This window comes from Streptomyces achromogenes subsp. achromogenes, assembly GCF_000720835.1.
Lineage (GTDB): Bacteria > Actinomycetota > Actinomycetes > Streptomycetales > Streptomycetaceae > Streptomyces > Streptomyces achromogenes.
In genome coordinates, this window is the sequence record NZ_JODT01000056.1 from 1 (window position 1) to 55826 (window position 55826).

Below are 55826 nucleotides of genomic sequence, written 5' to 3' on the forward strand. Positions count from 1 at the left end.
GAAGGCGACCTGATCGTCGTCCTGGAAGCCATGAAGATGGAACAGCCCCTCAACGCCCACAAGACCGGCACCATCAAGGGACTGACCGCCGAAGTCGGCAGCTCGCTGACCTCCGGCGCCGTCATCTGCGAGATCAAGGACTGACCTCTGCCCCAGCTGGAGGAACCGATGAACCACGAGCACGGTGAACCCGACGCCCGCGACACCGGGGAAGCCGACGGTCCGCTGCGCGTGCCCGCGCTGCGGCTCGCCGGGGAGGAGGACGACCTGGAACCGCACATCGTCCGGGGGATCGATTGACGGCCGTCGGCTGACCGCGTCAGATGAGCGGGTGTGAAGAATTCATGCCCGCTCATGCCGGGCACACTGGTTCAACATACAACGATCCTGCAATGCTCATGGCCATGGAAATCGATGTTCTGGGACCACTTGGAGCACGAGTAAACGGCATGTCGATCGTACCGTCTGCCGGAAAACCCCGGCAGATCCTGGCGCTGCTCGCGATTCGCGCGGGCCGCGTCGTCTCGGTGGAGACACTGATCGAAGAGGTGTGGGGAGACGCGGTCCCGCGCAGTGCCGCCCCCACATTGCAGACGTACATCCTGCAACTGCGCAAAAAGATCACCGATGCCCTGCCCGTGGACAGCGGACTGACAGCGAAGGACATCCTCGCCACGTCCTACGGGGGATACCAACTCGCCCCGGTGGAGCCGATCCGCTGTGACCTCGTGGAGTTCCAGCGGCTGACGGCCCACGGCACCCGTGCCATGGCCGAGCACGCTCCGCACATCGCGAGCGAGAAACTGCGCGAGGGCCTTAGCCTGTGGCGCGGCAACGCCCTGGTCGACGTGCCGCTGGGCGAGGTGCTGCGCATGGAGGTCATCGGGATGCAGGAGGCGCGCACCCGCGCCCTCGAACTGCGCATCGAGGCGGATCTGCAACTGGGCCGGCACGCGGAACTCATCGGCGAGCTCCGCATGCTGGTCGCCCAGCAACCGCTGCACGAGAACCTGTGTGCCCAGCTGATGACCGCCCTCTACCGCGCGGGTCACCCCTGGCGGGCCCTGGAGGTCTTCCAGTCCCTGCGTCAGTCCCTGGTCGACGAGCTCGGTGTGGAGCCCTCGCCCCGGCTGCAACGGCTGCACCGCGCGATACTCGCCAACGACGACCGGCTGGACCGGTTCACCCCGGCCCAGCGGTTGCTCAGCGCCTGAGCGGAGGGTTCACGGGCCCGGCGGGCGTGCGCTCGCGGTGCTGACGACGTGGCCGGTGCCGAGCCGGTGAGTGGTGAACGTCCACTCCCCGGGTCGCACCGGCTCGCCGTTGTCGTCGTGCAGCACCGCGGCCGTGCCCTCCACCCGGAAGCCGAACGTGTGAAACGGCAGCGCCGTGCCCACGCCGAGGGCCTTGGTGTAGGCCTCCTTCAGCGTCCACAGGCGCAGCATGGCATCGCCCCGCTCAGGTGGCGGGAGGACGCGAAGGTTGGCCAACTCGGAGGCAGTACACGCGCGTTGTGCGAGCAGTGCGCGGCAGCCGGACCGGCCGAGCGCTTCCACGTCCGCACCGATGGCCCCGTGCAGGCTCAGGGCGAGCACCAGCAGGTCGCCGGTGTGGCTCAGGCTCAGCCCGAGCCGGTCGCAGCCCCGCAGATACGGCCGTCCGGCCGGCCCCCGGGCGAGTTCCAGGTCGTCCGCCGGCACGTCCAGGACGGCCGCCGCGGCGTGCTTGACGAGGCGGCGCGAGGCGGCGAAGCGGGCGCGGGCCGCCGGCCGGTGACCGGCGGCCCGGTAGCGCTCGTACTCCCGGCCGAGCAGGGCGCGCAGTCCGGGCCCGTCGGGGACGCTCCAGGAGCCGGCCGACGCGTACAGCACCACGGAGGTTCCGGCGCGCAGCGCCGGCCCGGCGGCCTCGGTCCAGGCTCCGCCGGGTCCGTCCGCGCGCAGGTACGTCACCGCGGGCGCGGTCACGCGCCCACCAGCCGGCGCGCGCCGACGGGTGCCGTGCGGGCAGGTGCCGTGCGGGCGGGCGCCGTCGGCCGGCGGCAGTGCGCGACCGCCTCGCCGAAGAGGGCGCCGCTCAACTCGGTGTCGGGTCCGACCGGTTCGAGGCCGAGCCGGATCGCGATCCGGGAGAGCGCGGCCACCAGGCGGTCCCGGTCGGAGGTGATCCGCCGTCCCCGGCCGGCACCCCGCCAGCCGTCCAGACAGGCGGCCGCCGCGGTCAGCAGCGCGTAGCGGTCGGCCAGGGCCCAGTTGCCGGCCGAGTCCCGCTCCGGCGCGAGGGCGCAGGCGCCGACCACGGCGCGGCGTTCCCGCTCCAGTGCGTCGAGCAGGGCGTGCAGGTCCAGCGGCAGCGCGGCGGGGCGTACCGAGGTGAGGGGCCGGGCCAGCCGGTCCTCCCCGGTGGGCGGCCCGCCCAGCCGTGCCGTCACGGCGTCCAGCCGGGCGCGGTGGTCGGGGTGCCACATGGCCTGGTGCAGCCACCGGGCGTGCTCCCGGTAGGCGGCACCCGGCCCCGTGTTCCGCTGGGCCCGCTCGCCCAGCAGTACGGACAGGGTGTCGACGCTTTCCATGAGCAGCCGTGGCAGCAGGAACCGGGCCACGGCCGAGTGGTTGCCGCCGTCGGCACGCAGCAGCCGGTCGCCCGCCCACAGGTCCAGGTAGGCGGCTCCGGCCGCGGCCCGCCCGAGCCGCGAGGGCTCGGTGCCGGCCACGGCCGCCAGGGCGCTGCGCAGCGCCAGGTCGGCGTGGACCATCAGCTGGGCCGGGGACGGGGCGGCGAGGGTCCGCACGGCGTCAGACCAGTTGGTCGTAGCTCACCGAGCGGGAGCGCAGCAGGATCTCGCCGTCGGTCACCTCGATGACGTCGTGCACGACCGTGCTGGGCCACACCTCCGGCCTCTCGTTCGGCCGCACCCGGACGATCAGCGCGTACACGGTGGAACGGATGCTGCCGTCCTGCTGCGGCTCCAGGACCATCTGGTTGAAGAAGTGGCGGCGCTGCGTGGGGTTGTCCTGGTACTTCTTCAAGAACGAACGGAGCTCTTCGAGGATCGCGTCGCGGCCGACGGCCGGGGCGATGTCGGGCGAGTGCTGGAAGCTGCCGTCCTTGGTGAACGTCTGGGTGTACTCCTCCAGCCGGCCTTCGTCGAGGGCCTGCATCTGGTGGGCGTAGAACTGCTGGACCTGGGTGTAGAGATCACTGCTGACGAGCGTGGGCATGAGCGTTCCTCACGTGGGTCGTCGGGCGGGAGTGGCCGGGCCAGGATCGCCACCGGCGCTCGAATCGCTCTGGAGCACGGTCGGGGCGGCGCATGAGCGCGGCCGGTGCGCTTCCAGGGACCTTCCAGCAGGGCACGAGGCGCGCCCAGCACGCTCGGTGGGCACCTGCCGTCACAGCGATTCGGGAGAACACATGTCACAGGCAGTCAAGCCGGTCGCCCTGGTCACGGGAGCCACCAGCGGGATCGGTCTCGAGATCGCCCGGCGCCTCGCCGGGCTCGGGGCCCGGGTCTACCTGTGTGCGCGCCATGAGGACCAACTGGCCGACACCATAAAGGAGTTGACGGACGCGGGGCACGAGGTGGACGGCACCACGTGCGATGTGTCCGACCCCGAGCAGATCAAGGACTTCGTCCGCGCGGCCGTCGACCGCTTCGGGCCGGTCGACATCCTCGTCAACAACGCCGGGCGCAGCGGCGGCGGAGCCACCAACGAGATCCCGGACGACCTCTGGTTCGATGTCATCAACACGAACCTCAACAGTGTCTTCCTGATGACCAAGGAAGTCCTCAACACCGGTGGCATGCTGGCGAAGAAGTCCGGCCGGATCATCTCGATCGCCTCCACCGGCGGCAAGCAGGGCGTCGTGCACGCCGCGCCCTACTCGGCGTCCAAGCACGGCGTGGTCGGCTTCTCCAAGGCCCTCGGTCTGGAGCTGGCCCGTACCGGCATCACGGTCAACGCGGTGTGCCCCGGCTTCGTCGAGACGCCGATGGCGGAGCGGGTGCGCGAGCACTACGCCGGCATCTGGGGCGTGAGCGAGCAGGAGACCCACGACCGCATCACCACGCGGGTGCCGCTGGGCCGTTACGTGGAGACCCGTGAGGTGGCCGCCATGGTCGAGTACCTGGTGAGCGACGACGCGGCCGCGGTGACCGCGCAGGCCCTCAACGTGTGCGGCGGTCTGGGCAACTACTGACCCGCCGCCGGTACGGTCACGACACGGCCGCCCCTCCCCGGCTGCGGGGAGGGGCGGCCGTCCGGTGTGCGCGCCCGCGTTCAGGCCGCGGAGACCTGGCTGTCCTCGCCCGTGTGCGCGGCGGCGTGGGTCATCGTGGTCAGGCTGTTGCGGCCCAGTGCCTCGCGTACGAAGGCGCGGGCGTCGGCGAGGGTGGCCTGCTCGCCGAGCACCTCGCGGACCGTCGCGGGGTTCAGGGCGACGGTGTGCCGGGCGGTGGCCACGGGGCCCTCGGGGCCGTCGGTGAACGTCCACAGACCGCTGTGCCCGGTCAGCAGCTTCGGCAGTACGTGCTGCTTGTAGGCGATCCACGACGGCTCGTGGCAGATGCGCACCGAGCGGGTGGTGTGCGCCGAGCCGTCCGCCGTGACGGTGTCCATCTCCAGGTCCTGCACGCCCGGCTCGTCCTCGGTCAGCCGCACCCGGCTGACGTGCGGCAGCCGCTCGGCCCACAGGTCGGCCCGGTTGACGAAGTCGTACGCCGCCGCGGCCCCGCCGGTGATCGGGACGACGTCGGTGAAGGAGAACACCACGTCGGCCACCGGGTGGCCCAGCTCGGCGACCCGGGCGAGCGCCGCCAGTTCCTCGCCGCTGTTGCGGTCCAGCGCGGTGAGCAGCGCCTCGACGGCGGCGGGGGCGTCGTCCTCGACGCTGAACCGGTGGCGCAGCACCACCTCGGTGCGGCCGTCGGGCAGTTCCCGCAGCAGCCAGCTGCCGGCCATGGAGGTGACCGGTGCGAAGCTGCGCTGCTGCCGGAAGCTCACATAGCGGCGCGCGGGGTCGAGGACCCGCCGCGAAGTCCAGCTGGTGACCTTGCCGTTGACCTGGGCCCAGATCTCGAAGACCTCGCTGCGCTCGTCACGCTCCAGATGGCGCACGTAGACGCTGGGCCCGAACACCGCGGGCCACAGGGTGACATCGGCCACCAGGTCGTAGACGACCTGGGCGGGGGCGGACACGACGCGGGTGTGCTCGGTGCGGTGGATCACGGTTCGTTCCATGGCGGGTTCTCCTCGGCTCGGTGCGGTGGCGCGGAAGGGGACGGGGCCCGTATCCCAGCGGCAGCGGATACGGGCCCCGGAGGCGTACGGTCGGGCCCGGGCGTCAGGCGGCGGCCGATGCCGTGTCGGCGTTGACCAGGGCGAGGAGCGCGCGGGGTGTCTCCACGTCCGCGATGTCGTCGTCCGACAGGTCGATGCCGTACTCCTGCTTGATGCGCGCGGCGGACTCCATCAGGGCCAGCGAGTCGTAACCGAGGTCCTCGAACGTGCTGTCGAGGATGTCGCCGCTCAGGTCGAGGCTGTCGTCCTCGCCGGCGCAGGCGATGAGGATGCGTCGCAGATCTTCGATGGCGAGCTGAGCCATGGGGGCCTTCTCCTGTCAGGTGGGGAACTGCCGGGCTGCGGCAGCTCAGTGGTCGGTGTGGCGCGTGACGACGACGGCCGAGTTGAAGCCCCAGCGCCCGCGCGCGAGGACGAGTGCCGCCGACACGGGCCGGGTGCGGGGTTCGCCGGTCACCAGGTCGATGCCGTAGGCGTCGGGGACACGCTCGGTGAAGCCACTGGCCGGGATGACGCCGTCCCGGATGGACAGCAGCGCGCTCGCCAGGTCCGCGGGGCCGCCGCCCGCGTACATCCGGCCGGTGAGCGCCTTGGGCGCGGTCACCGGCACACCCCGCGGGCCGAAGACGGCGCGCAGCGCGTCCGCCTCGATCCGGTCGAGCTCGGGCAGGCCGGCCGCGTCGGCGAACACCACGTCGATGTCGGCGGGTGCCAGACCGGCGTCGGCCAGGGCCAGTTCGGCCGCCCGGCGCAGCCCGGGCTCGCGGCCCGTCCCCGGTTTGGGGTCGAACGTCGAGGCGTAGCCGGCGATCTCGCCGTAGATCCGGGGCGCGCCGCGCTCCCGGGCGCTCGCGGCGTCCTCGGCGACGAGGATCGCGCCGCCCTCGCCGGGCACATAGCCGGCCGCCCGCTCGTCGAACGGCAGGTACGCCGCCTCCGGGTCGGTGGCGGTGGTGACCCGGCCGCCCGCCAGCTGGGAGGCCCAGCCCCAGGGGTCGAACGCGGAGTCCACGCCGCCGGACACCACGAGCTTGGTGCCGCGCTCGACGGTGCGCCGGGCGTGCCCGACGGCGTCCAGGCCGCCGGCCTGCTCGCCGACCAGGGCGGCGCTCGGCCCGCGCAGCTTGTGCCGGATGGAGATCTGGCCGGTGTTGACCGCGTAGAACCAGGCGAACGACTCGTAGACGGAGACGAACTCCGAGCCCTTGGACCAGAGTTTGTTGAACTCCTGGTGGGTGAACGCGAAGCCGCCGAGGGCGTTGGAGGTGACCGTGCCCATGTCGTAGTCGGGCAGGGTGTTCTCGTCGACCCCCGCGTCCGCGAGGGCCCAGGCGGCGGCGGTGAGCGCGTAGCGGGTCGACACGTCGGTCTGCGGCAGCAGCCTGCTGGGCAGATGGGTCTTGGCGTCGTAGTCGACGATCTGCCCGGCCAGGCGCGAGGGGTACGCGGAGGTGTCGAAGCCGGTCAGTTCCCGGACGCCGTTGGTGCCCGTGAGCGTCGCCTTCCAGAACGCCTCGGTGCCCAGGCCGTTGGGCGTGGCCGCCCCGATGCCCGTGATCACGGTGGTCATGCCGCGGCCACCTCCGGACGGTGCAGGATCATCGCGCTCTGGAATCCGCCGAAGCCGGAGCCGACCGTGAGCACCGTGTCGACGCGCTGTTCGCGGGCGGTCAGCGGTACGTAGTCGAGGTCGCACTCGGGGTCGGGGGTGTGCAGGTTCGCCGTCGGCGGCACGACGTTGTGCTCGATCGCCAGCAGCGACGCGGCGATCTCGACGGAGCCGATGGCGCCCAGGGAGTGGCCCACCATCGACTTGATGGAGGAGACCGGCACGTCGTAGGCGTGCTGGCCCAGGGAGCGCTTGAACGCGGCGGTTTCGTGGCGGTCGTTCTGCTTGGTGCCCGAACCGTGCGCGTTGATGTAGTCGATCTTCGTGCCGTCCAGGCGTGCCTCGTCCAGCGAGACACGGATGGCCTCGGCCATCTCGCGGCCGTCCTTGCGCAGGCCCGTCATGTGGTGGGCGTTGCAGCGGGTGGCGTACCCGCCGACCTCCGCGTAGATGTGCGCACCGCGCTTCTTGGCCGCCTCGTACTCCTCCAGGACGAACATGGCGGCGCCCTCGGCGAGTACGAAGCCGTTGCGGGTGCCGTCGAAGGGCCGCGAGGCGTGGGCCGGGTCGTCGTTGCGGGTCGTCGTCGCCTTGATGGCGTCGAAGCAGGCGACGACGATCGGTGAGATCGGGGTGTCCGCGGCGCCGGCGACGACGGTGTCGACCGTGCCCTCGCGGATCAGCTGGACGGCGTAGCCGACCGAGTCGAGCCCCGAGGTGCAGCCGTCGGACACCATGGTCACCGGGCCTTCCGCACCCACTTCCCAGGCCACCTCGGCCGGCATGACACCGGGAGAGAGGTAGTCGAACATGTGCGGGGACAGGTAGCCCGGATCGACCTCCCACTGCTTGCCCGCGTCCGACATCACGAGGTACTCGTTCTCCAGGCTGGTCGCCGAGGCGACCGCGCTGCCCAGACTCACCCCGATGCGGTGCGGATCCAGCGCGGACAGGTCCAGCCCGCTGTCCGCGACCGCCTCGCGGGTGCAGGCGACCGCGAACTGCGTGGCCCGGTCCATCCGGCGGATCTCGCGCGGGCCGAAGCCCTCGGCCGCCGCGTCGAAGTCGACCTCGCCGGCGATCCGCGAACGGAACGGCGACGCGTCGAAGAAGGAGATGCTCCGGGTGGCGGTGCGGCCGGCCGACAACAGGTCCCAGAACGCCTTCGTTCCGTTGCCGCCGGGAGCGCGCACACCGACACCGGTGATCACGACACGCCGGGTCATGTCCGGCCCGCGTTCGTAGACAACATCGCTGTAAGTCCTTTCGCCTCTGAAACAGCGGCAGTTACGTGGTGAAAGGCTGTGGCGACGGTCTAGAGCACCACTCGACCCCGCCTCGGGAGAACGCGCGGGGTCACCGGGGGCGGGGGCACACGGAGCCCGCGCTGGGTGTCGGCGGCCGTTCTGTGCGGGGGCGGACCACGGGCCGGGAGAGGCGGGACGGCCGGGGCGTGACACCACGACACGGGGCGAACGACCCGGTCGGGCATCGGACGTAACGCTCAGGGGTTCTGAAACAACGGGAGGAACGGACCTCTAACCGGCCCTGTCGCGCAGCTCGTCGGCGATCACGGCCCGAAGGGAAAGCAGTTCGGCATCGATGGCCTGAGACTCTTCGTTGCTCAGTGTCACCGCACCGCGGGGACAGGAGGTCTTGTTGACGAATTGGATGCGGAAGTAGGTGGGTGGGGAGCCCTTGCCGAAGGCATCCCCGCGCAGTCGGGAAAGGCGCAGGCGCCGCTCACGTTCCGTGTCCGGAACCGATGCCAGGGAGGCCCGTAACCGCTCCCAGACATCGTCCCCGCCCCAGGCGGCGCGTTCGAGAGCGAAGCGGGCCGTCTCGTGCAGCAGCAGAGCCCGGAGCAGCCCGTCAGCCGAGTCGGCGGAGGACACGCGCACGGCCATCTCGTCGGCCCGGTACTGGACTTGGCCACCGGAGTGGCCGTTGAGCCGGCTCAGCAGTCGTTGGAGCCCCAGCACGCCGCGCACCGCCAGGTCCTGAAGCGGCCGGGCGAGCTCTTGACCCAGGTTGACGTAGGCGTTTTGGCCCACCGCTCCGGTACGGAACGCTTTCCCATCCAGCACCGCCTGCCGTTCGCGCTCCAGCTCGGGGCTGGGTCTGATCACGTCCGCCCAGGTAGTGAGCGCGTCAAGGGCTGTTTGAATCCAGGTGTCACTCATCCCCCTTCCGGCCGAGGCACGCCCGAGATCATGGCCGAGCAGGGCAAGCCGCTGGTCCGGGGTGAGCGTCTCCCACAAGGGCAGGCCCAACACGAGTACGCGCCGACGACGCGGTCCCACCACCATGCAGCCCGAGCCGTACCTCGCATCGACGGCGATCGCATCCACCGCCCTGACCCCGACTTCGGCGGCAACCCGCTCTGTCACCGCGTGAAGTGTCGGCGCGGCGGCAGGGTCGAGAGTGCGTTCGGGCATTCGTCCGAGCCGTGGACGGAGCACCAGCGCGATGACGACTTCCACCCCGCCGAGGATCCGCTGCGGCCAGGTGCCGGTCGCGAGCAACCACACGCCTGTACCCGCGAGCGCGACAGTGCCCACATTGACTGCGGTCGCGAGCACCAACGCGCTCACATACGCAGCGTTCCACAGCGCTGACCCCGTCCCGGCCGTCAACGCACGCTCGAACAGCCGCTCATGACGGGCCAGAACACGCGGCGCGCCCTTCCACGTCGCGTCACCGCACTGGGGGTCGAGGTTCCAGTCGCAGGCCGGGCACCAGGCACTGAACCGGGAATCCGGATCCGGCAGGGCCACTTGACACCGGGGGCACTCGCGGTCTGCGTCCTCGCACATGACGAACGATCTTGCCGCGCAGAGATGGGGGCGGCAGGACCCGATTCGGCCTTTACCTGCCCTTTGCAACTCTTCGGCGTCCTCCGTGAAGCACGAGTCGATCACCCCGCACGCTGTCGTCCGCTCCGGGGCCCGACCCTCCTCACCCGCCGACACCGGTCAAGGAGAACTGGACCCCGGAAATGCACCCTGGCCGACTCCCACCACCGCGGTCTGAACCGCGGTGGGTGCTCACGTCACCTTCGCCAGAACAGGTGGTGCGTCACGCCGCTCGGGCTGGGCACGACCTCCAGGTGGAACCGGTCCAGCAGCTCGTCGGGGGAATCCCAGAGCCGTAGTCCGGACCCGAGCTTCACCGGCGAGACCGCCACATGCATGGTGTCGACGAGGTCGGCAGCAAGGAACTGCCGGATAGTGGTGACCCCGCCGCCGAGTCGGACGTCCTTGCCCTGTGCCGCTTCCCGCGCCCGTTCGAGGACCGTTGCCGGGTCGCCGCCGACGAAGTGGAACGTGGTGTCGGAGAGCGTGAACGACGGACGCTTGTGGTGGGTCATGACGAACACCGGCGTGTGGAACGGGGGCTCCTCTCCCCACCAGCCGCGCCACTCGTGGTCGTGCCAGGGCCCGCGCTGGGGCCCGAACTTGTTGCGGCCCATGATCTCGGCGCCGATGTTGCGTGCGAAGTCCCGCGTGAAGTAGTCGTCGAGGCCCCGGCTCCCGCCGGGATCCGTGCGCATGGGCCAGCTCGCCGTGGCTCCGGCCCAGGCGAACAGCCTCTCAGGGTGCTCCTGTCCGAACGGCCGCTCAAGACTCTGATGCTCACCGGCACCGATTCCGTCACTCGAGACGTTGAAGTTCATGACTCTCAGCAGTTGATCCACGTGTTTCCTCGTCAGGTCGTGTCGCGTCATCGTGTGGCGAGGCGCCGCACATCATGACGTCGAACGGGACGGGGCCGGATCGACAGCGGTCCGCAACTCTTTTCCACGGCGTGCCCGGCAAGCAGCCCCGGTGGCGGAAGCCGACGGCATCGAGGTGGCCGGGGGCCGCCGCGCTGCCATTCACATGCGTCGCGACGGACATCACCGCCCACCCAACCGCCACGACCTCCGGCACACCGGCCTGACCCGGTTCGCCGACGCGGGAGTCCCGGTCCACGTCCTGCGGCGCATCGCCGGCCACGGCCCGCTCACGACCACCCGGCGCTACGGCCGCCGGCGCAGCACGCTCCGCATACCTCGGCCCGGTCCGCGTCCCCACTCGCCCCCGAGTCCGATCGGCCTCCCCGGCCGACACCGGGGAGGGAGCGCTGGTCCCCAGCCAGTCCCCAAGAACGATCAAAGGCCGGCTTCGGATTCCTCCGAAGCCGGCCCTGATCTGCGACTCTCACAAGTCGGGACGACAGGATTTGAACCTGCGACCCCTTGACCCCCAGGAGCAGGGGGTATCCATTTTGTCCGTATATACAGCGAAACATTAGGGTGCATAGTGTGTGGTGCGGAGCGTGCCGTTCAGGTGCGCGGACACCGTCTGGCCTCCAAGGGCACGTCTTTCCCGCCTCTTCGCAATGGCTCCTGTGCCTGACGCCCCGTGCATCGCAATGTGGCCGGCCAGCGCGATGGAGCCATCACGAAGGCCCGCACCCCCGGCGCTCCTCATCCGTGACTGCCCGATGTCCGGGCCTGCGTCCATGCCTCCGCCCGACAGGCGCCGGCGCGCCCACAGGTAGTGGGCAACGCTCGCCGTCGCGCCGAAGACGACGGAGGCGCCGTGCTCGAAGGCGGTGGTGAGGAGCAGCCCACCACCGAGGTCCATCAGCGTGGGGTGACACCCGTCGACCGCGCCCACCGTATGTGCCGGCGGCGGACCGGGAGGCGGCCCCGACCCCTTCCTCTCCGGCTCCCGTAAGACCCTCACCGACGCCCGCGACCGGGGCACCTGGCCCCGCAACCGCACGGAGCCGTCCCGCGATCCCGTCGTGAGGGATCTTTTCTGGGACTTTCGGTCCCATCGAGCGGCACGAGCGTAAAACAGCCGAAAGGCCATTCGCACTGGTCAGCGACGAGCAGCCATGCATCAAGGCAGGTCACCGCATTCCCTGATCTCTTCCGGGACATCTGATCAGCACGACTCAGTAGGTCTGCGCTCAGCGTCGCCTGCCTTCGGCGCCCCATCGACGCTCGCCACCTCGACAGGTCCTGACCTGCCCGACAAGTCGCCTGACGACCCATCAGAACGAGCGCCAAGTGAGCGTCATTTCAGCGTCAAGATATCGCCCGTAACGCGCACACCGCACATCACTCCACATGATGCGTCACCGGTACTCGTCGCAGGGTCGGCTTCCAACCCGCCATCCATACGGCCTGGGCCCTGGAGAATCGTGGCCTGATCAAGAGAGCATGGCGCGGTAGCGGCAGCTCGTGGTGGTCACTGCGGACGGCCGCTAGCGAACTGCAACTGGAGTATAGGCCGCCTGCATGCTCGCGAGCTTCTTCGCGGCCTTGATGCGCTGGGGATCCTCGATGTCCTGGGTTCCGGCCCCTTTGCCGGGAGTGATTCTCCATTGCCTGAGAGTCTCTGCGACCAGAGCGAGTTTTGCCGAACTCGGTGGAACGTCGATGAAGAAGGCCGATTCCTTAGGCAACTCGGTGTCTCCACCCCACCTGACAACACCCTGGAGTTCGGCGAGGATGTCCCGGATCGCCGTGACCTGGTGGGGGAAAAAGTTGCCCTTGACCCCGAGCGGGTAATGATCCGGGTACAGCGCCAGCGCGGTGCCCGACAGGTGGTTTGATTCGGAGTCCGCCTTCACCCGCCAGTCGGCGCTGTAGCCGATGACCTGCCCGCGGCTCACTTCGAGCGGGGTGACGTCGTAGTGAAAGCGTTGCGCCACATAGGCCAGGACGGTCCCCACATCCCCTTCTCGCAGGACGACCCGGAGGCCCGCGCCCGGTATGTCGTAGGTGGCGGTGCCCGACGAACGTGCGGTGAGGACATCCCAGCCGTTCGCCGACCTGGACTCGTTCCACGAGGCGTCAGCGGCTTGGGCGATGCAGGGAGCAAGTAAACCCTCCCCCGTGGCGAGCAGTGTGGTTCCGGCGGCAACACCGGCAAACCCTCTGAGCAGGGTGCGGCGCGAGAAATCGGTGCTCATGAGATCACTCCAGAAGTTTTTCTGACTCGCTTGCGCAGGTATACGGAGGTGCCGGCCAAGACGGAGGCGGCCCCCATCAGCAGGCATACGAATACGGTGACCGAATTCGAGACGTACTCCACGGTCGACCCGTCGGAGTACACGCAGGCGTTCCGAAGAGGCCAGTACTGTTGCTTGATGGCCGCCAAGTTGGCGCCGACCTCGTTCCGGCTCGTGCAAAGTTCAGGGAAAGGCCCTCCCATGGTGACGGAGAACCAGCCGTAGCAGTACACCGCCACCGCCGAGGAAGCCAGGATGAGAGCAACAAGCGCGTGAATTCTTGGCACGGGCAGCGGTGGGTGGCTCAACAGGATGAGGACCACCACCACGCCCACCGCTGCAGTAACCAAACTGGCAACCAGCAACGCGCCCATCAGAAACATGCAAACACCTACTACCTCTCTGCCTTCTGCTCGGCAAGGAACCTCGCCCGGCGCGCCACCTGCTGGTCGATAAGCTTCTGCAGCGTCTCGGCGAAACCTGTATAGAATTCAGTCATCACGGAGTCGGACTCGTTCCACGGTTCTTTACCCACGGGGCAGTTCATGTGAATGAGGAGCGCACGAGTGGAAGACAGCAGCGTGTCGTCTATCTGCCCCTCCAGGAACGCCTTCGCCGTTTCCTGGATGTTGCTCGTGACGCCACCGAACCGGTAGATCTTGAACTCGCTGAAACGCGTCAAGTGCCCTGTTCCAACCAAAATTCTCCTCAGTTCTTGGACGATGTTCGTGTTGCCGTTCTTCAGACGCTGGGCGACCAGGAATCCGTCGATGTCCTCGATAAGGTCGCCCAGCGCGAAAGTCGACGCGACATCGGGCCTGCACAGCGTCTTGCGGCAGAAGTCCAGGGGCGACGCGTTATCCGAACGGCTCCATTCACCGTAGAATGTGAGCAAGTCTCCACCCCAGCTTGCCAGTTCCGCGCGGTTCGCCTTTCCTACCCCGGCGTTGCCTTTGAGGAAGTAACCACTGGCGCTCGCCGCGAGGTGGTCCGGATTGATGAGGGCGCCCATGGACGGGTCGGTGTACGCGTGCTTCCTCGCCTGGTCAAGCCCTCGGTCTGAGGCGTAGCTGATGAAGGCATCGTCGACCTCGCCGAACAGCGCCCTCCACCGAGTGTCGGTGTACTTCTCCCAGCGCATGAACTGCAACGAGAGCTCGTTCGGATCACCCTTGCCGTAGGAGACCGCAGCGTCGTACACCCTTTGCACATAGGCGATGAAATCATCGACCGACGAACTGTTCGGCTCGTTGACCGATTCCTGCCCGAAGTCGGCGCCGGGGCGGTACGCCACGGCGTCCAGCCCAAAACTGTCCGAACCGTTGGGGAAGCTGAACTCCTTGATCTGGTTGAAAGCCCAGTTCTGCGGCAAGGGAAAGCCGAGGTTCCCGGAGAAGCCGTAGGACATGCCGGAGACGTACGCGTAAGGGACATAGGTGGCCCCGGAGACGCTGGCGCACACGTTTCGTGAGCCGTAGACACCGGCGACGTACTTGCTGCCGTTGCTCTTGAACGCGTCGTTCACCCCGGCGAAGTAGTCGATGACCAGGTCCATGTCCGCCGAGGTGGCATCGTAGTCGACCGCGAAGTAGATGACCGTACCCCTGTTGAACCCGTACCCGGTGGCACGGCCGTGCGCCAGGCTGCCGTGCAGGTAGCCATTGCTGTATTTGAAGTCCGCGAGACTGCTTGCGTCATACTGCCAGATAGGGATGACATTCAGGCCGGCGGAAAAGATGGCGTCCAGCTCGCCGGGCTGGATCTCCTTGTTCAACGTGCTCCCGGGCGGCTCGTCCAAGTAGCGGCCGACGGCACGGTACCCCTCCCTGAAGAGGGCTTCCGCCCGTTGGGGGGTGATGGTGAACCGGGTGTCACATGCGATGACCTTCCGGTCGGGGTTCCCGTAGGAGACAAGCAACTGCGCCCAGGTGTCGAAGTCGGCCTTTCCGGTCACGCCGATCGCGGAGAACTTCTGGAACTTCTCGACCCAGTCGGTAAGGTCCGCGTCGAACTGGTTGCCGAAGGTGGCGATGTCACCACTCGCGTTGGACGGACCGTTCGCCACGCATGCACCGGTGAAGAGCTGCACCCACGTGCCGCTATCACCTTCCGAGAGGGTGTGGGCCTTCAAGCCGGCCACGGTTCCGGCGCCAAAGACACCGTTGGCCTGGTCCTCGGGGATACCCGATTCATACTGGATGGCCTTCATCAGCGCCTGCTGGACGCCCCGGGAAAAGAAGCCGTCGCACGGACCTATGTAGAAGGTCGACTTGTCTAAGTAGCGGCCGTTGAGCCACTGCTGCATGAGGCGAATCTGCTCCAGCCCGCCGGACAGAAACACGTAGGCGTCCATGGTCAGCAGCGCCTTGAACACCTTCGGGCGCACCGTACCGTCGAGGTAGGTCGCGGAAAGACCCACGTCACGCATCATCGTGTTGATGCCGGCCCGGGTCGCCTCTGACATCTCCCCGTCGATGGCGCCCGCACTGTAGCCCTTGCAGTACATCCCGCATTGGATGATCTTGACGATGTTCTTGTTGGATTCGCCGATCTTGATGGCACCCTTGGCCTGCAGCCTCGACAAGGTCGTCGGGCCAAACGCGTTGGACAGAGCCGTGATACCGAGTTCGTACTGCAGTGCACGGGTCAGGGAATACATGGTGTTCCAGCCGGTTTTACCGTCTTCCGCGACAGGGTTGTAGCCGGAAACATTCTCATAGGTGGAGTTGACCCACTTCTGGGCCTGGAGCACCATTTCGTCAGCCATTATCTCAAGCATCCTTTCGCTCGTTAAAAGCAGAGTGTTCTTCCAGACGGGGCGGACGCCTCCCCGGTCTTTCGCAAGGAGCCGGGGAAAGCGCGATATCGACCGTGCGGATTGCGCGCTACGGTGACGGCTCAACTACCCTTGCCCTGGCGGGTCGGCGAGCTGAGGCCGGCTGCGAGATCGCCGGCGCTGCTCAAACCGTTCACTGCGAACCGCAGTGGAGCCCCGATAGCAGTCCGCACAAGGTGCGAGGCGTGCATGTAGTCAAGGTAAGCCGCCGAACGGATCGCCCTTGACGACCTTCAGGGTGATCCGCGAGCCGCTCACCGCCTCTTCGAAGCCTGAGGCCGTGATGTCTGTCCTGGTTGGCCAGGTCGTGCCCGGCCACACACCGTCCGCCTTCGCGGTGACCGAGAAAGCGAACTTTTGCGTGCTGCCCACAGCGGTGTTCGTCGGGCTGACGGCATTTCCACTAGCAGCGGCGGCGCGCCGAGCGGCTACCTCTGGTGCTGCCTTGCTGAGACCGTCGGCCAAATCCGACACCCCGGCTGCCATGGTCACTAACAGAAAGCGGGCGGAGGCCCGGTCCTTGCCGGGCAAGCTGTCAGCCACAGGTGAACATGTAGTCGGTTTTTAAGTCGATGTACAAGCTGCTGGAATTCGCACCCATCTTCGCTGTTACGGGGGAACAGATCGAATTGCGACGTAGACAGGGCCGGCGTACTGGGTGAAGTTTTCGGAGCCGGTATCGCAACCCGTGCCCTCGATCTCGCACACGTGCAGATACATGTACTGCGACACCCCGACGTTGTTGTCGAGGATGGTGCACCCCTTGCTGCCGTTCTCGTGCGAGAACGGCGTGGCCAGCCGCTGGTCCGGGCCTGCTCGCGCAGGCAGCGGAACAGCTCGGAACAGTGGGTAACCAGTCCCGCACACGGTAGCCGCTGCCGCTACAGCCTGTGGATCGCTTTGAACGGGGGCCCGGGTGGCTGCGTCGCCTCTCTCGGAGATCGGGACAGCAGGCTGGTCGACGGCCACCGCCTGTGGCGCAGCCATCGCACCTAAGGTCGTAATCGCAGCAGCCGTGACAGCTCGCGGGCTTGCCCTGAGCTTCGACATCTCTAGCCGACTCCCCATACATCGCTTGAAGGTGGGCAGCGGGACCGGTTCAGCACCACTCCCACCACTGACAGGTCGTTCCGAACCGCTACGGGATGCGAGGGCAGGGGCCCCCTCAGCCTAACGACTTTCGCTCACACGTTCGGAACTTAGGCGCAAACATAGTCAAGGCCCTGCCCCCTCGGCAGAGGTAAACGGCGAACCGGTGATTACTTGACCGAAAGTCGTTAACCTCGAAGTTTCGTGACGGGCCGCCGACGGAGTCGGTGGCCCGTTTCCGTGTCGTGAGTTGAGTCTGTGCAGGCCGAGGGCCCGAGGTCATCTCGGGGTGGCGCCGGGTTCCACTGCTCCGGGTGGAGAAGGGCTCTCGTAGGGACGGGTGAATCCGCTGGTCAGCCGGGGTTCGGCAGGAGTGCGAGCGGGTCGCGTGCGGCGGTGATGGGCCGGTCCAGGGCCAGTGCCGGGCCAGGCGGAGGATCCGCCGGCGGCCGGTGGTGACGAGCTGAGCGGCCGCAGAGAACAGACGGAATCGCAGGCGGCGGGGCTCCCAGAGCCTGGCCTTGCCGTTGAGCGCGAGCATGGGCATCCAGGCCAGCAGGTCGAGGGCGATCTGGACGATCTCGAGCCAGATCCTGTTCTGGGCGGTGGTGTTCGGGGGCAGGTTGCGCAGCCGGGTCGCGCGGGCGGCCCGGCTGCGGTCCTCGGCCCGGGCCCTCAGCCGGTGACGGAGCTCGAGTTCGGCGATCGGCCGGCCGGCGGTGTTGGTGGCGAAGCAGGTGATCCGCATGCCGTCCGTGTCCGTGATCCTCAACTGGGCGCCGGTGCAGGGACGCTCCTTGCGGACGATCAGCCGCATGCCCTTCGGCCAGCCGTCCAGCAGCTTGCCGGTGAGCTCGGCGCCCCAGGCCCCGTCACGCACCTCACCGTCGGTCTCGACGGCCGGGGTCCATACCGAAGCGGGAACCTTCAGGACGTGTTCGTGGATCGCTTCGGTGACCGTCATGCCGACCGAGTAGGACAGCCATCGTCCTCGCCGGACGAGCCAGGCCACGAAGTCGTGGGTGCCGCCCGCGGAGTCCGTGCGGATCAGTGTCTGTCGCCCGCGCCGATAGCGCTTGGGCAGTTGGGCCAGAGCGAGCCGGGCGGTAGTGATGTGGTCGGCGGCCGTGTTGAAGCCCGCAAGCGTCCGGTCGCTGTAGACACACCGACAACAGCGCAACAGACATGGTGAAACGGAAGCCGTACGAATCATCGCCCGGCACATCAGCTTGACCGGACGGGGCCATGCCTCGCCTGCGCCCATCGTGAGGCAGAAAGCCACAGAGGCTGTCGACCCTGCCTGAGCGCGACAGGCACTGCAGCGCAGGCTGGGAGTTCCTCAACTGATCACTAAACGCCAACCCGTCATTCTCTCGTATCACCCCGGTCCGAGGCTGACGCTCGAACCGGCGGCTCGACTGACCGCCCCGCTTTGCGGTTCGAAAGGGCATCGTCAGCCCGATGAACGCACCACATGCGGCCGATGCCGCCGCGGCTGGGGAACGTGCTGGACTCACCCGACCAAGCTCCTCCACCCACAGCATCGGTGTAGAACCACACCCACCAGACCGGCCGGGGGCGAGGGCGACGGTCACGTCCCGCCGTGAGCCGTGGCCCGGCACCTCGCCCACCCATGCCCTCGAAGCCCCCCCCCGCACAGGAAAAATGGATGCCACGGGCCCCTGTGTTTCCCGACAGGGCACGGACGTGACGGCCGCCTTCACGGATCCAGCCGACAGCGAGGGGGCCGGTGGGCAGCAGCTCGGCCGACGCCATGCTGCCCGAGCACTCGGCCGCCGTTGCAGGACGAAGTGATGTGTCCTTGCGGCGAAGCAGTCTGACCCCACGGCATGGCCAGATTGCGTCTGACCGCCGTCACACCGCCTATGCAAGCCAGCAACTAGAGATCAACGCAAAATCGCTGCCCAGTCCGTCCGCGGGGACCGCACCCGAATCTCTGCCGTTTTCGCCAACGCAAGAGCGAAGGTGACCGAGATTCGATCACCGGAAACATGGAAGATTGAAGCTAAAACCGACAGATCGATCAACAGCACCTCTCGCTTGCATGTTCGGTGCCGTACTCTCTCTCCGTCACACCCACCTGTCAGTCACTTCAAGGGGAGAAAGTGAAGATTGTTATACGCCTCGGGGGAGTCTGCGCCGCTTTACTGGCTGCCACGATGGTCGCGCCCATCGCATCGGCAGCCGAACAGCCCAGCCCGCAGGGCAACACGCAGATCGAGGTCATGGACGTCGAGGGCGTCAAGGTCGACAAGCAGGCATCGGTCGAGACGAAGCAAATCATCGAGTCCGACGCGGCCGCTGCCGCAGCCGCCGCCAACGTATGCGGATCCGGCTACACCATCTCCACTGGCGCTGCCAGGTACAGCACCTACGGCACCGCTTACACATGGACCAACGGCAAGACCACAGGCGACCGTCTCTACGACATGCCGATCTGTGCCGTGTTCTTTAACGACACCGGTTCCGCGCACTCCATGGGCATCCGCCTGAAGGACAACTACACCGACACTCCCGACGTCGAGGACTTCGGCACGTACAGCACCTACGCCGGGCCCGTCTACCAGAACAAGGGCTACTGTGGCCAGGCGTACTCCTACATGAAGATCGGAACGAAGGTCGTCGTCGACAACTACTTGTCCGTAGGGGCCTGCAACTGATGTCACCGCGTCACGCGCTGCGCCCCGGTGCATGGGGCGCAGCACTGCTGCTTACCGTACTGATCGCCGGATGTTCCAACGGCGATAACCATGCATCTGAAAACTCGACCATTCCTTCTCCTTCTGCCACACCGAGCAGCGCCCCAAGTGCCCCGGTATCGCCCGAGGCCAGCCCGGAACCCTCACCGGTCATCAGCTACCTAGGGAAGACGAAGATCGTCACACTCGGCGATACGGAGATCCGAGCTACCCGCAACGAGTTGGGCATCAATGTCGCCTGCAACGCCACCAACACCGCCGACAGGACCCGCAACATAAGGGTTACCGTCAGCATCGGCAACGGAGACGACTGGGTGACAACCAACAATTTCAACTTCAAACAAATACCCGCAGGCCAGACGGCCTCAGAAAGCACCGTTATGGGCGGGTCCTTCGAAGGAGACCTGCCGGACGACCCGGAGATCCACATCGACAACGTCGTGTACTACTGACCTGAGCAGGGTCGGGGGGCCGGCACGGTGGCTTCCGCTTCGTTTCCGGCCCCCGCCGCTTCAAACCGTGCGTACGGTTCTCCCGCACACGGCTTTCCGACATCGTTCATCGACTGGCATGCGCCATCGCCCTGTGCACGTTTCCGGTAAGGCGGTAGGCCCCAAGCCGGTGATCGCCGACGCGGGAATCCCGGTCCACGTCCCGCGACGCATCGCCGGCCACGGCTCGCTCACGACCACCCAGCGCTACGGCCGCCGGCGCAGCACGCTCCGCACACCTCGGCCCGGTCCGCGTCCCCACTCGCCCCCGAGTCCGATCGGCCTCCCCGGCCGACACCGGGGAGGGAGCGCTGGTTTCCAACCAGTCCCCAAGAACGATCAAAGGCCGGCTTCGGATTCCTCCGAAGCCGACCCTGATCTGCGACTCTCACAAGTCGGGACGACAGGATTTGAACCTGCGACCCCTTGACCCCCAGTCAAGTGCGCTACCAAGCTGCGCCACGTCCCGGTGCGCGGTCTGACCTGGGGTTTTCCCCGGGCGAACGCGCAGGGAAACAATACCGCACTCGGGTCGGTGATCGCGCGCCCCTTTCGCCGTTGACCTCAAGTTTGGTTGAGGTTGCACGATCAACCGTATGACGACCGCAACCGATCAGGGCCGTGCGTACGGCTATGACGACCTGCCCCGGCTGATGGGGCTGATGACGGGTGACGAGAAGCACGGCCCCGCCGCCACCTCCACGCTCGACGTGCTGTGGGTGCTCTACGACCGGGTGCTCCGGGTGACCCCCGAAGGGCTCGCCGACCCCGACCGGGACCGCTTCCTGCTCAGCAAGGGGCACGGGCCCATGGCCTACTACGCCGTGCTCGCCGCGAAGGGCTTCCTTCCCACGGAGTGGCTGCCGGGGTTCGGCACGTACGACTCCCCGCTCGGGCACCACCCGGACCGGGTGCTGGTGCCGGGCGCCGAGATCGGCAGTGGGTCGCTCGGGCACGGGCTGCCGATCGCCGTGGGCACCGCGCTGGGCCTGCGCGCCCAGGGCCGGACCGATCCGGCGGTCTGGGTGCTGATCGGGGACGCCGAACTGGACGAGGGCAGCAACCACGAGGCGATCGCCTTCGCCGGCCCCGCCGGACTCGACCGGCTGCACACCGTCGTGATCGACAACTCCTCCGCCAGTCACGCGCTGCCCGGCGGGATCGCGGCCCGGTTCGAGGCCGCCGGCTGGTCCGCCGTCACGGTGGACGGCCGCGATCACGCGGCGCTGCACGCGGCGTTCACCGCGCCGCATCCGGGCCGGCCGCATGTCGTCGTGGCCCGTGTCGAGCCGAAGAACGCCTGACCCTCCCCCGCTCCCCGAAAGGGCACACTTCCATGGACACCATGCGTGACCGCTTCGCCCCCGTCGTCTCCCGGCTGCTGGACGAGGACCCGCGCCTCGCCGTCGTCCTCGCCGAGATCGGCCTCGACGGCTTCCGGGACGCCATGCGCCGCCATCCCGACCGGGTGATCAACGTCGGCATCCGCGAACAACTGCTGGTCGGGGCGGCGGCGGGGCTGGCGCTCACCGGGCTGCGGCCCGTCGTGCACACCTTCGCCAGCTTTCTCGTGGAGCGGCCGTTCGAGCAGGTCAAGCTGGACCTGGGGCACCAGGACACGGGCGCGGTGCTGGTGAGCGCCGCCGCCTCCTTCGACTGGCCGGCCGGCGGCTTCACCCACATGGCTCCGGGCGATGTGGCCCTCCTGGACACGCTGGACGGCTGGACCGTGCACGTACCCGGGCATCCGGACGAGGCCGAGACCCTGCTGCGGCACGCGGTCGCCGCGGGTGACGACAAGGTGTACGTACGGTTGTCCGTGCAGTCCAACCGGCAGGGGCGGCCGGTCGACGGGCAGCGCTTCGTCACCGTCCGCGAGGGCCGCTCGGGTGTCGTGGTCGCCGTCGGCCCGCTGCTGGACGCCGTGCTCGCCGCGACGGAGGGCCTGGACGTGACCGTGCTGTACGCGACGACGGTACGGCCGTTCGACGCGGCCGGGCTGCGCCGGGCCACGGAGGCCGCCGGTACGGACGTCGTGCTGGTCGAGCCGTACCTGGCGGGGACCTCCACGACCGCGGTCGGCGAGGCGTTGTCCGATGTGCCGCACCGGGTGCTCGGCCTCGGCGTCGGCCGGCGCGAGCTGCGGCGCTACGGCACCGTCGAGGAGCATGTGGCCGCGCACGGCCTGGACGCGGCGAGCCTGCGGGAGCGGATCGGCGGCTTCGTGGGAGCCGGACGGGTGCCGGTGGGCGGACGCGGCCCGCTCTCCGTGGGCGGGTGAGACACCGGCCTCACCCGGCGGGCGGGGAGGCGGGCCTCAGCGCGCCTGCGCGATCCGGCCTGCGCGGTCCGTCCTCCGTGACGGACGCGGCCGGCTCGGCTCGGACCAGGTCGCGTAGCGTCCGTACCACCGCGCCCGTACCGCCGGCGGGATCGCCGCCACCGACAGGCTCACGGCGGCGGAGGCCGGCAGGACGCGCCCGGCGCCCACCGCCGCCCACCGCCCGCCCACCGGGTGTCTCAGCCCCCGGCCGGGAGCCCCACCTCCGGGTGGGCGTCGAGGAGTCGGGGTGGGGCGGCCTGGCGCCAGGAGTCGGCCAGGATGTCCCGTAGCTCCTCCTCGTCCTCCAGGGCGGCCAGTCTCGCCCGCACCCAGGCGAACTGGGCCTCGTGGCCGGCGATCCAGAACTTGTCCGGCTCGGCCAGCACCAGTTCGTCGCGCTCCACCTTGGGGCAGCGCACGGCGATGGACGTCTCGTCCTCGGGCAGGGTCGCGAACATCTTCCCGGCCACCCGGAACGTGGGCATGCTCCAGGCCACCTTCTCCGTGGTGTCCGGCAGGGACAGGGCGATTCGGCGTACGTCTTCTGCGTCCGGCATGCCACGCAAGGTAGCCCCTGCCACTGACAATCAGCCTCCGGGGCTGCCGTCGAGCCGCTTGTAGTACAGCGTCGTCGGCCGCAGCTCGCCCGCCGGGTTCGCCGCGTAGTCGGGGAGGGTGCCGGCGACGGTCCAGCCGGCCGAGCGGTACAGCCGCTCGGCGGGGCTGCCGGTCTCGGTGTCGAGGTGGAGCAGGGTGCGCCCGTCGGCCGCGGCCGCCCGCTCGGCGGTGGTCAGCAGCCGGCGGCCGAGCCCCTGCCCGCGCGCCGACCGGTGCACCATCAGCTTGACCAGCTCGGCCCGGTGCCGGCTGTTCGGCCTGCCCGGGAAGTCCAGGCCGACGGTGCCGGTCACCCGGTCCGTGGCGTCCAGGGCCGCCCAGACGGCGAGCCCGCCGGCCGCCACGGCGTCCGCCCGCTCCCGCCACCAGGCGACCGCCTCGGCGTGGCCGAGCGGTGCGAGAAAGCCGACGGAGGCACCCGAGGCCACGGTGTCGGTCAGCAGCGCCGCCAGGCCGTCGGCCCGCGCGCGTATCCGGTCGCCGTCCCAGCGCTCGATCCTCACGGCCGTACCACCGCCAGGACGTAGCGCGCCGGGTCGGGGCCGGTGCAGCAAAACCGGGTCGCGCCGGTCACCCGCATCCGCAGGCAGTCCCCCGCGTCGAGCCGGTGGGCCTGTTCGCCGACGGTGACCTCCAGGGCCCCCGCGAGCAGCCACAGGTGCTGTTCCAGGCCGGGCACGGGCGGGCGGTCGTAGGCGAGGTCCGCGCCCGGGGCCAGCCGGCCCTCGACCAGTTCACCGCGCAGTCCGGTGTGCGGCGGGGACACGGACCGGCGTACGAAGCCGGCGGTACGGTCCTCCCACACCTGCTGCTCGGCGGCGCGGACCAGCGGGGCCGGGGCCGCCTCGACCTCGCCGAGCAGCTGGGACATGGTGCGGCCGTAGACGTGGCAGAGCCGGTTCAGGACGGCGGCGGTGGGGCTCGTCTCCGCGCGTTCGGCGCGGGACAGGGTGGACCGGCTGACTCCGCTGCGCTCCGCCAGCTCGCCCAGGGACCAGCCGTGCTCGGCGCGCAGCTCGGCCAGGCGGGCGCCCAGGAGCAGATCGACAGGATCCTCGCTTCTCATATCCGGGACGCTATCCCTGATATGAGACGGCCGTGTTACGGGCGCCTCACGCCCGGGCCGCCTCGCCTAGCGCCTCCAGCACCGGGCGGATCAGCGGATGTCCCTCGGCCCCGCGGCGTACGGCGGCGAAGACGCGGCGGGTCGGGGCGACGCCGTCGACGGGGCGTACGACCACACCGGCGAGGTCCATGCCGCACAGTGCGGAGCGCGGTACGAGGGCGACGCCCGCGTCGGCGGCGGCGAGCGCGACGACGGCGCGGAAGTCGTCGGAGGAGTGCTCCAGGCGGGGCTGGAAGCCGGCGCTCTCGCAGGCGAGGACGACCACGTCGTGGCAGGGATTGCCGGGGTAGGGCCCGATCCAGGGATCCTTGGCCAGCTCGGCCAGGGGCACCTCGGGGGCGTCCGCCAGCCGGTGTCCGAGGGGGACGACCGCGTCGAACGGCTCGGCGTAGAGCGGGACATGGGTCAGTCGGGGATCGTCGGCCGACGGGGCGCCCCGGTACTCGACGGCGACCGCCACGTCCACCTGCCGGTCCAGGACCATGGGCAGACTGGCGTCTCCCTCCGCGTCCCGCACCCGGATCCGTATGCCGGGTGCCTTGGCGGCTAGGCGGGCCACCGCCGGGGCCACGACCTGGGCGATGCCGGTCGCGAAGGCGGCCACGGTGACCGTGCCCGCCTCGCCCGAGCCGTAGGCGGCCAGCTCGGCCTCGGCCCGCTCCAGCTGGGCGAGGACCGCGTTGGTGTGACTGAGCAGGATCTCGCCGGCCGGGGTGAGCCGTACGCCCTTGGCGCCGCGCTCCACCAGGCGGTGGCCGGTCTCCTGCTCCAGGGCCGTCAGCTGCTGGGAGACGGCGGAGGGGGTGAGGTAGAGCGCGGCGGCCGCCGCGGTGACCGTGCGGTGGTCGGCCACCGCGCGGAGGATGTGGAGCCGCCGTGCCTCGATCATGCCCCTGATTATCCCAGCTCGTCCGGCCTGGTCAGGCCGCCAGTTCGGCGCGCGCCGCGACGAAGGCGTCGACCGCGCGGTGGACGTCGTCCGTGGAGTGCGCGGCGGACAGCTGGACCCGGATGCGGGCCTGGCCCTGGGGGACGACCGGGTAGGAGAAGCCGATCACGTACACCCCGCGTCCCAGCAGCAGTTCGGCCATGCGGGCCGCCTTCGCCGCGTCGCCGATCATGACGGGGGCGATGGCGTGGTCCCCGGGGAGGATGTCGAAGCCCTCCTCGGTCATCCGGCGGCGGAACAGCGCCGTGTTGTCGGCCAGCCGGACGCGCAGGTCGTCGGCGGACTCCAGCAGGTCGAGGACCTTCAGGGAGGCGGCGGCGATCACCGGGGCGAGGGTGTTGGAGAACAGGTAGGGGCGGGAGCGCTGGCGCAGCAGGGCGACGATCTCGGCGCGGGCGGCGACGTAGCCGCCGGACGCGCCGCCGAGGGCCTTGCCGAGGGTGCCGGTGATGATGTCGACGCGGTCCATGACGCCGTGCAGTTCGGGGGTGCCCCGGCCGGTCGGGCCGACGAAGCCGACGGCGTGCGAGTCGTCGACCATGACCATCGCGTCGTAGCGGTCGGCGAGGTCGCAGATCTCGCGCAGGGGCGCCACGTAGCCGTCCATGGAGAAGACGCCGTCGGTGACGATCAGCCGGCGGCGGGCGTCGGACGCCTCCTTCAGCTTGGCCTCCAGGTCCGCGAGGTCGCGGTTGGCGTAGCGGAACCGGCGGGCCTTGGACAGCCGGATGCCGTCGATGATGGAGGCGTGGTTGAGGGCGTCGGAGATCACCGCGTCCTGTTCGCCGAGCAGGGTCTCGAAGACACCGCCGTTGGCGTCGAAGCAGGAGGAGTACAGGATGGTGTCCTCCTGGCCGAGGAACGCCGACAGCCTGGCCTCCAGCTCCTTGTGCACCTCCTGGGTGCCGCAGATGAAGCGGACGGAGGCCATGCCGTAGCCCCAGCGGTCCAGGGCCTCGTGGGCGGCGGCGATCACCTCGGGGTGGTCGGCGAGGCCGAGGTAGTTGTTGGCGCAGAAGTTGAGGACCTCGCCGGGGCGGCCGCCGGCGGTGACGTTCACGGTCGCGGACTGCGGGGTGCCGATGACCCGCTCGGGCTTGTGCAGGCCGGCGGCGCGGATCTCGTCGAGGGTGGCGCGCAGGTCGTCGCGGACGGTGTCGAACATGGGGGGGCTCCTGAAGGTGCTCGCGGTTGCAGGGGGTCAGGCGGTCCAGTCGAGGATGACCTTGCCGCCCTTGCCGCTCGCGGCGTCGGCGAAGGCGGCCTCGAAGTCGCGGTAGCCGTACCGGCCGGTGATCACGGGGGCGAGGTCGAGACCGCCCTCCAGCAGCACCGACATCGCGTACCAGGTCTCGAACATCTCGCGCCCGTAGATGCCCTTGATGGTGATCATCGAGGTGACGATCCGGGCCCAGTCGACGGGGAACTCCTCGGCGGGCAGGCCGAGCATGGCGATCCGGCCGCCGTGGGTCATGTTGGCGATCATGTCGCGCATGGCCTCGGGGCGGCCGGACATCTCCAGGCCGATGTCGAAGCCCTCGCGCAGGCCCAGTGCGCGCTGGCCGTCGGCGATGGTGGACCCGGCGACGTTCAGGGCGAGGCTCACGCCGATCTTCCGGGCCAGCTCCAGGCGCTCCTCGCTGACGTCGGTGACGACGACGTTGCGGGCGCCCGCGTGCCGGGCCACGGCGGCGGCCATCAGGCCGATGGGTCCGGCGCCGGTGATCAGGACGTCCTCACCGACCAGCGGGAAGGAGAGCGCGGTGTGCACCGCGTTGCCGAACGGGTCGAAGATCGCGGCCACGTCGAGGTCGACGGGGACCCGGTGCACCCAGACGTTGGACGCGGGCAGGGCCACGTACTCGGCGAACGCGCCGTCACGGCCGACGCCGAGGCCGACGGTGGCCCGGCACAGGTGGCGGCGGCCGGCCAGGCAGTTGCGGCACTTGCCGCACACCAGGTGGCCCTCGCCGCTGACCCGGTCGCCGACGCGGACGTCGGTCACGTCCCGGCCGGTCTCCACGACCTGCCCGACGAACTCGTGGCCGACCACGAGCGGGGTGCGGATGGTCTGCTGGGCCCAGCCGTCCCAGGCCCGGATGTGCAGGTCGGTGCCGCAGATACCGGTCCGCATGACCTTGATGAGGACATCACCGGGGCCGATGGCGGGCTCCGGGACGTCCGTCAGCCGGAGTCCCGGCTCCGCCTTCTCCTTGACCAGCGCCTTCAACGCTACGGCTCCTGTGGGTGAGGCCCGGCCCGCGGGCATGCCGAAGGAGCCCGCACCGGGTCAGAGGGGTGAAATCACCCCGCAATCTGCCCTATGCGCGCGCCGGGGTCCATCGAGCTTTTCTTAACCGGCGCCTCAGCTTTCCTTCAGGCCCCACGGGTGTCCCTCGTCTCCCTCGCGCCGCGCCGTCCTCGAGCCCGGCTCCGGCGGGGCGGGTGTCTCAGAGGGGCAGGCCGTCCAGCGCGCTCCGTTCGAGGCGGCGGACGAGATCGGCGGCGAGCGCCTTGATGGTGTCCAGGCCGGTCCTGCCCCAGGCGCGCGGGGATGTGTCGGCGGCACACACGGTGCCGAGCGCCATGCCGGAGCCGTCGATGAGCGGGGCGCCGAGGTAGGAGCGGATGCCGAACTCGTCGACGACCGGGTTGCCCGCGAACCGCGGGAAGTCGCGGACGTCGTCCAGGACCAGCGCCTTGTGTCGTACCACCACATGGGGGCAGAACCCATGGTCGCGCGGCAGCACCCGGCCCATCTCGGCCCTGCTGCCGTCCTCCCGGACGACCGGCACGGCGGGGGTGCTCAGGCCCGCGAAGAACTGGTGGTCCTCGCCGATGAAGTTGACCATGGCGTAGCTCGCGCCGGTGAGCCGGGCGAGGTCGCCGGCGAAGGCGTCGAGCGCGGGGTCGGGCCGGTCCGCCAGACCCAGCCGGCGCAGCCGGTCGACCCGGGCGGGGGCCTCCTTGTCCTCGGGGGTGAGCAGCAGACCCCGGACCGGCCGGGGCGGCTCGTAGCTCATCGCCGGACTCCGGCGCTGTGGGTGTACCTCATACAGGAACTCCGTGGACGGTGGGTCTTCGATCACCTGTGGGCGCCCTGGCTGGGCGTGGCCGCCGGGGCGAGGGCCAGCAGATGGCGTACGAGGGTGAGCAGGGTCTGGACGCCGGAGCTGGAGATCCGCGCGTCGCAGCGCACCACCGGGATCTCCGGGCCGAGGTCGATGGCGGCCCGCACCTCGTCGGGTGTGTAGCGGTGGGCGCCGTCGAACTCGTTGACGGCGACGATGAAGGCGAGGCCGCGCTCCTCGAAGAAGTCGACGGCGGCGAAGCAGTCCTGGAGGCGCCGGGTGTCGGCGAGGATCACCGCGCCGAGCGCGCCCTCGGACAGTTCGTCCCACATGAACCAGAACCGCTCCTGCCCCGGCGTGCCGAACAGGTACAGCACGTGTTCCGGATCGAGGGTGATCCGGCCGAAGTCCATGGCGACGGTGGTCTCCATCTTGTTCTCGACGCCGTCGAGGCTGTCCGTGCCGACGCCGACCGTGGTGAGCAGCTCCTCCGTGCTGAGCGGCGCGATCTCGCTGACCGCGCCCACGAAGGTCGTCTTGCCGACCCCGAACCCGCCCGCGACGAGGATCTTGAGCGCGGTGGGGAACGGGTCAGAGCTGTCGTCGTAGTCCATCGAGCACTGCCTCCAGCAGAGACCGGTCAGTGGGGGTGTGGTGGTAGGCGGGCGGCTTGGTGGTCAGCGCGCCGCAGTCGACCAGGTCCGACAGCAGCACCTTGGTGACCACCGCGGGCAGCTTCAGCTGAGCGGCGACCTCGGCGACCGGGACGGGCGCGCGGCACAGGTCGAGGGCCTGCGCGTGCTCGGGGCCGAGGTAGCCGAGCGGGGTGACGCCGGTGGCCATCACCTGCGACATCAGGTCGAGGGCGATGCTGGGCTCGGTGCGGCCGTCGCTGACCGTGAACGGTCGCACCAGCCGCCCGGCCGCCTCGTCCAGCCAGGGCCCGTCGCCGGCCGCGGCCACGCTCAAGGCCTCGCCGCCGCCGGGTCCGCGGTCTGCTGCCGGGGGGCGGTCACGAGGTAGGGGCGCACGCTCTTGACCAGCATCGCCATCTCGTAGCCGAGCACGGCGGCGTCGGCCTCGCGGCCGGCCAGCACGGCGAGACAGGTGCCGGAGCCGGCGGTGGTGACGAAGAGCAGGGTCGCGTCGAGTTCGACCACGACCTGGCGCACGTCCCCGCCGTCGCCGAACCGGACGCCCGCGCTGCGGCCGAGGGAGTACAGGCCGCAGGCCAGGGCCGCCATGTGGTCGGCGCTGTCGGCGTCCAGGCCGTGTACGGACTTCACCAGCCCGTCAGAGGAGAGCAGCACCGCGCTGGAGGTGTGCGGTACGCGCTGCACGAGGCCGCTCAGCAGCCAGTCGAGGTCGGATGCGGGGATGGTCGGCGCATCGCTCGCCATGGTGGATCGACTCCTTGGGGTACGAAGATCTGCGGGAGCGCTGGGGGTGGGGGTACGACTGTCTCTTATACACATCTCCGAGCCCACGAGACCTCTCTACATCTCGTATGCCGTCTTCTGCCCGAGCCCATGTCAGGTGCGCCCGTGTGGGCGGAGGCTGTGTGGTGGGGAGCCTCCATGTGCCCGGCGACCATGGGCGCGGCGTCCATGTGGGGCGGATCCATGTGTCGGTAGGCGGTGTTCGCGTACGCCGCTTCGCCGTAGGCCCTGTACGTCCTCCCCTCCCCCGCCGGTCCCTCGTTCGCCGGCTCTTCCCGCCCGGGCCCCGGCTCCCCGTGCCGAGACTCCGCGTGCCCGGACTCCGGGTGCTGCTGCGCCTCGGCGAGGCCGAACCCGCGCTGGAAGGCTGCCATCAGGCCGGGGTCGTGGCCGGCGGCGGTGCCGGCGTCCTGGCGGGGTGCCGGGCCGCCGCGGAGTTGGGGCGCGATGTGCTCCTGGGCGCGCCTGCGGGGCAGTTCGGGCTTGTCCGTGGTGTCCGTGGTGTCGCGCACCATGTCGACGCGCGGGGTGGGCAGCAGACCCATGTGTGCCTCCACCACCGGCCGGTCCTGGGCGCTGATGCCGGGCATGGCGTCGGCGGGGTTGGGCCGAGCCTTATGGGTGCCACGGACCGGCAGCGGGGGCAGGGTGTTTGCTCCCCGGCGTCCGCGCGTGCCGTTCTCGGCGTCGCGCCGCCCGGATCCACGCTGCGCGTGCCGCCGCCGCCCGCTTCCCGGCGCCTGTCCGGCACCGGCACCGGCGCCGGCACCGGTCCCACCCTCGGCCGCGACACCACCGGTTCCGGTGCCGCCGGTCCCGGTCTCTCCGGCCTCGGCTCCTCCGGGAGCGGTTCCTACGGGCTCGGTTCCTCCCGGCCCGGTCTCCGCACCGGTGGCCGGCGCGGAACCGTTTCCCGTGCCGCCCCCGGCACCCTGTCCGTCCGTTCCCCGGCTCGCGCCCCCGGGCGAGGACGCGGCCGTCGGCATCCGCGGCGGCGGCACGGCCACGGCCTCGGTGCCCGCGCCCGCGCCTGCGCCCGTACCCACGCCCATGTGCTCACCCGGCCCCGGCGCCGACACCGATACCGCCCCCTCGTCCGGTCCCGCACCGGCGTCCGTGTCCGCGCCCGGTACACCCCGGGCCTGGCCCAGCAGCGCCTGGGGGACGACTAGGACGGCCTGCACACCGCCGTAGATGTTGGTCTGCAACCGCACCTGGATGCCGTGCCGGCGGGCGAGCTGGGAGACGACGTAGAGGCCGATGCGGCCGTCGGCCAGCAGGCTGGCGACGTTGACCTGGTCGGGGTCGGCGAGCAGGGCGTTCATCCGGTTCTGCTCGGTGACGGGCATGCCCAGCCCGCGGTCCTCGACCTCCACGGCGAGCCCGGAGGTGACGAGGCCGGCGCGGAGCAGCACCTGGGTGTGCGGGGCGGAGAACACCGTGGCGTTCTCGATGAGTTCGGCGAGCAGGTGGATGACGTCGGCGACGGCGTGGCCGCGCAGCTCGCCGTCGATGGGCGGCACCAGCTTGACCCGGGAGTACTGCTCGACCTCGGCGATGGCGGAGCGCAGCACCTCGGTCATGCTGACCGGGTTGCTCCACTGGCGGCGGGAGACGGCGCCGCCGAGCACGGCGAGGTTCTCGGCGTGCCGCCGGATCCGGGTGGCCAGGTGATCGACGTGGAAGAGGCCCTTGAGCAGGCCGGGGTCCTCGATGTCGTTCTCCAGGTCGTCGAGGATCGAGATCTCCCGGTGCACGAGGGACTGAAGCCGGCGCGCGAGGTTGACGAACACCTCCAGCTTCTGTTCGCTGCCCGTCTGGCTGGAGAGCTGGGCGGCCCGGACGACGGCGGTGACGGCGCCGTCGTACGCGCGGGCCAGGTCGGCGGCCAGCAGCTCGAAGTCGTCGGCGCCCGGCGGGGGCCCGCCGCGCCTGCCGCGCTGGGGCGGGGCCTCGCCCTGCCGGAGCGCGTCGACCAGGGCGTGCAGGTCGGCCTCGACACGCGCGGCGGTGCGCCGGAGCGCGTCGACGCGGTCGGCGATCGAGCGGGCGGCGCGGTCGGCGGCCACGGCGGCGATCAAAATCCCGGCGACGGTCACGCCCGCCGCTCCGGCGACCATGGCCCACAGCAGGGGCCCGGTGTGCGCCCCGGCGGAGCGGACGCTGCACAGCACCGCGGCGCCGGCGCCGAGCGCGACCGCGAGGGGCGGCAGGACGGCGATCCGCATCAACTGGGGCCGTATGCGCGTCTCGGGCAGTGCCGGAGCGGGTCGGGCGACCGGCCGCCCGTGCCGGCCGCCCTCGCGACGGTCGGCGCGGGCGGCCGGCGCTCGGAGGTGAGACATCTGCGTCCTCGTCCTGGTCCGTCGGGCTTGGGGTCCTCGTGCGGTACGCGCTGCGGGCATGCGGATGCGGGCGCGCGTCATCGCGGTGTCGGCCGACGGGACCGGGGAATCCGGCCGCATGCCGCCCGACGGACACTCACAGTAGTTGCCCGCGCATCCTGTGTGCTGGGCAGTGGACAAAGTCCCCCGCGGAGCGTCCCGCTCTGGTATGAGGAGCCGTACGACAGACCGATAACCCGGCCGAGTTTCCCCCGGATGGAGCGAAAGAGACCGGTGCGACCTGGTCGGAAGCGATCAGAAAGCACGACCGGGGGCGGCGGGCCGGATCGGCCCGCCGCCCCCGGTCGGGTGTGAACACGCGAACACACGTGCGTCTCGGCCGCCCGCCGGACCGCCTCCCTCCCTGGGGGCCGCGCTGGCGAATGTCACCGAGAGTCGTCGCCTTGGCCTGGAATCGTCGGTGCCGGAACCCCGGCGCCGCTCAGGCCCGTACGGGCGGTGCCGGCCTCCCCGCTCAGCCTCGTACGGGCGGTTCCGCCACGAGCGCGCCGGCCGCGCGCCAGGTGCGCCGGACCTCGCCCGAGACGTGCCGCCACCAGGCCTCCGCCGGGAGTTTGCCGGCGGGTTCGAAGGGCTCGCCGGGCCGGGGCAGGGCCACCGCCTGGCCGGCCTCCTCGGCGACCTCCTTGGTCCACTCCCCCGGTTCGGCCCAGGGGTGCGGGGCGAGGTTGAAGGTGCCCCAGTGGATCGGCAGCAGCACGCCGTGCGGCGCCCCGCCCTGGAGGTCGAGGTGGGCGCGCAGGCCCTCCTGCGGGGTCATGTGGATGTCGGGCCAGAACTCGCTGTACGCCCCGATCTGGATCATCGTGGCGTCGAACGGGCCGTGCGCGGCGCCGATCTCCCGGAAGCCGTCGAAGTAGCCGGTGTCACCGCTGTGGTAGATCCGGTGCTCCTCGCCGGCGACTGCCCAGGACGCCCAGAGGGTGTGCTGGGTGTTGCGCAGGCCCCGGCCGCAGAAGTGGCGGGCCGGGGTGGCGGTGAGGGTGAGTCCGCCGATCCGGGTGGACTCGTGCCAGTCCAGTTCGCGCAGCCGGTCCGGCGAGACGCCCCAGCGCTCCAGGTGGGCGCCGACGCCGAGCGGCACGGCGAACAGGGTGTCGGTGCCGGCCAGCGCCTTGATGGTGGGCAGGTCGAGGTGGTCGTAGTGGTCGTGCGAGATGACGACGACGTCGACCGGGCCGAGTGCGGCCAGCGGCAGCGGGACCGGATGCAGCCGTTTGGGGCCGGCGAAGGGGAACGGGGAGCAGCGCTCGCCCCAGACGGGGTCGAACAGCACGCGGTGGCCGTCGATCTCGGCGAGCACGCTGGAGTGGCCCGTCCAGGTCAGCCGCAGTCCGGTGGCGGGCGGCTCGGCCAGGTCGGCGAAGGTGGTGGGGTGTACCGGGACGGTGCCCCTCGGCGAGCGCAGCGGCCGGGTGTCCTTGTCCAGGAACACCTTGGCGAGGTCCACCGCCGAGGCGCTCGGCCGGGTGCGGGCGGGGCCGCCGGGGTTCTGGAAGACGCCGTCCCTGAAGTGCGGCGAGCGGCGGATGCGTGCCAGGCGGGCGCCGCCCGGTTCCGCTCCGAACGCGGCGGGCCGCAGGGCACGCGGCCCGGAGCCCTCAGAACGCGAACCGATCACGGTACCTCCCGGTGGAGTGGGGTGAGGCCTCCATTATGGTCGGCGCCTCCGACAGCCCGGACGGAGCGGGGTGCCCCCTCTCGCACCCTGCCGTCACCGCAGGCCCGTTGGCGAGGGCCCGCACGGCTCCTGCGGTTTCGGGGAGGCAGCCGGGCCGGCGGCGCACCCGAACGGTGATCCGGTACGGCGTGCGGTGCGCGCAGACGACGCCCTCGCCCGTGAACCGGGCTTGTCGCGCCGGACGTTGGCCGGACGGCGAGGGCCGCGGGCCGCGTCCCGGGCCGCCCGTGCGGGCGGTCCGGGGCGCGGCCGGCGGAGCCAGACCGCGGAGGCGAGCGGCACCAAGCCTCGGAGGCGAGCGGAGCCAAACCGCGCAGGCGGGCGGTGTCAGGCGACGGAGGCGATGCGCATCTTGATGTCGTCCGGCGAGAGCGTGCCCTTGGCGGTCACGTGGTCGCCGGAGGACTCGCCGCGCAGTCGGCGCCCGATCCAGGGCACGAGGAACTCGCGCGCCCAGTGGACGTCGTCGCGGCGGACCTCCAGGGTGCCCCGGGGCGGCAGCGGAGGCCACGGCTGCTCGGGGTCGGCCGGTACCTCCAGGCCGAGGACCTGTCCGGCCCGCAGCGCCACGCGCGTGTGCCCCTCGGGCGACAGGTGCAGGCGGTCGCTGTCCCAGGCCCGGCGGTCCTGCACGGACTTGAGGGACCACAGGTCGAGCACGGGGCAGCCGTAGCGGTCGGCGATGGCGCGGACGTGCCCGTTGTACGTGGCGATCTTGCCGCGCAGGTGCTTGAGCAGGGGCACGCCACGGGTGTCGAAGCCGGTCGTCACCATCACCGTGCCGGCGGCCGCGGCCAGCCGGGCCACGGCCCTCTCGAAGCGCTCGGCCACCTCGTCGGGGTCGGTGCCCGGACGGATGATGTCGTTGCCCCCGGCGCAGAAGGAGACCAGGTCGGGTGCCAGGTCGACGGCCTGCGGGACCTGGTCGGCCACGATCTGGTCCAGCAGCTTCCCGCGCACGGCGAGGTTGGCGTACTGGAAGTCGCCCTCGGGACGCCGGTCGGCGAGCAGCACCGCGAACCGGTCGGCCCAGCCCACGAACGCCCCGTCGGGCCCGGGGTCGCCGACGCCCTCGGTGAAGCTGTCCCCCACCGCCACGTACGACCCGATCACTGATCTGCTGTCACTCTTCGAATCGTCTGCCACGTCGGATCATGATTCACCTTCGGATGTGACCTACGCGACCGTAGGCAGGGGTTGACGAGCGGTGAGATGAGCCACTCTTAAAGACTTCGCAATCCAGGAATAAAGACGGCTCGGACCGGTGGCTTCGATGCACTCCGGGCGTTTCATGTACGGCGTTCCCCGGGCGCTTCATGTGCGGCGCAACCGGAGCACCGTCGCGTCCAGGTCGCCCTTGAGTCCGGTGTGCAGCCCATGGTGCAGCAGGACCGCACCCCGGTGCACTTCGCCCGTCTCCCGGCATGCGTACGAAGCCGTCGGGTCGAGTCCGCGCAGCCGCACCGCCGGCACCGGCTCGCCGTAGTGCTGAGCCTGGAGCCAGGCGAGGACGACGGTCTCCTCGCCCCGGAGGTACTGGACGGCGCTCAGGCCGCCCGTCGGGGGCCGCAGCCGGTACAGCTCGCCGTGCTGCACGAGCGGCCGGATCTCCTTGTAGAGATCCACCCACCGCCGGGCCTCGGCCCGTTCCTCGGGGCTCCACCGCGTCAGGTCGCCGCCGACGCCGAGCACGCCCGCCATGGCACTGACGAACCGGAAGCGCAGCGAGCTGGCCCGCCCGTTGAGCTGGGTGTTGGGGCTGTCGGTGACCCAGGCGGCCATCACGCGCGCGGGGTGGAGCTGGGTGAAGCCGTGCTGGATGGCGAGCCGGTCCAGCGGGTCGGTGTTGTCGGAGGTCCACACCTGGTCGGTGCGGCCGAGCACCCCGAGGTCGATCCGGCCGCCGCCGCCCGAGCAGGACTCGAAGGCGACTTCCGGGTGGGCGGCCCGCAGCCGGTCCAGCAGGGCGTACAGGGCGCGCACATGGTCCACCCACAGGCGCTGCGGGTAGGGCTCCCCGGGCCAGCCGGCGTCGGTGAAGCAGCGGTTGAAGTCCCACTTCACGTAGTCGATCGGGGCGCTGGAGAGCAGGGCGTGCAGCCGCTCCCAGAGGTGGTCCTGGACATCCTCGCGGGCGAGGTTGAGCACGAGCTGGTTGCGCAGTTCCGTGCGCTTGCGGCCGGGGTGGTGCTGCACCCAGTCGGGGTGGGCGCGGTACAGCTCGCTGTCCGGGTTGACCATCTCGGGCTCGACCCAGATCCCGAACCGCATGCCGAGCGCGTGCACCTGGTCGGCGAGGGGCTTCAGGCCGTGCGGGAAGCGGTCCGGGCTGGGCGTCCAGTCGCCGAGGCCGGCGCGGTCGCTGGTGCGGGCGCCGAACCAGCCGTCGTCCACGACGAACAGCTCGACGCCGATCTCGGCGGCCCGGCGGGCGAGGGCGGCCTGCTGCTCCTCGGAGATGTCGAAGTACGTCGCCTCCCAGGAGTTGAACAGCACGGGCCGGTCCCGTTCGGCGTCCGGGATGACGTGCGCGCGCTGGTAGGCGTGCCAGGCGCGGCTCGCACCGCCGAAGCCGCCGTCGCTCCACAGGCCCGCGAAGACCGGGGTGGTGTACGACTCCCCGGGCGCCAGGAGCAGCAGGCCCGAGTCGTCGTGGCCGGCGCCGCCGGTGATCTGCACGCGCCCGTCCGGGAGTTGGGCGACGGCGATGCGCCAGGAGCCGGACCAGCCGAGCGCGCAGCCGTAGACCTCGCCGCGCTCCTCGGTGGCGTCGGTGTCGAGGGCGACCCAGGGCAGGTGCTGGTGGCCGGTGTGGCCGCGGCGGCTGCCGATGACCTTCTCGCCGTAGGTGAGGGGGGCGGTGGTCAGCCGGGACTCGGCGGCCCACCGGCCGTGCAGCTGGGACAACCGCCAGCCCTCGCGGTGGGGCAGCGTCCAGGTGGCCGCGTCGGCGCGCAGCAGCTCCACGGGCGCGGGGCCGCCGTTGGCGACGGTCACCCAGCGCTCGACCACGTCGCCGCGCATCCGGTAGTGCAGCGTGACGGCCACGCCGTCGTCGTCGAACCGCAGCCGCAGTGTGCCGTCCTCCACGTCGTACGACACGAAGCGCCACTCGGTGCCGCGCCGCCGGTCGGTGCGTACGGACAGGGCGGGGCGGACGAAGCGGGGGCCGCCCTCGACGGGGTACTCCTCCCGGCCGTCGAGCGCCGACTCGAAGGGCCAGGGGCCGGGCAGCGGGCGCGCCGCCAGCGCCTCGGCGTCGGCGAGCGCGATCGGTGGCCCCCAGTGCAGGTGGAGCAGTTCGTCCGCGTCGGTGAGACGCAGGGCGTAGCTGCTGCCGGGGCCCGACAGCAGCCAGGTACGACCGTCTTCGGCGATGTCCACCATCGAGACCTCACAGGTGCCAACAGTTCCGCGCAAGCCTCAACATCATCAAGGGATTCGGGCCCCGTGACAATGCCTGTGGATAACTCATTGCCCGAGGAAATCGATGCCGTATGGTCGACCTCAGTGCCCGCCGGCGAGCCGCGACGGCGGGGAACGACCGGGAGGAGCCCCCGTGACGCAGCAGGTCCCGTCGACCGAGCCGGAGCTGGCAGGTGTGCGCAATTTCCGTGACGTGGGCGGGCTGCCGACCGTGGACGGGCGGCGGGTGCGCCACGGAGTGCTGTTCCGCAGCGGGCACCTCGCGCACGCGACCGAGGAGGACGCGGCCTTCCTCGCCTCTCTGGGGCTGCACACGATCTTCGACTTCCGCAACGCGGCCGACCAGAAGCTGGAGGGCGCCGATGTCGAGCTGCCCGGCGTGCGGAATGTGAACCTGCCGCTGAGCGACCCGGCGGACGGCGCCGAGTTCTGGAAGATGGTCCGCGACGGCGACCTCGACCAGCTGCGCGCGATCCTCGCCGACGGCAAGGGGGCGGCCCGGATGACCGCCTCCTACCGGGCGATGGTCAAGCACCGCACCGCCGAGCACTCCAAGGTGCTGCACGCGCTCGCCGACGACAGCGTCCCCGCGCTGATGCACTGCGCGGCCGGCAAGGACCGCGCGGGCGTGTCCATCGCCGTCACGCTGCTCGCGCTGGGCGTGGAGCGCGAGGCGATCGTGGCCGACTATCTGGAGTCCGGCGCCAAGCACCGCCGCTACAAGGTCCGTCGCAGCGGCAGCGCGGACACGGCGTACACGCCGGAGGTGATGGAGCTGCTGGACCCGCTCTTCGACGCCCGCGCGGAGTACCTCCAGGCCGCGTTCGCGAGCATCGAGGAGACCTGGGGCGATGTCGACACCTATCTGACGCGGGGCCTGGGGCTCGCTCCCGAGACCCGTGAGCGGCTGCGCGAGCGTCTGCTGGACTGAGGCGGGCGCGCGGCGGTCAGCCCTTGCCGCCCACCGCGAACAGCAGGTAGAGGAAGGCGGCCAGGACGTGCCCGAGGGCGATGTAGATGATCAGCCGGATCCACAGGGAACGGGGGAACTTCGTCTCGAAGTCGCTCATGGCAGCTCTCCGGTCGGCGAGCCCAGGCACAGCGTGGCCGTGGGGCTCTGCAGCAGGGTGTGGACGAACAGCAGCTCCACGCCGTCGTGGTCGACGGCGGCGAGGCGGTGCGGGGTGAGCGAGTCGAAGTGCGCGCTGTCGCCGGGGCCGAGCAGATGCGCGGTGTCCCCGAGCCGCAGCCGCAGGCGTCCCTGGAGGACGTAGAGCCACTCCTCGCCGGGGTGGACGCGCACGATGTCGCCCTGGGAGCCGTAGGGCACCCGCACCCGCAGGGCCTGCATGCCGCGGCCGGGCGCCCCGGCCTGGACGTACGTCCAGCCGCCCGCCCGGGTCGGTTCCATGTCGGCGGCGCGCACGATCGCGTCCCGGTCGGCGACCGTCTCGCCGAGCAGTTCGGAGACGGTCGTACCGTAGATACGGGCGAGCGCGAGGAGCATCGGCAGCGACGGCTGCCGGTGTCCGGTCTCCAGGCGGGAGAGATGGGCCGGGGAGAGACCGGCGGAGCGGGCCGCGGCCTCCAGGGTGAGGCCGGCGCGCCGGCGCAGGGCGCGCAGCTGGGGTGCGACGGCGGGCAGGCCGTCGTCCGCAGCCGCCGGCGACGCGGCGTCTGAGGCGTTCATGCCTCCATTGAGCCCCACTGTTGCCCCTGGGGCAATTTTCTTGCCCCTGAGGCAAGGCGGGGCGCCTCGGCGTTCACCGCCGTCGGCGCCCCGCCTGCCGGGTGGCCGTCAGCGGTTGGCCACGGCCTGCTTGATCAGGGTCTTGCCGAAGTCCCACATCAGACCGCCGCCGCTGTGCGCGTCGTCCATCACCGCGGTGAAGGCGTCCACGAACCGCTCCACGTCGGCCTCGTCGACGACCAGCGGCGGAATGAGCTTGATGACCTCCAGGTGGTCGCCGGAGACCTGGGTGAGGATCCGGTGCTTCTGCAGCAGCGGCACGACGACCATCTGGGCGAACAGACCCTTGCGGGCCGCCTGGAGCATGGTCCAGCGACCGCGCAGCTTCAGCGAGGACGGCTTGCCGAACTCGATGCCGATCATCAGGCCCCGGCCGCGTACGTCGGCCAGCAGCTCGTACCTGTCGATCAGCGCGGTCAGCCGGGACTTCAGCAGTTCGCCCGTGCGGCGCACACCGGCGACGATCTGCTCGTTCTCCATGACCGACAGCACGGCGAGGCCGCACGCCATCGCCTGGGCGTTGGAGCCGAAGCTCGCCGAGTGCACCAGCACGCGGTCCATGGACGAGTAGACCTTCTTGAAGATCCACTCCTTGCCGAGGGTGGCGCCCACCGGCACATAGCCGCCGGACAGGGCCTTGGCCACGCACACCAGGTCCGGTTCGACGCCGTCCTCGTGCTGGTAGGCGTAGAAGTCGCCGGTGCGGCCGAGGCCGGTCTGCACCTCGTCGGCGATGAGCAGCGCCTTGTGCTGGTGCAGCAGCTCCTGCGCGGCCCGCAGATAGCCGGGGGGTGCCTCGTGGACGCCCTTGCCCTGGATCGGCTCCACGATCAGCGCGGCGACGTCGCCCTTCTTCAACTCCCGGGCGAGGGCGTCCAGATCGCCGAGGGGGACGGCGGTGTCGGGCAGCAGCGGGGCGAACCCGTCGCGGAAGCCGTCCTCGCCGTTGACCGACAGCGAGCCGGTGGTCAGGCCGTGGAAGGCGTGGTCGCAGTACAGGACGCGGGGCTTGCCGGTGGCGTACCGGGCGAACTTCAGGGCCGTCTCGACCGCTTCGGTGCCGCTGTTGCCGAAGAACACCCGGTCCAGGTGCGGGCTGTGGGCAAGGAGCCGTTCGGCGAGCAGGCCGGGCAGCGGCTGGCAGTCGAAGCGGGTGAGGTCGGCGAGGTCGAGGTCCAGCACGTCGTGCAGCGCCTTGCGGACGACCGGGTGGTGGCGGCCCAGGCCCATCACCCCGAACCCGGCGAGCATGTCCAGGTAGTCGTTGCCGTCCGCGTCGAAGAAGTGCGCTCCCTCGGCACGCTCGTAGACCTTGTCGAAGCCGATGGTGTGCAGCATCCGCGGGAGCTGCGGGTTGAGGTGCTTCGCGTGCAGCTCGTAGCGTTCGGCTCCGCGCTCGGCGAGCAGGGCGCCGAGGTCGAACTCGGTGGTCATTCACTCTCCTTGACTGTGCCGTCGGCGTTCTTGACGGCCAGGCTCGCGCTGATCCGCCCGGCGATCTCGACGGGGGTGAGGCCGATGTCGGCCAGCACCTCGCTGCGCTTGGCGTGCGCGAGGAACTGCTCGGGGATGCCGAACCGCCGTACCGGCACGTCCACGTCGGCGTCGCCGAGGGCCAGGGCGACGGCCGAACCGACGCCGGCGGCCCGGCTGTTGTCCTCCACCACGGCCACCAGCCGGTGTCCGGCGGCGAGCGGGGGCAGGGCGGGGTCGACGGGTTTGACCCAGCGCGGGTCGACCACCGTGCAGCCGATGCCGCGGGCTTCGAGCAGTTCGGCGGTCTGCAGGCACACCGTGGCCATCACGCCGACGGCCACCAGCAGCACCTCGGGGCGTTCGGCGCGGTGCAGGACGTCCATGCCGCCGACCCGGTCGACGGCGGGGACGCGCGGGCCGGCGGTCTCCTTGGGGAAGCGGACCAGCGTGGGCGCGTCGTCCACGGCGACCGCCTCGCGCAGCTGGGCGCGCAGCTGGTCGGCGTCGCGCGGCGCGGCGATCCTCAGGCCGGGGACGACCTGGAGGACGGACATGTCCCACATGCCGTTGTGGGAGGCCCCGTCGGTGCCGGTGACACCGGCCCGGTCCAGCACGAAGGTGACCCCGCAGCGGTGCAGGGCGACGTCCATCAGCAGCTGGTCGAAGGCCCGGTTGAGGAAGGTGGCGTAGACGGCGACGACCGGGTGCAGTCCGCCGGTGGCGAGCCCGGCCGCGGAGACCGCCGCGTGCTGTTCGGCGATGCCGACGTCCCAGACGCGGTCGGGGAAGCGTTCGGCGAACCGGGCGAGGCCGACCGGGTGCAGCATGGCCGCCGTGATCGCCACGACGTCCTCGCGTTCCTCCCCGATCCGGACGATCTCCTCGCCGAACACCGAGGTCCACGAGGGGCCCTTGGACGGGGTGAGGGGCTCGCAGGTGAGCGGGTCCATCACGCCGACGGAGTGGAAGTGGTCCTCCTCGTGCGCGAGGGCGGGTTCGTAGCCGCGGCCCTTCTCGGTGAGGCAGTGGACCAGGACGGGGCCGTGGAAGCGCTTGGCGCGGCGCAGCGCCGACTCGACGGCCTTGATGTCGTGGCCGTCGATCGGACCGAGGTACTTCAGTCCCAGGTCCTCGAACATGCCCTGGGGGGCGAAGGCGTCCTTGAAGCCCTTCTTCGCTCCGTGCAGGGACTCGTAGAGCGTGTTGCCGACGACCGGGGTGCGCTGGAGCACCTCCTTGCCCCAGGCGAGGACCTTTTCGTAGCCGTCGGTGGTGCGCAGCGTGGCCAGGTGATTGGCCAGGCCGCCGATGGTGGGGGCGTAGGAGCGTTCGTTGTCGTTGACGACGATGATCAGCGGCCGGTCCCGGGCGGCGGCGATGTTGTTCAGTGCCTCCCAGGCCATGCCGCCGGTCAGCGCGCCGTCGCCGATGACGGCGACCACATGGCCCTTCTCCCCCTGCACCTGGTTGGCCTTGGCGAGGCCGTCGGCCCAGCCGAGCGCCGTGGACGCGTGGCTGTTCTCGATGACGTCGTGCTCGGACTCCTCGCGCGAGGGGTAGCCGGACAGTCCGCCCTTGCCGCGCAGCTTCGAGAAGTCCTGACGGCCGGTCAGCAGCTTGTGGACGTAGGACTGGTGGCCGGTGTCCCACAGGATGCGGTCGACCGGTGACTCGAAGACCCGGTGGAGGGCGATGGTGAGTTCCACCACGCCCAGGTTGGGCCCGAGGTGACCGCCGGTTCTCGACACCGCGTGCACCAGGAACTCACGTATCTCTCCTGACAGTTCCCCGAGTTCCGCCTCGGACAGCGCCTTCAGGTCGCGTGGTCCCCGGATGCTCTCCAGAATGGTCACTCTCGGGCCCCCTCTCGTTCGTGCCTTGCCTCAACTCACCTGGTCCGACGGGCTCTTGCTCTCGGCGAGCTTCATGGCCTCCTCGATCAGGGTCTCCACGATCTTCGACTCGGGCACGGTCTTGACGACCTCGCCCTTGACGAAGATCTGGCCCTTGCCGTTGCCGGAGGCCACGCCGAGGTCGGCCTCGCGGGCCTCGCCCGGACCGTTGACCACACACCCCATCACCGCGACCCGCAGCGGCACCTCCATGCCGTCCAGGCCGGCCGTCACCTCCTCGGCGAGCTTGTAGACGTCCACCTGGGCCCGGCCGCAGGACGGACAGGAGACGATCTCCAGCCGGCGCTGCCGCAGTCCCAGGGACTCCAGGATCTGGATGCCGACCTTGATCTCCTCCACGGGCGGCGCGCTCAGCGACACCCGGATGGTGTCGCCGATGCCCTGGCTGAGCAGCGCGCCGAAGGCGACCGCCGACTTGATCGTGCCCTGGAAGGCGGGGCCGGCCTCGGTCACGCCGAGGTGCAGCGGGTAGTCGCACCGCTCGGCGAGCTGGCGGTAGGCCTCGATCATGACGACCGGGTCGTTGTGCTTGACGGAGATCTTGATGTCCCGGAAGCCGTGCTCCTCGAAGAGGGACGCCTCCCACAACGCCGACTCCACCAGTGCCTCAGGGGTCGCCTTGCCGTACTTCTGGAGCAGACGGCGGTCCAGGGAACCGGCGTTGACGCCGATCCGGATCGGCGTGCCGTGGTCCTTGGCGGCGCGCGCGATCTCCTTGACCTGGTCGTCGAACTGCTTGATGTTGCCCGGGTTGACCCGCACCGCCGCGCAGCCGGCCTCGATGGCCGCGAACACGTACTTCGGCTGGAAGTGGATGTCCGCGATCACCGGGATCTGCGACTTCTTCGCGATGGTCGCCAAGGCGTCCGCGTCGTCCTGCGTGGGGCAGGCGACGCGGACGATCTGGCAGCCGGACGCGGTGAGTTCGGCGATCTGCTGGAGGGTGGCGCCGATGTCGGACGTACGGGTCGTCGTCATCGACTGCACCGACACCGGGGCCCCGCCCCCGACCGGTACCGGCCCGACCTGGATCCGCCGCGACCGCCGCCGCGGCGCGACGGGACGGGCCGGCACCTCGGGGACGCCCAGGGGGACGGCGGTCACTCCCGGTTCCCGGCTACGGTCTCGCGCATGGCCCGCAGGGACTCCTTCAGGGATCCCATCGTGGCGAGGACGGCGGTCGGCTCGTAGCCGCAGTGCGCCATGCAGTTGTCGCAGCGCGGGTCCTTGCCGCGGCCGTACTTGTCCCAGTCGGTCTTCTCCACCAGTTCGCGGTACGTGGGCACGTACCCGTCGCTCATCAGGTAGCAGGGCCGCTGCCAGCCGAAGAGCGAGTAGTTCGGGATCGCCCACGCGGTGCACGGGAAGTCGACCTTGCCCTCCAGGAAGTCCAGGAAGAGCGGGGAGTGGTTGAGCCGCCACTTGCGGCGGTTGCCGCCCGCGAAGGCCTTCCTGAACAGCTCGCGGGTCTGCTCGACGCCGAGGAAGTGCTCCTGGTCCGGGGCCTTCTCGTAGGCGTAGGCGGGCGAGATCATCATCTCGTCGACCTTGAGGTCGTCGTTGAGGAAGTTGAGCACCTCGATGATGGTCTGCGGGGTGTCGGTGTTGAAGAAGGTGGAGTTGGTGGTCACCCGGAAGCCGCGCCGCTTGGCCTCCTTGATGGCGGCCACGGCCTCGTCGAACACGCCTTCCTTCGCCACGGATTCGTCGTGCCGCTCGCGCAGCCCGTCGATGTGCACCGCGAACGCGAAGTAGGGCGAGGGGGTGAACTTGTCCATCTTCTTGCGCAGCAGCATCGCGTTGGTGCACAGGAAGACGTACTTCCTCTTGGCCACCAACTGCCGCACGATCTCGTCGATCTGAGGGTGCATCAGCGGTTCGCCGCCGGCGATGGAGACCATCGGCGCGCCGGACTCCAGCACGGCGCCCACGGCCTGGGCGACCGGCATGCGCTGCTTGAGCACGCCTGCGGGGTGCTGGATCTTGCCGCAGCCCTCACACTTCAGATTGCAGGCGAAGAGCGGTTCCAGCTCGACGATGAGCGGAAACTTGTCCCGCCTGCGGAGCTTCTGTTCAGCCAGGTATGTAGCGACCTTGATGGACTGGCGCAGCGGCATGGCCATCTGGCTCACCTCCGGGGGAGCGGCAAAGAACGGTGCCAATCGAAAAATGCGGGAAGGACGGAACGGAGAACGCGGAAGGCCGATATCCCGCCGCGCAGGGTGCCGATCCGGACGAGTTCGTGTTCGGGAGCGTCCACGACGACCCGGACGGCGGCCACCGGCCGTTCGCCGGTGCGGACGGCGGCCAGCAGCGTGGCCGCCGACTCCATGTCCACGGCGATCGCGCCGGTGGCGAGCAGATCGGAACGCTCGGGGCCCCGGACCACGTGGTCGGAGCCGGTGAGCGGGCCGGTGTGGACGGTGCGTCCGGGCAGCAGGCGCGCGAGTTCCTTGACCAGGAGCTCGGTGCCCACGCACGGCACGGTACCGCGCGGGTCCCGGGTCTCCTCGGCGACCACCAGGTCGCCGGGGTGCATCCCGGGGGCCAGCCCGGCGCAGAAGCCGGTGGCCAGGACGGCCGTGCCGGCGGGTGCCGGGCCGGTCAGGAGCCGGGTGACGGAGCGTTCCGCCGCACGGGGTCCCATGCCCGTGCGGACGAAGGTCACCGGCCCGCCGGCCCCCCGCCCCGCGCCGCGCGGCACCGGCGCGCCCGCCCGGCGCGCCCGGCGGTCGCCGGTGCGCAGGGCGAGGTGCTCGATGCCGAGCGCGCAGGCGATCAGCAGCGGAGCCGGAGCGGGCTGGTGGCTCACATCAGTCTCCCTGGGCCCGCGCGGAGACCTTCGCGAGCGGGGCGAGCAGCTTGCGCTCGAAGGGGTCCCCGTGCAGGTACCGGCCGAGTGCGGTGAGCGGGAACACCTGCCGGTACAGGTGGTAGTTGATGGAGAAGTCCCAGGGGAAGCCGGTGCCGGTGAAGTACGGCTCGTCCCAGCCGCCGTCCTCCCGCTGGGTGCCGGCCAGCCACCGCACGCCGCGCTCGACGGCCGCGGAGCCCTTCTCCCCCGCCGCGAGCAGCGCCATCAGCGCCCACGCGGTCTGCGAGGCGGTGGATGCGCCCCGGCCGCTCCACTCCTTGGTGTGCTTGTAGGAGCGCAGGTCCTCGCCCCAGCCGCCGTCGTCGTTCTGGACGCTCTCCAGCCAGGCCACGGCCCGCCGGATCGCCGGGTGCGAGGTGGGCAGTCCGACCGCGGTGAGCGCGGGGACGACCGCGCCGGTGCCGTAGATGTAGTTGACGCCCCAGCGGCCGAACCACGAGCCGTCGGGCTCCTGTTCGGCGAGCAGCCAGTCGATGCCGCGCCGGGTGCGCGGGTCGTCGGCCAGGCCCTCGGCGGCGAGCATCTCCACCACGTGCGCGGTGACGTCCGCGGACGGCGGGTCGATGACCTCGCCGAAGTCGCAGAACGGCAGCCGGTTCGGGAACGGGCTGGTGTTGTCCACGTCGAAGGCGCCCCAGGCGCCGTTCTTCGACTGCATGCCCAGGTTCCAGCGGACGGCGCGGCCGACGGCCCGGTCCACGTGCTCGGGGTCGTGATGGCGGACCCGGCGCAGCGCGAGCGCGACCTCGGCGGTGTCGTCGATGTCGGGGTAGTTGTCGTTGTGGAACTCGAAGGCCCAGCCGCCCGGGGGAAGTTCGGGTCGGCGCACGGCCCAGTCGCCGGGCCGGGCGATCTCCTCGCCGAGCATCCAGTCGGCCGCCTTGACCAGTTGCGGATGGTCCGCGGGCAGTCCGGCGTCCACGAGGGCGATGGTGGCCAGGCAGGTGTCCCACACGGGGGACTGACAGGCCTCGATCATCCGGGCGCCGTCCTCGCGCCAGACGGCGAAGCGGTCCAGGGAGGCGAGGCCCTCGCGCAGCACCGGGTGCTTCAGGTCGTAGCCGAGCAGATGCAGGGCGATGACGGAGTACACGGCCGGGGGCTGGATGCCGCCCCAGCAGCCGTCGTTCTCCTGCCGTTCGATGATCCAGCGGGCCGCCGCGTTCATCGCGGCCTTGCGCAGCCTGCGCGGGGCGACCTTGCGGTAGCCGCGGACCACCTTGTCCAGCCGTTGGAAGACCCCGTCCCAGCTCGCGACCGGGGCGAGCGGCTGCGGCGGATTGGGGTCGGCCGGGTCGGTGTGCAGCTCGTCCAGCGCGAACGGGGCCGGGCGCACCGGGCGCTTGGCGGAGACGATGGTGAGCGGCACGATGGTCTGCCGCGCCCAGCAGCCGAAGTCGTAGATGTTGAGCGGGAACCAGGTGGGGAAGAAGATCAGCTCCGGCGGGAGTTCGGGCAGGTCCTCCCACTTCCACCAGCCGAACAGGGCGAGCCAGATCCGGGTGAAGACCCGGGAGGCGGCGATGCCGCCCTGCTCGCGGATCCAGGCCGACGCCTTCGCCATGTGCGGCGCGTCGGGCGCGTCGCCGGCCAGGCGCAGGGCGACGTACGCCTCCACGGTGGTGGACAGTTCGCCGGGGCCGCCGTAGAAGGTGGCCCAGGTGCCGTCCTCGCGCTGCTCGCCGCGGATGAACTTCGCGGCGGCCCGCGTGGTGTTCTCGTCCAGGATGCCCAGGAACTGACGGAGCAGCAGATCCTCGGCGTCCATGGTGACGTTGGTCTCCAGGTCGCCTTTCCACCAGCCCTCGGCGTCCTGCCGGGCGAGCAGGAAATCGGTGGCGCGCTGTACGGCGCGCGTGGCGGCTTCTTGTACCCCGGCCGTCTCGGGGATGGTGAGGGTGGAGTCGCTGGCCGCGGCAGCCCGGGACGGCAAGATGGCCCCGGTGCTTCCGTCGGTCGTCGCTGTCATGGCTTCCCCTTCGTGCAGTCGTGCGAGTCGTGCTGCTGTGGGTCCGCCGTCGGCCGGTGTCCTTTCCAGGCGACACCGGCCGGCGACTACGCGAGGCTTATCCAGCCAATGGTGATCATCTCTTTCGTACGACGACGAAGTCGGCGAGCGCCGTGAAGGAGTCCCGTACCCGGTCGGGCATGCTCACGGCGTCGAGGGCTTCGATGGCGATGGTGTGCTGACGGCGCGCTTCGGCGGCCGTCCACTCGCGGCCGCCGGCCTCCTCGATGAGGGCGGCGCGGGCCGCGAACTCCTCCTCGGAGAAGTTCTCGAAGTCGCTGCTCTTGGCGTCCTCGGCGAGGATCTCGCCGAGCTGTTCGGAGGCGGGGCCGCCGGCCGCGAGGGCGGCGACGACCGGCAGCGACTTCTTGCGCTGGCGCAGGTCGCTCCAGGTCTGCTTGCCGGTGGCCTCCGGGTCGCCCCAGATGCCGAGCAGGTCGTCCACGGCCTGGAAGGCGAGGCCGAGGTGGTAGCCGTAGCGCTCCAGGGCGTCGGCCGTGGTGTCGTCGGCGCCGCCGAGGACCGCGCCGATGGAGGAGGCGCAGGCGAGTAGGGAACCGGTCTTGTTGCCCTCCATCTCCAGGCACTCCTCGACGCTGACGCGGTCGCGGTGCTCGTAGGAGATGTCCTGGGCCTGGCCGTCGATCAGGGCGCGGGTGGCCGCGGTCAGCCGGCGGGCGGCGCGGCCGGCCTCGACCGTGCCGAGCTCCAGCAGGATCTCGCCGGCGAGGGCGAACAGGGCGTCGCCGACCAGGATGGCCTGGGCGGGGCCGTGCACCTTCCAGACGGTGTCGCGGTGCCGGCGCTGCTCGTCGCCGTCCATCAGGTCGTCGTGCAGCAGTGAGAAGTTGTGCACGAGTTCGACGGCGACCGCGCCGGGCACGCCCGCCTCGGGCGCGGCGCCGGTGACCTCGGCGGACAGCACGGCCAGCGCGGGACGGACGGCCTTGCCGCCGTCGCCGTGCGCGGGGTTGCCGGCGGCGTCGATCCAGCCGAAGTGGTAGGCGGCCACGGTGTCCATGGGCGGGGCCAGACGGTCGACGGCCGCCCGCAGCACCGGTGTGGCCAGGTTCCTGCCGCGCTCCAGGAGCGCGGTCACGTCCACCGCGGGCCTCCGAGCGGGCGTCGCGGCCGGGGGCACAGTGGGCACAATCTCTCCTCTGGTTGCGGTACCGGGGGTGCGGGGGCGTTCGCCCGCCGGCCGGGCATCACGCCGCCTCCTCGAACTCGAAGAGGTGGCGGGGGCGGGGCCGGCCGAGGGTGCCGAGCACGGCGTCGGCCGCGCTCACTCCGCTGCGGACCGCACTCTCCATGGTCGCGGGCCACCCGGTGGCGGTCCACGCTCCGGCCAGGTACAGGCCGGGGGCCTTGGTCCGGGCGCCGGGCCTGAGGCGTCCGACGCCGGGGGCGGGGGCGAACGTGGCCGTGCGCTCCCGGGTCACGAAGAAGTCCTTCACCTCGGCGGCGCGGGTGCCCGGGATGAGCCGCTCCAGCTCGGGCAGGTAGCGCTCGCGGAGTTCGGCCACCGGCGTGTCGATCTCGTCCCGCGCGGCCGACTGGGACAGCGCGAGGTACTGCCCCGTGCGCAGTCCGGAGGCGTCGGTGCGGTCGAACACCCACTGCACCGGGGTGCCCAGCGCCGCGAGGAAGGGGCGCGCGAGCACCTTGCGGTCGTAGACGACATGGACGTTCAGGATGGGCGCGGTGCCGATCTCCAGCAGCCGCTCGGGCGCGTCCAGGGCACCGGGCGGGAGCAGGTCGTGGGCCTCGCGCTGGGGTACGGCCAGAACGACGGCGTCCGCGGAAAGCGTCTCGCCGGGAACTCGAACGCTCCAACCGCCGTTGTCATTGGTGGAGACGGAGGTGACGCGTGTACGGACCTCGGTACGGACGCCCGCGGAGTCGAGCGCCTTGCGGGCCAGCCGGTCGTGCAGTTCGCCCAGCGGGACGCGGGCCCAGCCGATGTCGGCCGCGCCCGGGTCGGACAGCAGACCGGTCTTGAACACCATCGCGGCGAGCCCCAGCGAGGCGTCGCCCGCGACCGCGTTGAGGGTGGCGACCCCGACCAGGTCCCACAGGGCCTCGATGGCGCGCGCGGACTGGCCGTGCGCGGCCAGCCAGCTGCCGAAGTCCTGGGCGTCCAGGGTCGGATCGGCGAGGTCGAGCCCCTTCAGCGCGAGCGCGGCCCGCCCGACGGCGGCGCGCTCGGCGAGCGAGAGGTGCGGATAGGCGGCCAGGCTGCGTCCCAGGTGGAGGGGGACGGGCAGCGGGTCGCGCCGCAGTCTGCCGAGCCGCCGGCCCACGGGCTTGGCGACGTCGACGACGGGCACGTCCAGGCGGTCCTGCAGCGGTGCCAGCGCCGCGCCCTGGATCCGGTCGAGGAACCAGCGGTAGGCGGTGCAGCAGCGCAGGTACACGTGCTGGCCGTTGTCGACGGTCAGTTCGCCGCGCTGGAAGGAGAAGGCGAGGCCGCCCAGCCTGGGCCTGCCTTCGAGCAGGGTGACCCGGATGCCCGCGTCGGCGAGGGCGAGCGCCGCGGTGATCCCGGCGAGTCCGCCACCGACCACGACCGCGCTGCGGGCTGCCGTGGGCGAGGTGGCGGCCGGTGCCGGTGCGGTGGGGGGTGAGCCGTCGCTCATCGTGCGTCCTTCCGTGCGAGCGCTGAGCCGGCCGGGCCGGTGCGGGCCGTCCTTCGTCCGCGGCTTCGTCGTGGCCGGCCGTGGGGCCGGTCGGGTCCACGCCACGCCGGCCGCGCGCCGGACACGGCCGCGCGCTCCCGGGGGGCGCGGGCATGCCGGGCACGGGGCGCACGGTCGGCCACCGCAGTCAGGGACGCCGCGCCGGGGTGGAGGGTTGCCTGGCGCGGGCCGTCCTCTCCGGCCGGCTCCGGTTCGGTGCGCTGCATCAGGCGCGCCTCCGCACGGAGCCCCGGGCGACATGGCGGGTGTCGAGGCCGGACAGGCCGCGCACGGCGACGTAGGCCTTCTCGTGTCCGGGCAGCGAGACCCGGCCGCGCAGCACGGCCTCCGGGTCGCGCTCGATGCGGTCGAGCAGCCGGCGGTAGATGCCGGCCATCGCGGCGACGCAGGCACCGCTGCGCCGGTCGAGCATGGGCAGCAGCCGGTAGCCCTCGGCGAACAGGGCCCGGGCGCGCCGTACTTCGTAGTGGACGAGGCCGGCGAAGTCGGAGCCCTCCGGCGGGGCGGGCGTGCGGAAGCCGGCCGAGCAGCCGAACTTGGCGAGGTCGTCGGCGGGCAGATACGTACGACCGCCCAGCGCGTCCTCGCGGACGTCGCGGAGGATGTTGGTGAGCTGAAGGGCGAGGCCGAGGGTGTCGGCGTACTCGGCCGCGCGCTCGGCGCCGCGCGCGCCGGGTTCGGTGCCGAACACGCCGAGCGAGAGGCGGCCGATGGCACCGGCGACACACCGGCAGTACACCTTGAGGTCGTCCCAGGTCTCGTAGGTCTCCCCGCGCACGTCCATCTGGACGCCGTCGATCAGCTCGTCCAGGCCGCCGAGCGGGATCGGGAAGGCCCGCGCGGCGTGGCTGAGGGCGACGGCCACCGGGTCGGTGTCGTCCTCCTCGACCTCTCCGGCGCGGATCCGGGCGAGCAGTGCCCGGGTGTCCTCCAGCCGCGTCAGCTTGACCTCGTCGGCCAGGCCGCCGTCGCCGATGTCGTCCACGCGCCGGGAGAACGCGTACAGCGCCGACATGGCGCGGCGCTTGGCCGCCGGCAGCAGCCGGATGCCGTAAGCGAAGTTACGGGCCTGCTGCCCGGTGACGGCCTCGCAGTAGCTGTAGGCGGCGAGTACCGGTGCGGACACGTGCGGCGCAGACTCCACGGTCCGGATCACCCCTCTCCTCGCAGGATCACGCCCACCTCACGCAGCAACTGGATCTTGCCGGGTCTGGGCGGGCCGGGAAGTACGTCGTATTCGGCGGCGGTGATCGCTTCGATCGCCGCCCTTCCCCCCGCCACGAACCCCGCGAGCAGCAGCTTCAGCCTGCCGTGGACGCTACCCACCAGGGGAGCGCCTTCATCCAGCAGATCGCGGGCGCGTTGTGCTTCGTATGCAACCAGGGCGCGCATTGATGCGCCCGCGCTTTTTTGGCCAAGATCAGCTTCTTGGACGTGGAAGCGCTTCATGTCCTCGGCCGGCAGGTAGATCCGGTCGCGGCCGAGGTCCTCGGCGACGTCCTGGAGGTGCTCCACGATCTGCAGCGCGGTGCAGATCGCGTCGGACAGCCGGATCCGCTCGGGGGTGGAGGTGCCGGTGACGCCGAGGACGAGGCGGCCGACGGGGTTGGCCGACAGTTCGCAGTAGGCGAGGAGGTCGTCGTAGGTCTCGTACCGGGCGACGAGCTGGTCCTGGCGGTTGGCGGCGATCAGCCCGAGGAAGGGCTCGGGGGTGAGGGCGCGGCGCCGGACGGTGGGCTGCAGCCGGCGCAGCAGCGGGTGGTGCGGCGTGCCGTCGAAGACGCGGCGCAGGTCCGCTTCGAAGGCGTCGAGGAGGACCAGCCGGTCGGCGGCCTCGGCGGGCGACACGCCGAGCAGACGGGCGTCGGCGCCGCCGGGGGCGAGGTCGCCGTCGCCGATGTCGTCCACGAGGCGGGCGAAGCCGTAGACGGCCATCAGGTCGGCGCGCCAGTCCCGGGGCAGGAAGAAGGGGGCCACCGGGAAGTTCTCGCTCGCGGCCTTGTCCAGGGTGGCGCGTTCCAGGCCGGACGCCGTATCGGCGGCCGTCATCGGGCACTGCCCGGGGCGGGGACGGCACACGCTGCGTTGAGCTGGGGCGTTTCCGTAGCCATTGCCGTCACATCTCCCGTTCTACACTGCCGACCCAATACACACTATTTCGGACACGCCGCCCCGCAATGCACGAAGACGCCCCCACGAAGGAAGGCGCGCATTATCGCCACACTTGCCGGTTTCCGGCACCGGTACAGCTTACGTTGTACAACGTGGCGCCCATCGTCGGGGTGTCCCACACATCACAACAACACACCGATTGGCTCCAAGATTCCTGGGCCCGGGCGTAGTTGACGTTTCCTTTGCAGTAGAAGGGCCCCGCCGGACGAAATTCCGACGGGGCCCTGGCCGAAACGGGTTACTTGCCCGTGAACTTCTCGTACTCCTTCAGGACCTCGTCGGTGGGTCCGTCCATCCGCAGTTCACCGCGCTCCAGCCACAACACGCGGTTGCAGGTGTCGCGGATCGACTTGTTGTTGTGACTGACCAGAAAGACCGTTCCGGCCTCTTTGCGCAGTTCCCGGATGCGTTCCTCGGAGCGCTGCTGGAACTTGCGGTCACCGGTGGCCAGCGCCTCGTCGATCATCAGGACGTCGTGGTCCTTGGCGGCGGCGATGGAGAAACGCAGCCGGGCCGCCATACCGGAGGAGTAGGTGCGCATCGGCAGGGTGATGAAGTCGCCCTTCTCGTTGATGCCGGAGAAGTCGACGATCTCCTGGTAACGCTCCTTGATCTGCTCCCGGGACATGCCCATGGCCAGGCCGCCCAGGATGACGTTCCGCTCGCCGGTGAGGTCGTTCATCAGGGCCGCGTTCACACCCAGCAGGGACGGCTGGCCGTCGGTGTAGACCTTGCCCTTCTCCGCGGGCAGCAGACCGGCCACGGCGCGCAGCAGGGTGGACTTGCCGGAGCCGTTGGAACCGATCAGGCCGATGGCCTCGCCGCGGTAGGCGACGAAGGACACGCCGCGCACGGCGTGCACCTTGCGCACGCCCCGCTCCTCGCCGCGCCTGAGGATGCGGCTGAGGGCCGCCGTCGCGCTGCCCTTGCCGGTCTTGGCCCCGTTGACCCGGTAGACGATGTGCAGGTCGTCCGCGATGACCGTCGGGCGCCGGTCCTCGTTGTGCTGCTCAGCCACGGCCGTACCGCTCCTCCGCCTTCCAGAAGTACACGAAGCCGCCGGCGAAGAAGACCACGGCCCAGAACAGGGCGATGGCCCACACGTGCGGCGGCAGGTGGGACGAACCGTAGCCGTCGATCAGGGCGAAGCGCATCAGGTCCATGTAGATCGCGACCGGGTTGACCTGGAGCGCCCTCACGATCCACTCGGGGCGGCCCGCCAGCATGTTGTTGATCGAGAACATGACACCGGAGGCGTACATCCAGGTGCGCAGCAGGAACGGCATCAGCTGCGCGAGGTCCGGCGTCTTGGCGCCCATGCGGGCCACGATCAGCGCCAGCCCGGTGTTGAACAGGAACTGGAGCACCAGCACCGGCACGATCAACAGCCAGGACAGCCCGGGGTAGCTGCCGAAGCCGATCGCCACGGCGAACAGCACCAGCATCGAGAACAGCAGCTGCTGGAGCTGCTGGAGCGAGAAGGAGATGGGCAGCGAGGCGCGCGGGAAGTGCAGGGCGCGCACCAGGCCGAGGTTGCCGGAGATCGCGCGGACGCCCGACATCACCGAGCTCTGCGTGAAGGTGAACACGAACACGCCGGTGACCAGGAACGGGATGTACACGTCCCGGGACATGCCGCGGCTGGCGTGCAGGATCAGCCCGAAGATGAAGAAGTACACGGCCGCGTTCAGCAGGGGCGTGGCCACCTGCCAGAGCTGGCCGAGTTTGGCCTGGCTGTACTGGGCGGTCAGCTTGGCCTGGGAGAAGGCCAGGATGAAGTGGCGCCGTCCCCACAGCTGCCGGACGTACTCCACGAGCGAGGGCCGGGCGCCGCTCACGGAGAGCCCGTACTTGGCGGCGAGCTCGGCCGCCGTCAGTCCCGCGTCGGGCGACGCGGCCGCGGTCACCGCGACCGTGCCGTCGTGCATGGTCTCACTCACAGGTGGAAACTTTCGTCCTCGGGTACGCGTGTCTGGTTCGTCCTGCGGGCGGCCGCGCACGGCGGCGCCGGCCCGTCGGGGACGAGCTTGTCAGATGACCGGGGGGCGGCCCAGTCGGGTGAGTCGCCATACCGTACGCCAGCGCATCGGGCGGCGGGGACCGCACGGCGTGGTCCAGCCTTCCCGGAAGCCGCCGAACCATGCCTTCAGGGCGGGTCGCGAGGGGCGGCGCGCCAGGGTGAGCAGCAGCCAGACCCCGAGGTAGACCGGGACCAGGGGGGCGGGCAGGTTGCGGCGGGCGAGCCAGACCCGGTTGCGGGCGACCATGCGGTGGTAGACGGCGTGCCGCGACGGCGCGGTCGTCGGGTGGTACAGCACCATGTCGGACCGGTAGTCGATCATCCAGCCCGCGTCCAGCGCCCGCCAGGCCAGGTCGGTCTCCTCGTGCGCGTAGAAGAACTCGCCGGGCAGGACGCCGACCTCCGCGAAGACGCGGGTGCGCACGGCGTTGGCGCCGCCGAGGAAGGTGGTGACCCGGGAGGAGCGCATCGGGTCGGAGGCGCGCAGCCGGGGTACGTGCCGGCGCTGGGTCTCGCCGGTGTCGGGGTCGGCGATGCGGAAGCTGATGATGCCCAGCTCGGGGTCCGCGGCGAAGGCCTCGCGGCACAGCTCGGCGGTGTCGTGGCGGGCGAGCAGGCCGTCGTCGTCGAGGAAGAGCAATATGTCGACGTCGCGGCCCGACGGGCCGAACGCCTCTATGCCGACGTTGCGCCCGCCGGGGATGCCCAGGTTCTCGGGCACCTCCACGGTCCGTACGCCCTCGGGTACCTCCGGGACGGGCGAGCCGTTGCCGACGACGACGACCTCGACCGGGTCGCCGTCCTGCTTGGCGACGGAGTCGAGCAGGGCCCGCAGCTCCTCGGGCCGGTTGCCCATGGTGATGATGACGGCACCGACCTTCATGGGCGCGCTCACTTCAGCCTGCTGGAGGCGAGGATGGACACCAGGTGCAGCAGGGTCTGCAGCAGGGCGATGCCGGCCAGCACGGCGGTGCCGAGACGGGTGAAGAACAGGTCGCCGCGGGCCTGGTCCACGATCGCGAGGACGAGGATGAACAGCGAGGCCTCGATGCCGAGGATCAGCCGGTGGAACTTCAGCGCCGAGGCGGCCCGCCGGGCCAGCGCCATGCCGGAGGAACGGAGCTCGGAGGCGGCCTCCTGCACCGGGGGCTTGCCGGTCTGGTGCCGGGCGACGCCGACCAGGTCGGTCTCGGCCTTGATCAGGATGGCGCCGAGCGCGGCGAGGGTGCCGAGGAAGGCCCACAGCCAGTCGATCCGGCCGGTGCCCCACAGGTCGGCGGCGCGCAGGCCGAGGCCGACCAGCACGGCCGCGTCGGTGAGGTAGGCGCCGACCCGGTCCAGGTAGACCCCGCCCAGCGAGTACTGCTGCTTCCAGCGGGCGACCTCGCCGTCGACGCAGTCCAGCAGCAGGTACAGCTGGGTGGCGACCACGCCGAGCACCGCGCCCGTGACGCCCGGCACCAGCAGGGCCGGGGTCGCGAGCACGCCGCAGACGGTCATCAGGTACGTGAGCTGGTTGGGCGTGACCCTGGTGTTGACCAGGTAGCGGTCGACGCGCAGGGACACCTCGCGCATGTAGAGGCGTCCCGCCCAGTGCTCACCGCTGCGCCGGTCCTTCACCCCCGCGGGGTGGACGACCGGACGGAGTTCAGCTACCGATGGCCTTGACATAGTCGGCGTAGATGTCCTTGATCTGGTTCGTCTTGAGGTCGAGGTGTTCGAGGATGGTGTAGCGGCCGGGCCGGGTCTCCGGGGCGAACTCGACCGCGCGGACGAACTCGTCCACCGTGAAGCCGATCTCCTCCGGCAGGACCGGGAGCC

The 55826-nt window shown here is 70.7% G+C and carries 54 protein-coding genes, 1 tRNA gene and 2 pseudogenes (1 of these 57 running past the window's edge); 11 read left to right on the forward strand and 46 right to left on the reverse strand.

The features are described 5' to 3' along the window. The 3 genes from IH25_RS40320 to IH25_RS0135770 all read left to right on the forward strand — a co-directional run. The coding region (locus tag IH25_RS40320; protein WP_157847076.1) for an acyl-CoA carboxylase biotin carboxyl carrier protein subunit at positions 1-144 on the forward strand (144 nt) is incomplete at its 5' end. 24 nt (positions 145-168) lie between these two features. Next, the gene (locus tag IH25_RS42915; RefSeq protein WP_268696278.1) at positions 169-300 is read left to right on the forward strand and encodes a hypothetical protein; all 132 of its coding nucleotides are present in this window, start codon (positions 169-171) and stop codon (positions 298-300) included. Positions 301-449: 149 nt separating this feature from the next. Then, positions 450-1214, forward strand: coding sequence for an AfsR/SARP family transcriptional regulator (locus IH25_RS0135770; RefSeq protein ID WP_394298464.1), 765 nt, complete (start codon positions 450-452; stop codon positions 1212-1214). A gap of 9 nt (positions 1215-1223) precedes the next feature. On the opposite strand, the gene IH25_RS0135775 is transcribed toward IH25_RS0135770, so the two are convergent. The 3 genes from IH25_RS0135775 to IH25_RS0135785 are packed head-to-tail and all read right to left on the reverse strand — an operon-like array spanning position 1224 to position 3221. Further along, on the reverse strand, positions 1224-1967 hold the full coding sequence (locus tag IH25_RS0135775) for a 4'-phosphopantetheinyl transferase family protein (RefSeq protein ID WP_051754372.1): 744 nt from the start codon (positions 1965-1967) through the stop codon (positions 1224-1226). Continuing rightward, entirely contained in the window at positions 1964-2791 is an 828-nt protein-coding gene (locus tag IH25_RS0135780) for a hypothetical protein (RefSeq protein WP_030620796.1), read from the reverse strand. The genes IH25_RS0135775 and IH25_RS0135780 overlap by 4 nt, the downstream gene beginning before the upstream one ends. A 4-nt stretch (positions 2792-2795) precedes the next feature. After that, entirely contained in the window at positions 2796-3221 is a 426-nt protein-coding gene (locus IH25_RS0135785) for a nuclear transport factor 2 family protein (RefSeq protein ID WP_030620799.1), read from the reverse strand. 193 nt (positions 3222-3414) lie between these two features. Here IH25_RS0135785 and IH25_RS0135790 point away from each other — a divergent pair, with 193 nt between their 5' ends. Beyond that, positions 3415-4200, forward strand: coding sequence for a 3-oxoacyl-ACP reductase (locus IH25_RS0135790; protein ID WP_030620800.1), 786 nt, complete (start codon positions 3415-3417; stop codon positions 4198-4200). 80 nt (positions 4201-4280) lie between these two features. On the opposite strand, the gene IH25_RS0135795 is transcribed toward IH25_RS0135790, so the two are convergent. The 6 genes from IH25_RS0135795 to IH25_RS0135820 all read right to left on the reverse strand — a co-directional run bounded on the left by IH25_RS0135795 (position 4281) and on the right by IH25_RS0135820 (position 10606). Beyond that, on the reverse strand, positions 4281-5240 hold the full coding sequence (locus IH25_RS0135795; RefSeq protein ID WP_030620804.1) for an aromatase/cyclase: 960 nt from the start codon (positions 5238-5240) through the stop codon (positions 4281-4283). A gap of 103 nt (positions 5241-5343) precedes the next feature. Then, positions 5344-5604 (reverse strand): acyl carrier protein, encoded by a 261-nt coding sequence (locus IH25_RS0135800; RefSeq protein WP_030620808.1) that lies wholly within the window; start codon positions 5602-5604, stop codon positions 5344-5346. Positions 5605-5649: 45 nt separating this feature from the next. Continuing rightward, complete coding sequence (locus IH25_RS0135805) at positions 5650-6870, reverse strand: ketosynthase chain-length factor (RefSeq protein ID WP_030620811.1); 1221 nt, start codon at positions 6868-6870, stop codon at positions 5650-5652. After that, the gene (locus IH25_RS0135810) at positions 6867-8135 is read right to left on the reverse strand and encodes a beta-ketoacyl-[acyl-carrier-protein] synthase family protein (protein WP_030620814.1); all 1269 of its coding nucleotides are present in this window, start codon (positions 8133-8135) and stop codon (positions 6867-6869) included. The genes IH25_RS0135805 and IH25_RS0135810 overlap by 4 nt, the downstream gene beginning before the upstream one ends. A gap of 312 nt (positions 8136-8447) precedes the next feature. Next, a complete protein-coding gene (locus IH25_RS0135815; RefSeq protein ID WP_157847077.1) occupies positions 8448-9686 on the reverse strand; it encodes a M48 family metallopeptidase in 1239 nt (412 codons plus the stop codon). A 275-nt stretch (positions 9687-9961) separates the two neighbouring features. Then, positions 9962-10606 carry a dihydrofolate reductase family protein gene (locus IH25_RS0135820; RefSeq protein WP_030620818.1) on the reverse strand — a complete coding sequence of 215 codons (645 nt, stop codon included), beginning with the start codon at positions 10604-10606 and terminating at the stop codon, positions 9962-9964. Between the two features lie 184 nt (positions 10607-10790). Here IH25_RS0135820 and IH25_RS42705 point away from each other — a divergent pair, with 184 nt between their 5' ends. Beyond that, positions 10791-11153, forward strand: coding sequence for a tyrosine-type recombinase/integrase (locus IH25_RS42705; protein WP_245172984.1), 363 nt, complete (start codon positions 10791-10793; stop codon positions 11151-11153). 392 nt (positions 11154-11545) lie between these two features. Then, positions 11546-11708, forward strand: a pseudogene (locus tag IH25_RS42710) (DNA cytosine methyltransferase); the annotation flags it as partial. A gap of 460 nt (positions 11709-12168) precedes the next feature. On the opposite strand, the gene IH25_RS0135830 reads toward IH25_RS42710, so the two are convergent. From IH25_RS0135830 to IH25_RS38160, 5 genes and pseudogenes are all read right to left on the reverse strand, one after another. Beyond that, the gene (locus tag IH25_RS0135830; protein ID WP_030620824.1) at positions 12169-12879 is read right to left on the reverse strand and encodes a hypothetical protein; all 711 of its coding nucleotides are present in this window, start codon (positions 12877-12879) and stop codon (positions 12169-12171) included. Further along, positions 12876-13301 carry a hypothetical protein gene (locus IH25_RS0135835; protein WP_051754373.1) on the reverse strand — a complete coding sequence of 142 codons (426 nt, stop codon included), beginning with the start codon at positions 13299-13301 and terminating at the stop codon, positions 12876-12878. The genes IH25_RS0135830 and IH25_RS0135835 overlap by 4 nt, the downstream gene beginning before the upstream one ends. Before the next feature lie 11 nt (positions 13302-13312). Then, entirely contained in the window at positions 13313-15685 is a 2373-nt protein-coding gene (locus IH25_RS0135840) for a glycoside hydrolase domain-containing protein (protein WP_030620830.1), read from the reverse strand. 264 nt (positions 15686-15949) lie between these two features. Further along, entirely contained in the window at positions 15950-16297 is a 348-nt protein-coding gene (locus tag IH25_RS41465; RefSeq protein WP_157847078.1) for a hypothetical protein, read from the reverse strand. An 899-nt stretch (positions 16298-17196) separates the two neighbouring features. Continuing rightward, positions 17197-17984: pseudogene (locus IH25_RS38160) on the reverse strand (transposase); the annotation flags it as partial. A 985-nt stretch (positions 17985-18969) separates the two neighbouring features. On the opposite strand from IH25_RS38160, the gene IH25_RS0135855 reads away from it, so the two are divergent. Next, positions 18970-19524, forward strand: coding sequence for a hypothetical protein (locus IH25_RS0135855; RefSeq protein WP_245172980.1), 555 nt, complete (start codon positions 18970-18972; stop codon positions 19522-19524). Beyond that, positions 19524-20015 (forward strand): hypothetical protein, encoded by a 492-nt coding sequence (locus tag IH25_RS42715; protein WP_245172981.1) that lies wholly within the window; start codon positions 19524-19526, stop codon positions 20013-20015. Before IH25_RS0135855 ends, IH25_RS42715 begins: the two co-directional genes overlap by 1 nt. A gap of 434 nt (positions 20016-20449) precedes the next feature. Here IH25_RS42715 and IH25_RS0135865 read toward each other — a convergent pair. After that, positions 20450-20523 (reverse strand) — tRNA-Pro (locus tag IH25_RS0135865). A 127-nt stretch (positions 20524-20650) separates the two neighbouring features. On the opposite strand from IH25_RS0135865, the gene IH25_RS0135870 reads away from it, so the two are divergent. Both IH25_RS0135870 and IH25_RS0135875 read left to right on the forward strand, forming a co-directional pair. After that, on the forward strand, positions 20651-21358 hold the full coding sequence (locus tag IH25_RS0135870) for a thiamine pyrophosphate-dependent enzyme (RefSeq protein ID WP_030620839.1): 708 nt from the start codon (positions 20651-20653) through the stop codon (positions 21356-21358). 32 nt (positions 21359-21390) lie between these two features. Continuing rightward, positions 21391-22335 (forward strand): transketolase family protein, encoded by a 945-nt coding sequence (locus IH25_RS0135875; protein WP_030620842.1) that lies wholly within the window; start codon positions 21391-21393, stop codon positions 22333-22335. A 239-nt stretch (positions 22336-22574) separates the two neighbouring features. Here IH25_RS0135875 and IH25_RS0135885 read toward each other — a convergent pair whose 3' ends face one another. The 13 genes from IH25_RS0135885 to IH25_RS0135950 all read right to left on the reverse strand — a co-directional run bounded on the left by IH25_RS0135885 (position 22575) and on the right by IH25_RS0135950 (position 37053). Continuing rightward, complete coding sequence (locus tag IH25_RS0135885; protein ID WP_030620848.1) at positions 22575-22934, reverse strand: MmcQ/YjbR family DNA-binding protein; 360 nt, start codon at positions 22932-22934, stop codon at positions 22575-22577. Positions 22935-22964: 30 nt separating this feature from the next. After that, on the reverse strand, positions 22965-23492 hold the full coding sequence (locus tag IH25_RS0135890; protein ID WP_037656304.1) for a GNAT family N-acetyltransferase: 528 nt from the start codon (positions 23490-23492) through the stop codon (positions 22965-22967). Between the two features lie 2 nt (positions 23493-23494). Beyond that, positions 23495-24061, reverse strand: a complete 567-nt coding sequence (locus tag IH25_RS0135895; protein WP_030620852.1) for a helix-turn-helix domain-containing protein — start codon at positions 24059-24061, stop codon at positions 23495-23497. Positions 24062-24107: 46 nt separating this feature from the next. Then, a complete protein-coding gene (locus tag IH25_RS0135900; RefSeq protein ID WP_030620855.1) occupies positions 24108-25010 on the reverse strand; it encodes a LysR family transcriptional regulator in 903 nt (300 codons plus the stop codon). A gap of 31 nt (positions 25011-25041) precedes the next feature. Continuing rightward, complete coding sequence (locus tag IH25_RS0135905) at positions 25042-26235, reverse strand: glycine C-acetyltransferase (protein WP_030620858.1); 1194 nt, start codon at positions 26233-26235, stop codon at positions 25042-25044. A gap of 36 nt (positions 26236-26271) precedes the next feature. Next, positions 26272-27300: an L-threonine 3-dehydrogenase gene (gene tdh / locus IH25_RS0135910; RefSeq protein WP_030620862.1), complete on the reverse strand. Its 1029-nt coding sequence runs from the start codon at positions 27298-27300 to the stop codon at positions 26272-26274. 220 nt (positions 27301-27520) lie between these two features. Continuing rightward, positions 27521-28093, reverse strand: coding sequence for a GAF domain-containing protein (locus IH25_RS0135915; RefSeq protein ID WP_030620864.1), 573 nt, complete (start codon positions 28091-28093; stop codon positions 27521-27523). A gap of 62 nt (positions 28094-28155) precedes the next feature. Beyond that, complete coding sequence (locus IH25_RS0135920) at positions 28156-28755, reverse strand: GTP-binding protein (protein WP_030620866.1); 600 nt, start codon at positions 28753-28755, stop codon at positions 28156-28158. Next, the gene (locus tag IH25_RS0135925; protein ID WP_030620868.1) at positions 28733-29104 is read right to left on the reverse strand and encodes a DUF742 domain-containing protein; all 372 of its coding nucleotides are present in this window, start codon (positions 29102-29104) and stop codon (positions 28733-28735) included. The genes IH25_RS0135920 and IH25_RS0135925 overlap by 23 nt, the downstream gene beginning before the upstream one ends. Before the next feature lie 2 nt (positions 29105-29106). Next, entirely contained in the window at positions 29107-29541 is a 435-nt protein-coding gene (locus IH25_RS0135930) for a roadblock/LC7 domain-containing protein (RefSeq protein ID WP_030620871.1), read from the reverse strand. 2898 nt (positions 29542-32439) lie between these two features. Further along, complete coding sequence (locus IH25_RS0135940) at positions 32440-33606, reverse strand: MBL fold metallo-hydrolase (RefSeq protein WP_209445412.1); 1167 nt, start codon at positions 33604-33606, stop codon at positions 32440-32442. A gap of 387 nt (positions 33607-33993) precedes the next feature. Then, positions 33994-34779 carry an SGNH/GDSL hydrolase family protein gene (locus IH25_RS0135945; protein WP_030620881.1) on the reverse strand — a complete coding sequence of 262 codons (786 nt, stop codon included), beginning with the start codon at positions 34777-34779 and terminating at the stop codon, positions 33994-33996. Positions 34780-34980: 201 nt separating this feature from the next. Continuing rightward, positions 34981-37053, reverse strand: coding sequence for an alpha-galactosidase (locus IH25_RS0135950; protein WP_030620884.1), 2073 nt, complete (start codon positions 37051-37053; stop codon positions 34981-34983). Between the two features lie 172 nt (positions 37054-37225). Here IH25_RS0135950 and IH25_RS0135955 point away from each other — a divergent pair, with 172 nt between their 5' ends. Continuing rightward, entirely contained in the window at positions 37226-38023 is a 798-nt protein-coding gene (locus IH25_RS0135955) for a tyrosine-protein phosphatase (RefSeq protein ID WP_030620886.1), read from the forward strand. Between the two features lie 16 nt (positions 38024-38039). On the opposite strand, the gene IH25_RS38165 is transcribed toward IH25_RS0135955, so the two are convergent. From IH25_RS38165 to IH25_RS0136040, 18 genes are all read right to left on the reverse strand, one after another. Then, positions 38040-38162 carry a DUF6126 family protein gene (locus IH25_RS38165; protein ID WP_037656302.1) on the reverse strand — a complete coding sequence of 41 codons (123 nt, stop codon included), beginning with the start codon at positions 38160-38162 and terminating at the stop codon, positions 38040-38042. Then, positions 38159-38782, reverse strand: coding sequence for a helix-turn-helix domain-containing protein (locus IH25_RS0135965; protein WP_030620889.1), 624 nt, complete (start codon positions 38780-38782; stop codon positions 38159-38161). The genes IH25_RS38165 and IH25_RS0135965 overlap by 4 nt, the downstream gene beginning before the upstream one ends. Positions 38783-38890: 108 nt before the next feature. Next, on the reverse strand, positions 38891-40276 hold the full coding sequence (locus IH25_RS0135970; protein WP_030620891.1) for an aspartate aminotransferase family protein: 1386 nt from the start codon (positions 40274-40276) through the stop codon (positions 38891-38893). Continuing rightward, on the reverse strand, positions 40273-42171 hold the full coding sequence (dxs, locus tag IH25_RS0135975; RefSeq protein ID WP_030620894.1) for a 1-deoxy-D-xylulose-5-phosphate synthase: 1899 nt from the start codon (positions 42169-42171) through the stop codon (positions 40273-40275). The genes IH25_RS0135970 and dxs overlap by 4 nt, the downstream gene beginning before the upstream one ends. 30 nt (positions 42172-42201) lie before the next feature. After that, positions 42202-43335, reverse strand: coding sequence for a flavodoxin-dependent (E)-4-hydroxy-3-methylbut-2-enyl-diphosphate synthase (gene ispG, locus IH25_RS0135980; RefSeq protein ID WP_030620897.1), 1134 nt, complete (start codon positions 43333-43335; stop codon positions 42202-42204). Continuing rightward, positions 43332-44354, reverse strand: coding sequence for an adenosyl-hopene transferase HpnH (hpnH, locus tag IH25_RS0135985; RefSeq protein WP_030620899.1), 1023 nt, complete (start codon positions 44352-44354; stop codon positions 43332-43334). Before hpnH ends, ispG begins: the two co-directional genes overlap by 4 nt. 5 nt (positions 44355-44359) lie before the next feature. Next, a complete protein-coding gene (locus tag IH25_RS0135990) occupies positions 44360-45043 on the reverse strand; it encodes a phosphorylase family protein (protein ID WP_030620902.1) in 684 nt (227 codons plus the stop codon). A 1-nt stretch (position 45044) separates the two neighbouring features. Further along, on the reverse strand, positions 45045-47075 hold the full coding sequence (gene shc / locus IH25_RS0135995; protein ID WP_030620905.1) for a squalene--hopene cyclase: 2031 nt from the start codon (positions 47073-47075) through the stop codon (positions 45045-45047). 115 nt (positions 47076-47190) lie between these two features. Next, on the reverse strand, positions 47191-48264 hold the full coding sequence (locus tag IH25_RS0136000) for a polyprenyl synthetase family protein (RefSeq protein ID WP_245172983.1): 1074 nt from the start codon (positions 48262-48264) through the stop codon (positions 47191-47193). 58 nt (positions 48265-48322) lie between these two features. Next, positions 48323-49753: a hydroxysqualene dehydroxylase HpnE gene (hpnE, locus tag IH25_RS0136005; RefSeq protein ID WP_030620911.1), complete on the reverse strand. Its 1431-nt coding sequence runs from the start codon at positions 49751-49753 to the stop codon at positions 48323-48325. Then, on the reverse strand, positions 49750-50019 hold the full coding sequence (locus IH25_RS43155) for a DUF6380 family protein (RefSeq protein ID WP_369405232.1): 270 nt from the start codon (positions 50017-50019) through the stop codon (positions 49750-49752). Before IH25_RS43155 ends, hpnE begins: the two co-directional genes overlap by 4 nt. After that, positions 50019-50969: a presqualene diphosphate synthase HpnD gene (gene hpnD / locus IH25_RS0136010; protein ID WP_030620914.1), complete on the reverse strand. Its 951-nt coding sequence runs from the start codon at positions 50967-50969 to the stop codon at positions 50019-50021. Before hpnD ends, IH25_RS43155 begins: the two co-directional genes overlap by 1 nt. Beyond that, on the reverse strand, positions 50966-51862 hold the full coding sequence (gene hpnC, locus IH25_RS0136015) for a squalene synthase HpnC (RefSeq protein ID WP_030620919.1): 897 nt from the start codon (positions 51860-51862) through the stop codon (positions 50966-50968). Before hpnC ends, hpnD begins: the two co-directional genes overlap by 4 nt. Positions 51863-52223: 361 nt before the next feature. Continuing rightward, positions 52224-53003: an ABC transporter ATP-binding protein gene (locus IH25_RS0136020; RefSeq protein ID WP_030620921.1), complete on the reverse strand. Its 780-nt coding sequence runs from the start codon at positions 53001-53003 to the stop codon at positions 52224-52226. Next, on the reverse strand, positions 52996-53925 hold the full coding sequence (locus tag IH25_RS0136025) for an ABC transporter permease (RefSeq protein WP_030620923.1): 930 nt from the start codon (positions 53923-53925) through the stop codon (positions 52996-52998). The genes IH25_RS0136020 and IH25_RS0136025 overlap by 8 nt, the downstream gene beginning before the upstream one ends. 90 nt (positions 53926-54015) lie before the next feature. Next, entirely contained in the window at positions 54016-54888 is an 873-nt protein-coding gene (locus tag IH25_RS0136030) for a glycosyltransferase family 2 protein (protein ID WP_030620927.1), read from the reverse strand. A gap of 8 nt (positions 54889-54896) precedes the next feature. After that, positions 54897-55676 (reverse strand): CDP-alcohol phosphatidyltransferase family protein, encoded by a 780-nt coding sequence (locus tag IH25_RS0136035; RefSeq protein ID WP_078844596.1) that lies wholly within the window; start codon positions 55674-55676, stop codon positions 54897-54899. Further along, on the reverse strand, positions 55654-55826 hold the 3' end of the coding sequence (locus IH25_RS0136040; RefSeq protein ID WP_030620933.1) for an iron-containing alcohol dehydrogenase family protein. The gene runs 889 nt beyond the window's last position; the window shows 173 of its 1062 coding nt (coding positions 890-1062); the start codon falls outside the window, past its right edge — the gene reads right to left on this strand; its stop codon occupies positions 55654-55656. The genes IH25_RS0136035 and IH25_RS0136040 overlap by 23 nt, the downstream gene beginning before the upstream one ends.

What these genes read in the sequence shown, in the direction of transcription:
- IH25_RS0135875 (WP_030620842.1), top strand. Translation starts at nt 21,391, where the DNA reads ATGGACACCATGCGTGACCGCTTCGCCCCCGTCGTCTCCCGGCTGCTG.
- IH25_RS0135930 (WP_030620871.1), bottom strand. Translation starts at nt 29,541, where the DNA reads ATGGCGAGCGATGCGCCGACCATCCCCGCATCCGACCTCGACTGGCTG.
- shc (WP_030620905.1), bottom strand. Translation starts at nt 47,075, where the DNA reads ATGACAGCGACGACCGACGGAAGCACCGGGGCCATCTTGCCGTCCCGG.
- IH25_RS42705 (WP_245172984.1), top strand. Translation starts at nt 10,791, where the DNA reads ATGCGTCGCGACGGACATCACCGCCCACCCAACCGCCACGACCTCCGG.
- IH25_RS0135800 (WP_030620808.1), bottom strand. Translation starts at nt 5,604, where the DNA reads ATGGCTCAGCTCGCCATCGAAGATCTGCGACGCATCCTCATCGCCTGC.
- IH25_RS0136035 (WP_078844596.1), bottom strand. Translation starts at nt 55,676, where the DNA reads ATGTCAAGGCCATCGGTAGCTGAACTCCGTCCGGTCGTCCACCCCGCG.
- IH25_RS0135870 (WP_030620839.1), top strand. Translation starts at nt 20,651, where the DNA reads ATGACGACCGCAACCGATCAGGGCCGTGCGTACGGCTATGACGACCTG.
- IH25_RS0135915 (WP_030620864.1), bottom strand. Translation starts at nt 28,093, where the DNA reads ATGAGCTACGAGCCGCCCCGGCCGGTCCGGGGTCTGCTGCTCACCCCC.
- IH25_RS0135895 (WP_030620852.1), bottom strand. Translation starts at nt 24,061, where the DNA reads ATGAGAAGCGAGGATCCTGTCGATCTGCTCCTGGGCGCCCGCCTGGCC.
- IH25_RS0135885 (WP_030620848.1), bottom strand. Translation starts at nt 22,934, where the DNA reads ATGCCGGACGCAGAAGACGTACGCCGAATCGCCCTGTCCCTGCCGGAC.
- hpnE (WP_030620911.1), bottom strand. Translation starts at nt 49,753, where the DNA reads ATGAGCGACGGCTCACCCCCCACCGCACCGGCACCGGCCGCCACCTCG.
- IH25_RS0135795 (WP_030620804.1), bottom strand. Translation starts at nt 5,240, where the DNA reads ATGGAACGAACCGTGATCCACCGCACCGAGCACACCCGCGTCGTGTCC.
- IH25_RS0135950 (WP_030620884.1), bottom strand. Translation starts at nt 37,053, where the DNA reads ATGGTGGACATCGCCGAAGACGGTCGTACCTGGCTGCTGTCGGGCCCC.
- IH25_RS0135790 (WP_030620800.1), top strand. Translation starts at nt 3,415, where the DNA reads ATGTCACAGGCAGTCAAGCCGGTCGCCCTGGTCACGGGAGCCACCAGC.
- IH25_RS0136030 (WP_030620927.1), bottom strand. Translation starts at nt 54,888, where the DNA reads ATGAAGGTCGGTGCCGTCATCATCACCATGGGCAACCGGCCCGAGGAG.
- IH25_RS0135970 (WP_030620891.1), bottom strand. Translation starts at nt 40,276, where the DNA reads ATGACCACCGAGTTCGACCTCGGCGCCCTGCTCGCCGAGCGCGGAGCC.
- IH25_RS0135835 (WP_051754373.1), bottom strand. Translation starts at nt 13,301, where the DNA reads ATGTTTCTGATGGGCGCGTTGCTGGTTGCCAGTTTGGTTACTGCAGCG.
- IH25_RS0135920 (WP_030620866.1), bottom strand. Translation starts at nt 28,755, where the DNA reads ATGGACTACGACGACAGCTCTGACCCGTTCCCCACCGCGCTCAAGATC.
- hpnH (WP_030620899.1), bottom strand. Translation starts at nt 44,354, where the DNA reads ATGGCCATGCCGCTGCGCCAGTCCATCAAGGTCGCTACATACCTGGCT.
- IH25_RS0135770 (WP_394298464.1), top strand. Translation starts at nt 450, where the DNA reads ATGTCGATCGTACCGTCTGCCGGAAAACCCCGGCAGATCCTGGCGCTG.
- hpnC (WP_030620919.1), bottom strand. Translation starts at nt 51,862, where the DNA reads ATGACGGCCGCCGATACGGCGTCCGGCCTGGAACGCGCCACCCTGGAC.
- IH25_RS0135810 (WP_030620814.1), bottom strand. Translation starts at nt 8,135, where the DNA reads ATGACCCGGCGTGTCGTGATCACCGGTGTCGGTGTGCGCGCTCCCGGC.
- IH25_RS0135965 (WP_030620889.1), bottom strand. Translation starts at nt 38,782, where the DNA reads ATGAACGCCTCAGACGCCGCGTCGCCGGCGGCTGCGGACGACGGCCTG.
- IH25_RS0135805 (WP_030620811.1), bottom strand. Translation starts at nt 6,870, where the DNA reads ATGACCACCGTGATCACGGGCATCGGGGCGGCCACGCCCAACGGCCTG.
- IH25_RS0135905 (WP_030620858.1), bottom strand. Translation starts at nt 26,235, where the DNA reads ATGTTCGACACCGTCCGCGACGACCTGCGCGCCACCCTCGACGAGATC.
- IH25_RS42915 (WP_268696278.1), top strand. Translation starts at nt 169, where the DNA reads ATGAACCACGAGCACGGTGAACCCGACGCCCGCGACACCGGGGAAGCC.
- IH25_RS0135785 (WP_030620799.1), bottom strand. Translation starts at nt 3,221, where the DNA reads ATGCCCACGCTCGTCAGCAGTGATCTCTACACCCAGGTCCAGCAGTTC.
- IH25_RS42715 (WP_245172981.1), top strand. Translation starts at nt 19,524, where the DNA reads ATGTCACCGCGTCACGCGCTGCGCCCCGGTGCATGGGGCGCAGCACTG.
- IH25_RS0135830 (WP_030620824.1), bottom strand. Translation starts at nt 12,879, where the DNA reads ATGAGCACCGATTTCTCGCGCCGCACCCTGCTCAGAGGGTTTGCCGGT.
- IH25_RS0135840 (WP_030620830.1), bottom strand. Translation starts at nt 15,685, where the DNA reads ATGGCTGACGAAATGGTGCTCCAGGCCCAGAAGTGGGTCAACTCCACC.
- IH25_RS43155 (WP_369405232.1), bottom strand. Translation starts at nt 50,019, where the DNA reads ATGCAGCGCACCGAACCGGAGCCGGCCGGAGAGGACGGCCCGCGCCAG.
- IH25_RS38165 (WP_037656302.1), bottom strand. Translation starts at nt 38,162, where the DNA reads ATGAGCGACTTCGAGACGAAGTTCCCCCGTTCCCTGTGGATCCGGCTG.
- IH25_RS0135900 (WP_030620855.1), bottom strand. Translation starts at nt 25,010, where the DNA reads ATGATCGAGGCACGGCGGCTCCACATCCTCCGCGCGGTGGCCGACCAC.